The 57671-nt window shown below is 72.0% G+C and carries 44 protein-coding genes (1 of these 44 running past the window's edge); 28 read left to right on the top strand and 16 right to left on the bottom strand.

All coding sequences use genetic code 11. The features are described from left to right. The 5 genes from ACZ6CL_RS37000 to ACZ6CL_RS36980 form a co-directional block, all read left to right on the top strand. Positions 1-710 carry the 3' portion of a sialate:H+ symport family MFS transporter gene (locus ACZ6CL_RS37000; RefSeq protein WP_468944439.1) on the top strand. Its footprint begins 721 nt before the window's first position, so 710 of the gene's 1431 nt are visible here — the last part of the coding sequence; the start codon falls outside the window, past its left edge; its stop codon occupies positions 708-710. A 98-nt stretch (positions 711-808) separates the two neighbouring features. Continuing rightward, entirely contained in the window at positions 809-1981 is a 1173-nt protein-coding gene (locus ACZ6CL_RS36995; protein WP_468944419.1) for a CaiB/BaiF CoA transferase family protein, read from the top strand. A gap of 34 nt (positions 1982-2015) precedes the next feature. Then, complete coding sequence (locus ACZ6CL_RS36990) at positions 2016-3230, top strand: acetyl-CoA C-acetyltransferase (RefSeq protein ID WP_468944416.1); 1215 nt, start codon at positions 2016-2018, stop codon at positions 3228-3230. Between the two features lie 419 nt (positions 3231-3649). Beyond that, the gene (locus ACZ6CL_RS36985) at positions 3650-5836 is read left to right on the top strand and encodes a 3-hydroxyacyl-CoA dehydrogenase NAD-binding domain-containing protein (protein WP_468944414.1); all 2187 of its coding nucleotides are present in this window, start codon (positions 3650-3652) and stop codon (positions 5834-5836) included. 100 nt (positions 5837-5936) lie between these two features. Beyond that, entirely contained in the window at positions 5937-6782 is an 846-nt protein-coding gene (locus ACZ6CL_RS36980; RefSeq protein WP_468944412.1) for an alpha/beta fold hydrolase, read from the top strand. A gap of 19 nt (positions 6783-6801) precedes the next feature. Here ACZ6CL_RS36980 and ACZ6CL_RS36975 read toward each other — a convergent pair whose 3' ends face one another. Further along, positions 6802-7554, bottom strand: a complete 753-nt coding sequence (locus ACZ6CL_RS36975; RefSeq protein WP_468944410.1) for a MerR family transcriptional regulator — start codon at positions 7552-7554, stop codon at positions 6802-6804. Positions 7555-7752: 198 nt separating this feature from the next. Between ACZ6CL_RS36975 and ACZ6CL_RS36970 the strand changes: the two genes are divergently transcribed. Continuing rightward, positions 7753-11511 carry a glycoside hydrolase family 2 TIM barrel-domain containing protein gene (locus tag ACZ6CL_RS36970; RefSeq protein ID WP_468944407.1) on the top strand — a complete coding sequence of 1253 codons (3759 nt, stop codon included), beginning with the start codon at positions 7753-7755 and terminating at the stop codon, positions 11509-11511. Positions 11512-11559: 48 nt separating this feature from the next. Here the strand turns inward: ACZ6CL_RS36970 and ACZ6CL_RS36965 are convergent, their stop codons facing one another. Then, complete coding sequence (locus ACZ6CL_RS36965) at positions 11560-13044, bottom strand: M1 family metallopeptidase (RefSeq protein ID WP_468944406.1); 1485 nt, start codon at positions 13042-13044, stop codon at positions 11560-11562. Positions 13045-13222: 178 nt separating this feature from the next. Between ACZ6CL_RS36965 and ACZ6CL_RS36960 the strand changes: the two genes are divergently transcribed. The 5 genes from ACZ6CL_RS36960 to ACZ6CL_RS36940 all read left to right on the top strand — a co-directional run bounded on the left by ACZ6CL_RS36960 (position 13223) and on the right by ACZ6CL_RS36940 (position 21878). Continuing rightward, positions 13223-15202 (top strand): Xaa-Pro dipeptidyl-peptidase, encoded by a 1980-nt coding sequence (locus ACZ6CL_RS36960; RefSeq protein ID WP_468944403.1) that lies wholly within the window; start codon positions 13223-13225, stop codon positions 15200-15202. Between the two features lie 90 nt (positions 15203-15292). Continuing rightward, the gene (locus ACZ6CL_RS36955) at positions 15293-16621 is read left to right on the top strand and encodes a M14 family metallopeptidase (RefSeq protein WP_468944401.1); all 1329 of its coding nucleotides are present in this window, start codon (positions 15293-15295) and stop codon (positions 16619-16621) included. 99 nt (positions 16622-16720) lie between these two features. After that, positions 16721-18523 (top strand): BCCT family transporter, encoded by a 1803-nt coding sequence (locus ACZ6CL_RS36950; protein ID WP_468944399.1) that lies wholly within the window; start codon positions 16721-16723, stop codon positions 18521-18523. 220 nt (positions 18524-18743) lie between these two features. Next, positions 18744-19775: an oxidoreductase gene (locus ACZ6CL_RS36945; RefSeq protein WP_468944396.1), complete on the top strand. Its 1032-nt coding sequence runs from the start codon at positions 18744-18746 to the stop codon at positions 19773-19775. Between the two features lie 465 nt (positions 19776-20240). Continuing rightward, positions 20241-21878: an ABC-F family ATP-binding cassette domain-containing protein gene (locus ACZ6CL_RS36940; protein WP_468944394.1), complete on the top strand. Its 1638-nt coding sequence runs from the start codon at positions 20241-20243 to the stop codon at positions 21876-21878. Between the two features lie 72 nt (positions 21879-21950). Here ACZ6CL_RS36940 and ACZ6CL_RS36935 read toward each other — a convergent pair whose 3' ends face one another. The 4 genes from ACZ6CL_RS36935 to ACZ6CL_RS36920 form a co-directional block, all read right to left on the bottom strand. Further along, positions 21951-24335, bottom strand: a complete 2385-nt coding sequence (locus ACZ6CL_RS36935) for a Tex family protein (RefSeq protein WP_468944391.1) — start codon at positions 24333-24335, stop codon at positions 21951-21953. 108 nt (positions 24336-24443) lie between these two features. Then, positions 24444-24587, bottom strand: coding sequence for an LPFR motif small protein (locus tag ACZ6CL_RS36930; protein WP_167542478.1), 144 nt, complete (start codon positions 24585-24587; stop codon positions 24444-24446). Positions 24588-24775: 188 nt separating this feature from the next. Then, positions 24776-25639 (bottom strand): SCO6745 family protein, encoded by an 864-nt coding sequence (locus ACZ6CL_RS36925; protein ID WP_468944388.1) that lies wholly within the window; start codon positions 25637-25639, stop codon positions 24776-24778. 77 nt (positions 25640-25716) lie between these two features. Continuing rightward, positions 25717-26475 carry an enoyl-CoA hydratase/isomerase family protein gene (locus ACZ6CL_RS36920; protein WP_468944385.1) on the bottom strand — a complete coding sequence of 253 codons (759 nt, stop codon included), beginning with the start codon at positions 26473-26475 and terminating at the stop codon, positions 25717-25719. Between the two features lie 255 nt (positions 26476-26730). Between ACZ6CL_RS36920 and ACZ6CL_RS36915 the strand changes: the two genes are divergently transcribed. Next, positions 26731-27321, top strand: a complete 591-nt coding sequence (locus tag ACZ6CL_RS36915; protein ID WP_468944383.1) for an ATP-binding protein — start codon at positions 26731-26733, stop codon at positions 27319-27321. Here ACZ6CL_RS36915 and idi read toward each other — a convergent pair. From idi to galE, 3 genes are all read right to left on the bottom strand, one after another. Beyond that, positions 27254-27865, bottom strand: coding sequence for an isopentenyl-diphosphate Delta-isomerase (idi, locus tag ACZ6CL_RS36910; RefSeq protein ID WP_468944381.1), 612 nt, complete (start codon positions 27863-27865; stop codon positions 27254-27256). The two genes, ACZ6CL_RS36915 and idi, sit on opposite strands and share 68 nt — an antisense overlap. Positions 27866-27920: 55 nt before the next feature. Continuing rightward, the gene (locus tag ACZ6CL_RS36905; protein WP_468944379.1) at positions 27921-28832 is read right to left on the bottom strand and encodes a cation diffusion facilitator family transporter; all 912 of its coding nucleotides are present in this window, start codon (positions 28830-28832) and stop codon (positions 27921-27923) included. Between the two features lie 98 nt (positions 28833-28930). Further along, positions 28931-29917 (bottom strand): UDP-glucose 4-epimerase GalE, encoded by a 987-nt coding sequence (gene galE, locus ACZ6CL_RS36900; protein WP_468944376.1) that lies wholly within the window; start codon positions 29915-29917, stop codon positions 28931-28933. 269 nt (positions 29918-30186) lie between these two features. On the opposite strand from galE, the gene ACZ6CL_RS36895 reads away from it, so the two are divergent. The 7 genes from ACZ6CL_RS36895 to ACZ6CL_RS36865 all read left to right on the top strand — a co-directional run bounded on the left by ACZ6CL_RS36895 (position 30187) and on the right by ACZ6CL_RS36865 (position 37374). After that, positions 30187-32124 (top strand): DUF5941 domain-containing protein, encoded by a 1938-nt coding sequence (locus ACZ6CL_RS36895; protein WP_468944437.1) that lies wholly within the window; start codon positions 30187-30189, stop codon positions 32122-32124. Continuing rightward, positions 32121-32858 carry a phosphocholine cytidylyltransferase family protein gene (locus tag ACZ6CL_RS36890; protein WP_361479031.1) on the top strand — a complete coding sequence of 246 codons (738 nt, stop codon included), beginning with the start codon at positions 32121-32123 and terminating at the stop codon, positions 32856-32858. The genes ACZ6CL_RS36895 and ACZ6CL_RS36890 overlap by 4 nt, the downstream gene beginning before the upstream one ends. Beyond that, complete coding sequence (locus ACZ6CL_RS36885; RefSeq protein ID WP_361479034.1) at positions 32846-33919, top strand: iron-containing alcohol dehydrogenase family protein; 1074 nt, start codon at positions 32846-32848, stop codon at positions 33917-33919. Before ACZ6CL_RS36890 ends, ACZ6CL_RS36885 begins: the two co-directional genes overlap by 13 nt. Next, a complete protein-coding gene (locus ACZ6CL_RS36880) occupies positions 33885-34676 on the top strand; it encodes a CDP-alcohol phosphatidyltransferase family protein (RefSeq protein ID WP_385442591.1) in 792 nt (263 codons plus the stop codon). Before ACZ6CL_RS36885 ends, ACZ6CL_RS36880 begins: the two co-directional genes overlap by 35 nt. A gap of 11 nt (positions 34677-34687) precedes the next feature. Beyond that, positions 34688-35560 (top strand): glycosyltransferase family 2 protein, encoded by an 873-nt coding sequence (locus ACZ6CL_RS36875; RefSeq protein WP_468944436.1) that lies wholly within the window; start codon positions 34688-34690, stop codon positions 35558-35560. A 79-nt stretch (positions 35561-35639) separates the two neighbouring features. Continuing rightward, entirely contained in the window at positions 35640-36575 is a 936-nt protein-coding gene (locus ACZ6CL_RS36870) for an ABC transporter permease (RefSeq protein WP_468944372.1), read from the top strand. Further along, a complete protein-coding gene (locus ACZ6CL_RS36865) occupies positions 36568-37374 on the top strand; it encodes an ABC transporter ATP-binding protein (protein ID WP_468944369.1) in 807 nt (268 codons plus the stop codon). The genes ACZ6CL_RS36870 and ACZ6CL_RS36865 overlap by 8 nt, the downstream gene beginning before the upstream one ends. A gap of 21 nt (positions 37375-37395) precedes the next feature. Here the strand turns inward: ACZ6CL_RS36865 and ACZ6CL_RS36860 are convergent, their stop codons facing one another. From ACZ6CL_RS36860 to ACZ6CL_RS36850, 3 genes are all read right to left on the bottom strand, one after another. Then, complete coding sequence (locus ACZ6CL_RS36860; protein WP_468944366.1) at positions 37396-38313, bottom strand: aminoglycoside phosphotransferase family protein; 918 nt, start codon at positions 38311-38313, stop codon at positions 37396-37398. Positions 38314-38414: 101 nt separating this feature from the next. Further along, positions 38415-39401: an FkbM family methyltransferase gene (locus ACZ6CL_RS36855; RefSeq protein ID WP_468944365.1), complete on the bottom strand. Its 987-nt coding sequence runs from the start codon at positions 39399-39401 to the stop codon at positions 38415-38417. A 198-nt stretch (positions 39402-39599) separates the two neighbouring features. Beyond that, positions 39600-41135: a glycoside hydrolase family 43 protein gene (locus ACZ6CL_RS36850; RefSeq protein ID WP_468944434.1), complete on the bottom strand. Its 1536-nt coding sequence runs from the start codon at positions 41133-41135 to the stop codon at positions 39600-39602. A gap of 393 nt (positions 41136-41528) precedes the next feature. Between ACZ6CL_RS36850 and ACZ6CL_RS36845 the strand changes: the two genes are divergently transcribed. After that, positions 41529-43094, top strand: coding sequence for a GMC family oxidoreductase (locus ACZ6CL_RS36845; RefSeq protein WP_468944362.1), 1566 nt, complete (start codon positions 41529-41531; stop codon positions 43092-43094). Between the two features lie 24 nt (positions 43095-43118). Here ACZ6CL_RS36845 and ACZ6CL_RS36840 read toward each other — a convergent pair whose 3' ends face one another. The 3 genes from ACZ6CL_RS36840 to ACZ6CL_RS36830 all read right to left on the bottom strand — a co-directional run bounded on the left by ACZ6CL_RS36840 (position 43119) and on the right by ACZ6CL_RS36830 (position 47633). Beyond that, positions 43119-43832 (bottom strand): TIGR03943 family putative permease subunit, encoded by a 714-nt coding sequence (locus tag ACZ6CL_RS36840; RefSeq protein WP_468944360.1) that lies wholly within the window; start codon positions 43830-43832, stop codon positions 43119-43121. Further along, positions 43829-44842 (bottom strand): permease, encoded by a 1014-nt coding sequence (locus ACZ6CL_RS36835; protein ID WP_468944359.1) that lies wholly within the window; start codon positions 44840-44842, stop codon positions 43829-43831. The genes ACZ6CL_RS36840 and ACZ6CL_RS36835 overlap by 4 nt, the downstream gene beginning before the upstream one ends. Positions 44843-44951: 109 nt before the next feature. Continuing rightward, positions 44952-47633 (bottom strand): SpoIIE family protein phosphatase, encoded by a 2682-nt coding sequence (locus ACZ6CL_RS36830; RefSeq protein WP_468944357.1) that lies wholly within the window; start codon positions 47631-47633, stop codon positions 44952-44954. 253 nt (positions 47634-47886) lie between these two features. On the opposite strand from ACZ6CL_RS36830, the gene ACZ6CL_RS36825 reads away from it, so the two are divergent. From ACZ6CL_RS36825 to ACZ6CL_RS36805, 5 genes are all read left to right on the top strand, one after another. After that, positions 47887-48342, top strand: coding sequence for a hypothetical protein (locus ACZ6CL_RS36825; RefSeq protein ID WP_468944354.1), 456 nt, complete (start codon positions 47887-47889; stop codon positions 48340-48342). A 182-nt stretch (positions 48343-48524) separates the two neighbouring features. Continuing rightward, positions 48525-48995: a hypothetical protein gene (locus ACZ6CL_RS36820; protein WP_468944353.1), complete on the top strand. Its 471-nt coding sequence runs from the start codon at positions 48525-48527 to the stop codon at positions 48993-48995. A 130-nt stretch (positions 48996-49125) separates the two neighbouring features. Next, positions 49126-50295, top strand: coding sequence for a PLP-dependent cysteine synthase family protein (locus ACZ6CL_RS36815; RefSeq protein WP_468944351.1), 1170 nt, complete (start codon positions 49126-49128; stop codon positions 50293-50295). Further along, the gene (locus tag ACZ6CL_RS36810) at positions 50292-51596 is read left to right on the top strand and encodes an MFS transporter (protein ID WP_468944349.1); all 1305 of its coding nucleotides are present in this window, start codon (positions 50292-50294) and stop codon (positions 51594-51596) included. The genes ACZ6CL_RS36815 and ACZ6CL_RS36810 overlap by 4 nt, the downstream gene beginning before the upstream one ends. 179 nt (positions 51597-51775) lie before the next feature. Continuing rightward, positions 51776-52660: an SDR family oxidoreductase gene (locus ACZ6CL_RS36805; protein ID WP_468944346.1), complete on the top strand. Its 885-nt coding sequence runs from the start codon at positions 51776-51778 to the stop codon at positions 52658-52660. Positions 52661-52673: 13 nt separating this feature from the next. On the opposite strand, the gene ACZ6CL_RS36800 is transcribed toward ACZ6CL_RS36805, so the two are convergent. Then, on the bottom strand, positions 52674-53693 hold the full coding sequence (locus ACZ6CL_RS36800; protein ID WP_468944345.1) for a DUF5954 family protein: 1020 nt from the start codon (positions 53691-53693) through the stop codon (positions 52674-52676). Positions 53694-53945: 252 nt separating this feature from the next. Here ACZ6CL_RS36800 and ACZ6CL_RS36795 point away from each other — a divergent pair, with 252 nt between their 5' ends. From ACZ6CL_RS36795 to ACZ6CL_RS36785, 3 genes are all read left to right on the top strand, one after another. Continuing rightward, positions 53946-55454, top strand: a complete 1509-nt coding sequence (locus ACZ6CL_RS36795; protein WP_468944343.1) for a cryptochrome/photolyase family protein — start codon at positions 53946-53948, stop codon at positions 55452-55454. A 100-nt stretch (positions 55455-55554) separates the two neighbouring features. Next, positions 55555-56349 carry an SDR family NAD(P)-dependent oxidoreductase gene (locus tag ACZ6CL_RS36790; protein WP_468944341.1) on the top strand — a complete coding sequence of 265 codons (795 nt, stop codon included), beginning with the start codon at positions 55555-55557 and terminating at the stop codon, positions 56347-56349. A gap of 185 nt (positions 56350-56534) precedes the next feature. Next, on the top strand, positions 56535-57671 hold a 1137-nt coding region (locus tag ACZ6CL_RS36785), incomplete at its 3' end, for an NAD(P)/FAD-dependent oxidoreductase (RefSeq protein WP_468944340.1).

Below are 57671 nucleotides of genomic sequence, written 5' to 3'. Positions count from 1 at the left end.
TCGCCTTCGCCGCCCAGCTCGGGGGACGGCGGGGCTGGCTGCTGTACGTGGCGCTGATGGCCACCGTCTTCTGCGCCTTCCTCTACAGCTGGCCCATCCAGGCGCTGCTGCCCACCTATCTGAAGACGGAGCTGGGGTACGCGCCGTCCGAGGTCACCGACGCGATGTTCTACGCGGGCTTCGGCACCATGGCCGGATGCTGGCTGGCCGGTTTCGCCGGTGACTGGCTCGGCACCCGGCGGGCCTACGCCTACACCCTGCTCGCCTCGCTGTGCTTCGTCTTCCCCGTGTTCGCGGTGCGGGACACGCTGGTGGGGCTGGGGGTGCTGCTGTTCTGTCTGCTCGCCCTGAGCCAGGGGATCTCCGGCATCCTGCCGAAGTACATCGCCGGTCACTTCCCCACCGAGAGCCGCGCCGCGTCGCTCGGCTTCGTCTACAACACGGGTGCGCTCGGCGGCGCGGTGGCCCCGGTCCTGGGCACGCGGCTGGCGGAGGGCATGCCGCTCGGGCAGGCCCTGGCGGTGCTGACGTCCGGTCTGACGCTCGTGGTGATCGTGCTGGTGGGGGCGGATGTGCCACGGCGGCTGGGCCGTCTGGTGGACCCGGCGCTCTCCGGTGACCATCTGGTGCGGGAGCGCCCGGCCCCGGCGGGCGGGGCGGCGGACAGGGGGACGGACGGGGAGACGGACCGGGCGGACGCGCCCGGCTGAACGCCCCGCCCCGGGTGGGGGCTTGTGGAATGAGGGGTGCCTTCCTAGCATCGGCGGTGTTACAGCGGTGGTGTCATAGAGGCTGAGGACGGACCCGGATGGCGGCGGCAGCACAAGTGGGCGAAGCGACGAGGCACGGGCCGCTGGCCGGGGTGCGGGTGGTGGAGCTGGCCGGGATCGGTCCCGGGCCGTTCGCGGCCATGCTCCTGGGCGACCTGGGCGCCGATGTCGTACGGATCGACCGCCCCGACCGCCCCGGCGGCCTGAAGATCGACCCGGCGTACGACCTCGCCAACCGCAACAAGCGCTCCGTCCTGCTCGACCTGAAGTCCGAGCACGACCGGGACGTGGCGCTCGACCTCGTCGAGCGGGCCGACATCCTGATCGAGGGCTACCGCCCCGGCGTCGCCGAGCGGCTGGGCCTCGGCCCGGACACCTGCCTCGCCCGTAACCCGGCGCTCGTCTACGGCCGGATGACCGGCTGGGGGCAGGAGGGTCCGCTCTCCGGCACGGCCGGGCACGACATCGGCTACATCGCCATCACCGGCGCCCTGGGCCTGGCCGGGGCCGCCGACGGCCCGCCGGTCATGCCCGCGAACCTGCTCGGGGACTACGCGGGCGGCTCGCTCTACCTCGTCATCGGCGTCCTCGCCGCCCTCCAGCACGCCCGCTCCGGCGGCACCGGCCAGGTGGTGGACGCGGCGATCGTGGACGGCACGGCGCATCTGACCGCCGTCCTGCACGGCATGATGGCCGCCGGTGGCTGGCAGGACCGGCGCGGCAGCAACCTCCTCGACGGCGGCAGCCCCTTCTACGGCACGTACGAGACCGCCGACGGCGGCTATATGGCGGTCGGCGCGCTGGAGCCCGCGTTCTACGCCGAGTTCATCGACCTGCTCGGGGTCGCCGAGCAGGTGCCCAACCGCCGCGACGTCCACAGCTGGGACCGGCTGCGCGCCGTCATCGCCGCCCGCTTCAAGGAGCGCACCCGCGAGGAGTGGACAGCGGTGTTCACCGGGTCGGACGCGTGCGTCTCGCCCGTCCTGTCGCTGCGCGAGGCCCCCCGGCACCCGCAACTCGCCGCCCGCGCCACCTTCGTCGACGAGGCGGGCATCACCCAGCCCGCACCCGCCCCGCGCTTCTCCGCCACCCCCGGCCGGGTGCGCGGCGGCCCCGCCCGGCCCGGTGCGGACGCCGCCGAGGTGGCCCGCGACTGGGGCGTCCCCGACGTCCTGCCGACGCCGCCGACCGCCGGCGACTCCCCCGCGTGACGCGCCAACCGCCCACCCCCGAAAGGCAGCAGACGTGAGCACCGAAGCGTACGTGTACGACGCCATCCGCACCCCGCGCGGGCGCGGCAAGGCCGACGGCGCCCTGCACGGCACCAAGCCCGTCGACCTCGTCGTGGGCCTCATCCACGAGATCCGGCGGCGATTCCCGGACCTCGACCCGGCGGCGATCGACGATGTGGTGCTCGGCGTCGTCAGCCCGCTCGGCGACCAGGGCTCCGACATCGCCAAGGTCGCGGCCATCGCGGCCGGGCTCCCGGTCACCGTGGCGGGCGTCCAGGAGAACCGCTTCTGTGCCTCGGGACTGGAGGCCGTCAACCTGGCGGCGGCCAAGGTCCGTTCGGGCTGGGAGGACCTGGTGCTGGCGGGCGGCGTCGAGTCGATGTCGCGCGTGAAGATGGGCTCCGACGGCGGCGCGTGGTTCGCCGACCCGATGACCAACTACGAGACCGGCTTCGTCCCCCAGGGCATCGGCGCCGACCTCATCGCCACCCTCGGCGGCTTCACCCGCCACGACGTGGACACCTTCGCCGCGCTGTCCCAGGAGCGGGCGGCCCAGGCCTGGAAGGAGGGCCGCTTCGACCGCTCCGTCGTCCCGGTCCGCGACCGCGCCGGGCTGACCGTCCTCGACCACGACGAGCACATCCGCCCCGGCACCACCCCCGAGACCCTGGCCGGGCTCAAGCCGTCGTTCGCCACGATCGGCGAGGCGGGCGGCTTCGACGCGGTGGCGCTGCAGAAGTACCACTGGGTGGAGGCAATCGACCACGTCCACCACGCGGGCAACTCCTCCGGCATCGTGGACGGCGCGGCCCTCGTCGCCATCGGCAACCGCGAGACCGGGGAACGCTACGGGCTCACCCCCCGCGCCCGCATCGTCTCCGCCGCCGTCTCCGGCGCCGACCCGACCATCATGCTCACCGGCCCGGCCCCCGCCTCCCGCAAGGCCCTGGCCAAGGCCGGGCTGACCATCGACGACATCGACCTCGTCGAGATCAACGAGGCCTTCGCGGCGGTCGTACTCCGCTTCGCCGAGGACATGGGCCTGGGGCTGGACAAGATCAACGTCAACGGCGGCGCGATCGCCATGGGCCACCCCCTGGGCGCCACCGGAGCGATGATCCTGGGCACCCTGGTAGACGAACTGGAGCGCCGCGACGAACGCTACGGGCTGGCGACGCTGTGCGTGGGCGGCGGCATGGGCATCGCGACGGTGGTCGAACGGCTGTAGCCGGTGCCAGCGGGCCTTTCCCCCACCCCGCCCCTTCCCGAACCGGGGCTCCACCCCGGGCCCCCGGGCCCTTCCCCGGCCTGGGCCCCGGTTTTGGGTTCTGGGGCCTGTCCCGGGCTCCGGGCTCTGCCTTTCTGGGCTCTGGGCTCGGGGGCCCGTACCGAGCCCCGGGCTGTGGGTCCTGCGTCGGGCTCTGGGGCCCGGAGCCTCGGGCCGTGCCGGGCTCCGTTCCTGGGCCCAGGGCCCTGCCGGGCTTCGCTCCCGGGGCCCGGCCCTGCTCCGGGCTCCGGGTCCCGGGCCCTGATCCGGCTCGGTCCCCGGACCCTGCTCCGAACCCCGGGGGCAGCCCGCGTCCGGTCGTCGTCCGCAACCAACTTCCCACCCGCTTCCGTTCACCCTCGCCCCCTGGAGACCGTGAGATGAGCAACCCCGCCAGCGCCTCGACCATCCGCTGGGAGCAGGGCGACGACGGCATCGTCACCCTCGTTCTCGACGACCCCGGTCAGTCCGCCAACACCATGAACGCCGCCTTCATCGGCTCCCTCGACGCGGTCGCCGATCGGCTGGAGGCGGAACAGGAGTCGATCCGTGGGGTCATCGTCACCTCCGCCAAGAAGACCTTCTTCGCGGGCGGGGACCTCAAGGACATGATCACGCTGGGGGCCGACCAGGCGCAGCAGGTCTTCGAGACGAACCTGCGCATCAAGCGCGGGCTGCGCCGTATCGAGACCCTCGGCAAGCCCGTCGTCGCCGCGATCAACGGGGCGGCGCTCGGCGGGGGGTTCGAGATCGCGCTCGCCTGCCATCACCGGGTCGCGCTCGACACCCCCGCGTCGCGGATCGGGTTTCCCGAGGTGACCCTCGGGCTGCTGCCCGGCAGCGGCGGGGTCGTGCGGTCGGTGCGGCTGCTGGGCGTCGCGGACGCGCTGCTCAAGGTGCTGCTCCAGGGCACGCGGTACGCCCCGCGCCGGGCGCTGGAGGCGGGTCTGGTGCACGAGGTCGTGGACACGGCGGACGAGATGCTGGCGCGGGCGCGCGCCTTCATCGACGCGCACCCCGAGTCCCGGCAGCCGTGGGACGAGAAGGGCTACCGCATCCCCGGCGGCACCCCGGCGGACCCGAAGTTCGCCGTCAACCTCCCCGCCTTCCCCGCCAATCTGCGCAAGCAGCTGAACGGCGCCCCCTACCCGGCCCCGCGCAACATCCTCGCCGCCGCCGTCGAGGGCTCACAGGTCGACTTCGAGACGGCGCAGACCATCGAGGCCCGGTACTTCACCGAGCTGGTCACCGGCCAGACCGCCAAGAACATGATCCAGGCGTTCTTCTTCGATCTCCAGGCGGTCAACTCCGGTGCCAACCGCCCGCAGGGCATCGAGCCGCGCACCGTCCGCAAGGTCGCGGTGCTGGGCGCCGGGATGATGGGCGCGGGCATCGCCTACGCCTGTGCCAAGGCCGGTATCGAGGTCATGCTGAAGGACGTCTCCGCCGAGGCGGCCGCCAAGGGCAAGGAGTACGCGGAAGGGCTGCTGGCCAAGGCGGTCGCCAAGGGCCGTACGAGCGAGGCCCGGCGCGACGAGCTGCTGGCCCGCATCACCCCCACCGCCGACCCGCGCGACCTCGCGGGCTGTGACGCCGTCATCGAGGCGGTCTTCGAGGACCCGGCCCTCAAGCACAAGGTCTTCCAGGAGATCGAGCCCATCGTCGCACCGGACTCGTTGCTGTGCTCCAACACCTCCACCCTGCCGATCAGCATGCTGGCGGAGGGGGTGCGGCGCGCCGGTGACTTCATCGGGCTGCACTTCTTCTCACCCGTCGACAAGATGCCCCTGGTCGAGATCATCAAGGGCGAGCGCACCGGGGACGAGGCACTGGCCCGCGCCTTCGACCTGGTGCGGCAGATCAACAAGACCCCGATCGTCGTGCGCGACTCCCGCGGCTTCTTCACCTCCCGCGTCATCGGCCACTTCATCAACGAGGGCGTGGCGATGGTCGGCGAGGGCATCGACCCGGCCTCGGTCGAGCAGGCCGCCGCCCAGGCGGGCTACCCCGCCAAGGTGCTCTCCCTGATGGACGAACTCACCCTGACCCTCCCGCGCAGGATCCGCGAGGAGACCCGGCGCGCGACGCTGGAGGCGGGCGGCGAGTGGCGGCCGCACCCGGCCGACGCGGTCATCGACCGCATGGTGGAGGAGTTCGGGCGCCCGGGGCGCAGCGGGGGAGCGGGCTTCTACGAGTACGACGCGGCCACCGGCAAGCGCCTGGGGCTGTGGCCGGGGCTGCGCGAACACTTCGGCACCACGCGTGACAAGAGCATCCCCTTCGAGGACATGAAGGAGCGCATGCTCTTCCGCGAGGCCCTCGACACGGTGCGGCTGCTGGAGGAGGGCGTGCTGACGTCCGTCGCCGACGCCAACATCGGCTCGATCCTGGGCATCGGCTTCCCCGGCTGGACGGGCGGGGTGCTCCAGTACATCAACGGTTACGAGGGCGGCGTGGCGGGCTTCGTTGCCCGCGCCCGGGAACTCCAGGCGGCGTACGGGGAGCGGTTCGCCCCGTCGCCGCTGCTGGTGGAGAAGGCGGAGCGCGGCGAACGCTTCACGGACTAGGGGCGCCCGCCAACGACGCGCCGATATCCGTCGGATATCGGCGCATCGTTGGCGAGATATCGCCGTGGATATCGCCGTGTCGAACAGGTGAACTGTTCCCATGAGCAACAACCACCCCACCATGTTCGTATTGGTCCACGGGGCCTGGCACTCCTCCTGGCAGTGGGCCCCCACCCAGCGCGCCCTGGCCGGGCTCGGCGCCGTGAGCCTCGCCGTCGACCTGCCGGGGCACGGCTTCGACGCACCGGTGCCCTCGGGCTATCACGCCCTGGGCCAGCCGGGCTTCGCGACCGAGAAGTCCGCACTGGCCGGGCTGACCCTGGAGGAGTGCGCCGGGGCCGTCGTCTCGGCGCTGCGCGCGGTGCGCGGCCACCGCAGGGTGGTCCTCGTCTCGCACAGCGCCGGTGGCATCTCCGCCTCGCTGGCCGCGGAGCAGGCCCCCGAACTCGTCGACGAGCTGGTCTATCTGTCGTCCGTCGTGCCCGCGGCACGCCCCCGCTTCGCCGACTACATGGCGGCCCCGGAGCAGACCGCGACCACCCGCGGCCAGGGGCTGATGGTGGGCGACCCGGAGGCGATCGGCGCGTTCCGCGTCAATCCGCTGTCCGCCGACCCGGAGTACGTGGAGGGGCTGCGGCTGGCCTACTACCACGACGTCCCCGCCGAGTCCTTCGCCCGCTGGCGCCACGCCCTCAGCCCCGATATGCCGTTCGCGATACCGACGACCCCGGTCTCCCTCACCCGTGAGCGGTGGGGCCGCATCCCGCGGACCTTCCTCCGGTGTGCCGAGGACTGGGCCCTGACGCCCGCGGTGCAGGACCTGATGATCGCGGAGGCCGACGCGGCGATGCCGGACCAGCCGTTCACCGTACGGACGCTGCCGGGCAGCCATTCGCCGTTCGCCACCCGCCCGGCCGAGCTGGCCGCCGCCCTCGTACGGACCTGAGCGCACACCCGGCCAGCGGTCAGTCGGTCCCGTACCAGGCCCGCAACTCCTGCTTCATCGACCGCTGAAACGCGATCACCAGGGCCTGCACCACCAGCGGTTGCATGTCCGCCGACAGCGACTTCTTCGCCGCCACCCGCTCCGCCCCACCGCCGGACTCCGGCTCCCGCTCCGGGCCCCACACCTCGTCGCGGAAGAGCCGACCCAGCTCGCGGGCCACGGAGCGGCTGTGCTCCAGGACGACCGTATGGGCCGCGAGTATCGTCTCCAGGTCGATCGGGACGTCCAGCAGCCGCAGGCCCAGGTGCAGCACTCCGGGGTCGACGCGGAAGACGTCGGGCCGGTCGGTGCGCTCCAGCGCGTGGAGGGCGGCCAGCCGGTCGATGTCCTCGTCGGACAGTGCGCGCCCGGCGCGCCGGGCCAGCTGCTCGCGGGTCGCCTCCTCGGGTGCCTCGGGCGCCCAGGAGGCGACGAGGGCGCGGTGGATGGCGAGGTCGTCCGCGCTCAGACCCGCCGGGAGCTGCCGCAGATAGCGCTCGATGGCGGAGAGGGTCATACCGTGGTGCTGCAACTCCTCGATCAGCGCGAGCCGCGACAGGTGCCCGGGCCCGTAATGCCCCACCCGGCGCGGTCCGATGGCGGGGGGCGGGAGCAGGCCCCGGGTGCCGTAGAAGCGGATCGTGCGGACGGTCACCCCGGCCCGGGCCGCCAGCTCGTCGACGGTGAGGGGCGGTTCCTCGCTGGCCGGTACCTCGCTGTCGGGGGTGCTCATGGGCGCGCCTCGCTCTCCGGTGTGCTGCCCGCTCAGGCGTATCAGTATTGCTGTCTCATCATCGCTGTGAAACCTTCCGGCCTTATCTGATCGCACAGAGATCAGTCCGCACCGTTGACGCTCTCTTTACCCGGCCAATAGCGTGCATCGCTGTTCAGCTGTGTTGGTTTTCTTGCGAATATGTGAGGTGGGGTCGGATTGGGCACGGTACGCGGCAGGTACGGCACACGACTGATCGCGGTGGCGGCCGCCATGGCCACCGCGCTCGGAGCCGCCCTCACCACGGCGGACACCGCCGCCGGAAGAGCGCCGGACGCGGGCAAGTTCCCCGCCGATGTGCACAGTTACCTGGAGGATCCGGAGAAGACCGGGGAGGGCCAGGAGCCCCCGCACACCCGGCTGAAGCCCACCGGGCCGGACGCGGAGAAGTGGCAGCGCAGCCTCGACGGCAGCTGGCGCTTCGCCCTCGCCGACAAGCCCGAGGACGCGCCCCAGGGCTTCTGGAAGGAGGACTACGACGCGTCCCCTTCCCAGGGATTCCAGCGCGTCAAGGTCCCGCACACCTGGCAGACCGACGACCTCGACCACCCGATCTTCCGCAACATCGACGGCGAGATCGTGCCCGAGAAGCCCCCGAAGATCCCACGCGACGTCAACCCCACCGGGACGTACCTGAAGGACGTCCAGGTCCCGAGGGACTGGGACGGGCGGCGGCAGGTGCTCCGCTTCGACGGGATGACCTCCGGCGCGTTCGTCTGGGTCAACGGCCGCTACGTGGGCTACGACCAGGGCGGCTACGTCCCGGCCGAGTTCGACGTGACCGACTATCTGCGGCCCGGCCACAACCGCGTCGCCGTCCAGGTGCACCGCTGGAGCGCGGGTTCGTACCTGGAGGACTACGACCAGTGGCGCTTCGCGGGCATCTTCCGTTCCGTATCGCTGTACTCCACCCCCAAGACCCGGATGGAGGACGCGTACGTCACCACCGACCTCGACGCCGGCTACCGGGACGCCACGCTCCGCGCCGAGGTCGACATCGCGCGCGCGGAGGGCGGTGAGAAGGGCGAGCAGCGGGTCACGGGCGTGCTGTACGACCCGCGCGGTCGCGAGGTGCGGCGGCTGTCGGCCGAGGAGGCGGACGGCAAGGCCGAGCTGACGGCACAGGTGGAGAACCCCGCCAAGTGGTCCGACGAGACGCCGAATCTGTACCGCCTCGTGCTGAAGCTGCGCGACGGCGACGGCAAGGTCACCCAGACCGTCCGGCAGAGCGTCGGCTTCCGTGAGGTCGAGGTCAAGGACCAGCAGCTCAAGCTCAACGGCAAGCGCATCCTCGTACGCGGCGTCAACCGCGCCGAGACCGACCCCACCACCGGCCGGTACGCCACCCGGGAGCGCATGGAGCAGGACGTCCGGCTGATGAAGCGGCTGAACGTCAACGCGATCCGCACCTCCCACTACCCCTCCGACCCCTACCTCTACGAACTCGCCGACCGTGAGGGCATCCTCATCGACGACGAGATGGAGGTGGAGACCCACAGCTTCGAGAACTGCCCGGACGACTGCCTCGCCGAGAAGCCCGAGTGGCAGAAGGCGTTCCTGGAGCGCCACCAGGGCATGGTCGAGCGCGACAAGAACCACCCCAGCGTCATCATGTGGGACACCGGCAACGAGGCCGGGCTCGGCAAGGCGCACTACTCCATGGCCGAGTGGACGAAGAAGACCGACCCGACCCGGCCGCTGTACCACCAGCCCAACCGGCCGGACGGCGACGCCCCCTTCGCCGATATCGCGGGCCCGCGCTACCCCACGCCCGCGAAGCTCGAAGACAAGGCCAAGAGCTTCACCAAGCCGATCGTGATGGGCGAGTACGCCCACGCGATGGGCAACAGCCTCGGGAACTTCCGGGAGTTCTGGGAGGTCATGCGGAAATACCCCAGGGCCCAGGGCGGCTTCATCTGGGACTGGGCCGAGCAGAACATCAAGCGCCCCCTGATCACCACCCCCGACTCCTCCGGCAACCGCGTCGCCGCCAGCCTCTCCGGCAAGCCGAAGGTCGTCGACGGCAAGCGCGGCAAGGCGCTGTACCTGTCCGGTCTGGACGACTTCGTCGAGACCTACCGTGACCCGAAGCTCGACCTGACCGGCAAGGCGGTCACCCTCGACGCCCAGGTCAAGCCCGCCGAGCCGTTCACCGGCGACTTCACCATGGTCAGCAAGGGCGACCAGTACGTGCTGCGCATGAAGGACGCCGACACCCTGGAGTTCACGATCACCAGCGAGGGCAAGCCCCGGACGGTGACCGCGGACGTCCCCGAGGGCTGGACCGGCGCCTGGCACCGCGTCACCGGCACCTACGACGGTGAGCGCTTGCGCCTCTACGCCGACGGGAAGCAGCTCGCCGAGACCGCCTGGAGCGGCCGCATCGACTACACCGGCTACGACCTCGGCGTCGGCCGCAACGCCGACACCATGGAGGACGGCTACCCCGGACGCACCGCCAAGGGCACCATCGACCAGGTCCGCGTCTACGGCACCGCACTCGGCGCGGAACAGCTCGCCGCCGGTGACGACCCGAAGCGGGGCGCCCTGATCGCCCTGGACTTCGACGACTTCCAGCGCAAGGGCAGCTATCTGTCGTACGGCCTCTACGAATCCGGTGTCGACGGCCTCGTCACCGCCGACCGCAAGCCGGAGCCGGAGACCGCCCAGCTCGCCTGGGTGCAGGCGCCGATCCGCATCACCGACGCCGACGCCCGCACCGGCAAGGTCAAGGTCGCCAACGAGCGCGTCTTCACCGGCACCTCCGACCTGAAACTGCGCTGGAAGGTGACCGAGGGCGCGAAGACCGTCGCGAGCGGCACCCGCGCGCTGAACGTCGGGCCCGACGCCAGCGACGAGGTCCAGCTGCCCGCCCCGCCCGCGAACCCCGGCGGCTACGAGCGCTACCTCACCGTCCAGGCGGTGACCGCCCACGACACCAACTGGGCGAAGGCCGGACACGTCGTCTCCTTCGGCCAGTTCGCGGTCGGCGGGGACAAGGTCCCCGAGCCGGAGCAAGCTCGTACGAGCGACGCCAGGGCCAAGGCAACATCCAAGGACGACACGGTCGAGGTCACCGGACCGGACTTCCGCTACACCTTCGACAAGAAGAAGGGCACTCTCACCTCGATGCGCGCGGGCGGCCGCGAGCTGCTCACGTCCGGCCCCGAACTCGACGCCTGGCGCGCCCCCATCAGCAACGAGCGCTCCGACTGGGGCACGGCGGAGGGCAAGCAGTGGCGCTCCCTCGGCCTCGACCGGCTGCGCGCCACCGTCACGGGCATGGACGTGACCCCGGGCGACGACGGCACGGTCAGCGTCGCCTTCACGACCACGGTCGCCCCGCCCGAGGCGACCAACGCGTCCTTCGACCAGACCATGACCTACCGCGTCGACGGCTCGGGGAAGATGCGCGTCCAGCACCAGGTGGAGGCGCGCGGCGAGTTCCGCAAGCTGTCGTACCTGCCCCGGGTGGGCATGAAGCTGAAGGTGCCGGAGCGGTACGACACGTTCCGGTGGTACGGCCGCGGTCCGGTCGAGAACTACAACGACCGCAAGGACGGCGCGCCCATGGGGGTGTGGTCGTCCACGGTCGAGGACCAGTACGAGGAGTATCTGAAGCCGCAGGACCACGGCAACCACGACGATGTGCGCTGGGCGTCCCTCACCGACGGGCGCGGCGGCCCCGGGCTGCTGGTCTCCGGTGACCTCCAGGCGGGCGCCACCGCGTACGACGACCTCGACCGCGCCGCGTACCCGCATCTCCTGGGGCGCAACGCGGGCTGGAACACCCTGCACGCCGACCACGACGTCACCGGCGTCGGCGACACCCCGAACCCGGTGCGCGACCAGTACCGGGTCAAGGCCGACAAGGCGTACGACTACACGCTGACGCTCCGCCCGCTCGCGGCGGACTGACAGCGAACGCCCCCGGCCGGTGCCCGGGCACCGGCCGGGGGCGTCACCTCACTTCTCGGAGTGCGCCGCCTGGATCTTCTGCCAGGACTTCGGCCGCACCGGCGCCTTCGCCGGGCTCAGCTCCGCCGCCCGCGCCTGGGCCGCCCCCGGCTTCGACGGGGTGAACAGCCAGGTGTCGAAGAGCGCGGCCAGCGGCTTCCCGGACACCTTCTCGGCGTAGGACACGAAGTCCTTCACCGAGGCGTTGCCGTACCGGTGCTCGGTCGTCCACCCCTTCAGGATCGTGAAGAAGGCCTTGTCGCCGATACGGCTCCGCAGCGCCTGCAGCGCCAGCGCGCCCCGGTCGTACACCGCCTCGTGGAACTGGTTGTCCGCGCCCGGGTCGCCCGGCTCGACCTTCCAGAACGGGTCGTCGGCCGGGTAGGAGTCGTACGTGTAGTCCGCCAGCTCCCGCGCCGTGCCCTCGCCCTCCTTCTCCGACCACAGCCACTGCGCGTAGCTCGCGAAGCCCTCGTTGATCCAGATGTCGCGCCAGCCCTTCACCGAGACGCTGTCGCCGAACCACTGGTGCGCCAGCTCGTGCACGACCACCGACACGTTCGAGCCCTTGGCGAACTTCTTCGGGCCGTAGAAGGGCCGGGTCTGGGTCTCCAGGGCGAATCCGGCGGACACGTTCGGCACATAGCCGCCCAGCGCCTCGAAGGGGTACGGGCCGAAGACCGTGGACTCCCAGTCGGCGATCTCGGCCGTCCGCTCGACGCTGGCCCGCGCCGCGCCCGCGTTCTCGCCGAGGTCCTTGCTGTAGGCGTTGAGGACCGGCAACCCGTTCGCGGTGGTGTCCGTCGTGATGTCGAACTTGCCGACCGCGAGCGTGGCCAGATAGGTGGCCTGGGGCTTGCTGGAGCGCCAGTTGTAGCGGGTCCAGCCCAGCTGCGAGGTGCTCGACGTCAGACGGCCGTTGCTGATGGCCTGGGTACCGTCCGGCACCGCCACCGAGACGTCGTACGTGGCCTTGTCCAGCGGGTGGTCGTTGCTCGGGAACCACCACCACGCCGACTCCGGCTCATTGGCCGCGACCCCGCCGTCCGGCGTCCGCTGCCAGCCGGTGAACCCGCCAGCCTCCACCTTCGACGGCGTACCGCTGTAGCGCACCACGACGGTGAAGGAACGGCCGGAGTCGATCGCCGAGGAGGGGGTGACCTCCAGCTCGTGGTCGCCGGTCTTCGCGAACGCCGCCTTCTTCCCGCCCACCAGCACCTCGCGCACATCGAGCGCGAAGTCGAGGTTGAAGCGGGACAGATCCTGCTTGGCGGTGGCGACGATCGTCGCCGTGCCCTCCAGGCCGTCCGACGTCGGCTGGTACTTCAGCCGCAGGTCGTAGTGGGAGACGTCGTAGCCGCCGTTGCCGTACGAGGGGTAGTAGGAGTCCCCGATGCCGGGCGCGCCGGGCGTCGGTTCGGCCGCCGAGGCCGGGATCGCCAGCAGGAGGCAGGCCGCGGCCGCGCTCGGGACGATGAGTCTGTGGTGACGCACGAGTCCTCCAACTCGTAGGCGAGAACGATCATTCGCGACTCTATGTACTCCCCGTGCGCACTTCCCGTCCATCCGTTATCTGACATGCAATCGACATCCAGCCGCCACACGGGTCCCCTTCCGCGCCGCGCCGTTCGCCCTCTTCTGCACAGGAGTTCACTCGCGCTACCGTCCGGCCGTGCTGCTACGTAGGCGGAAACCCCGCATCCACTGGGCCAGGCACCTCGTTCCGGCGCTCACCGCACTGGTGGCCGCCACCCTCCTCCCGCTGTCTCCCCTCGGCACCTCACCGGCCCACGCGGCCCCGGTCCGGGAGAGCAGACCCGTCTACTCGTACGACGACGCCATACGCGAATCCGTCTGGGTGGACACGAAACTCGACGGCGACGCGGACGGCAGGACCGACCGGGTCGCCGTCGACATCGTCCGGCCGCGCGAAGCCGCCCGGCAGGGCCGCCGGATCCCCGTGATCATGGACGCCAGTCCGTACTACTCCTGCTGCGGACGCGGCAACGAGAGCCAGCTCAAGACCTATGACGCGAACGGCAAACCGGTCCAGTTCCCACTCTTCTACGACAACTACTTCGTCCCGCGCGGCTATGCCACCGTCCTCGTCGACCTCGCCGGAACCAACCGCTCCGACGGCTGCGTCGACGTCGGCGGCCGCTCCGACATCCAGTCCGCCAAGGCCGTCGTCGACTGGCTGAACGGCCGCGCCACCGGCTACAGCGCGGCGGCGGGCGGCACGCGGGTCAAGGCGTCCTGGAGCAACGGCCGCACCGGGATGATCGGCAAGAGCTACGACGGCACCATCGCCAACGGCGTCGCCGCCACCGGCGTCAAGGGCCTCAAGACCATCGTGCCCATCGGCGCCATCTCCTCCTGGTACGACTACTACTTCGCCAAGGGCGCCGCCCTCTTCGGCTCCGGCCCCGACGGGCTCGCCTACCGGGTCGAGAGCGACGCCGCTCACCAGCGCTGCGACGCCGTACAGAAACGTCTCCTCGACGGCGCCCCGCGCACCGGCGACTGGACCGGCCTGTGGAGCGCCCGCGACTACGTGCCCGACGCCAGCGAGGTGCGCGCCAGCGTCTTCGCCGTCCACGGCACGCAGGACCTCAACGTCCGCACCAAGCACCTCGGGCAGTGGTGGGACGCGCTCGCCGACGCGGGCGTGGAGCGCAAGATCTGGCTGTCGCAGGCCGGACACGTCGACCCGTTCGACTTCCGGCGCGGGGCGTGGGTCAAGACCCTGCACCGCTGGTTCGACCACTATCTCCTCGGCCTCGACAACGGCATCGAGCGCGAGCCCATGGCCGACGTCGAACGCGCCCCCGACCAGTGGTCCACCGACCGCGTCTGGCCCCCGTCCGGCACCCGGCAGACCACCCTGCGGCCCGGCACCGGCGTCACGCCCGGCGTGGGCGTCCTCGGCACCGAGCGCGCCAGGCCCGGCGCCACCGCGTCCTTCACCGACGACCCCCGGCTGAGCGAGACCGAGTGGGCCGCCGACATCGACCGGCCGACCGCGGCCAAGGCGGGCTTCAGCACACCGCCGCTGACGAAGGACCTGCGGCTGTCCGGCTCCGGCACCGTGACGGTCACCGCCACCCCCTCCACCGCCAGCGCGCATCTGTCCGCGGTCCTGGTCGACCTCGGCCCCGACACCATCCGCGACTACGGCGCGGCTGGCGAAGGCATCGTCACCCTCGACGACCGCACCTGCTGGGGGAGCGGCACGGCGGGCGACAGCGCCTGCTTCAAGGTGACCGCCGCCGATACGGAGACGGTCGACTACACCGTCTTCAGCCGTGGCTGGGCCGACCTCGGCCACTACGCCGACCCCGGCAAGGGCCGCCCGCTGACCCCCGGCAAGCCGTACACCGTCACCCTCGACCTGGCCGCCACAGACCATGTCGTCCCGGCGGGCCACCGGCTGGGCCTCATCATCGCCGGTACGGACGCCGGACTCCTCGAACCGCCCACCACCACGCCCCGGTTGACCCTCGACCTGAACCGCACCGCGGCCCGTCTGCCGCTGGTCGGCGGCGCCCCGAAGGCCGAGGCCGCCGCGCCCGGGGCCGCGCCGTCCCCGTCGCCGGAGCGGCTGCGCGGCGTCCGCACCCCGAGCGTCGAATCGCCCCTGCCCCTGCGCTGACCCGCACCCCGCAACCTCCGGTGAGGCGCCCGCACCCGGACGCCTCACCGGGCATCCCGCACCACACCGCGATCCCTGGAGGTCCGCACCGTGTTCTCACCCGCACCCCTCATCCGCACCGCCGTGACCTGCGGCGCGCTCGGCGCACTGCTCACCGGGTCGCTGCTGGCCGCGCCCGCCCGGGCCGAGCCCGCGGCGCCGCGCACCGGCTTCGAGGCCAGCCAGGGCGCGCGCTGGACGACCCAGACCGAGGAGGCGGACTTCCTCGCGGCCGTCGACCGGGCCAGCGCGCGCGTCGCCGTCGACACCATCGGCACCACCGCGCAGGGCCGCCCGCTCAACCTGGTGCGGATCGGCGCCCCCGGCGCGCCCGCCGACCCCGCCCGGGCCGCGCGCGGCAACTCCCTGCTGCTCATCTGCTCCCAGCACGGTGACGAACCGTCAGGCCGCGAGGCATGCCTGACCACCGTGCGCGACCTCGCCTACGCCAAGGACCGGAAGACCCGCCGCTTCCTGGAGCGTACGAACGTCCTCGTCGTGCCCACCGCCAACCCCGACGGCCGGGCCGCCGACACCCGGGGCAACTCCGACGGCACGGACATCAACCGCGACCACATCGCGCTCACCACCGCCGAGGCCCGCGCCATGACGCGCGTCATCCGCGACTGGCAGCCGGACACCGTGTACGACCTGCACGAGTACGGGGCCACCGTCCCGTACTACATGAAGGACCTGCTGGCCCTGTGGCCGCGCAACCTCAACACCGCCGCCCCCGTCCACCGCGAGGCGCGCGCCCTGGCGGACCGGTACGTACGCCCGCACGCCGAGGGCGCGGGCTACTCCACCGGCGTCTACGGCATCTGGACCGACCCCGAGACGGGCGAACCGGTCAAGCAGGTCGCGGGCGACGGCCAGGAGCGCATCCTGCGGAACACCGCCGGGGTCAAGAACACCATCGGGCAGCTCGTCGAGACCCGCGTCGACCCGCTCACCGACGCCGAGCAGGCCGACCCCGCCGTCAACAACAAGCGCCGGGTGGGCTCCCAACTCGCCGCCCTGGACGGAGCGTTCGACTTCATGCGGGACCGGCGCCCGCGCATAGAGGCCGCGACGACGGCGGCCCGGCTGTCCGGCTACGCCGACCGGGGCCCGGTGTACCTCGGTGGCGCCGACAACGACCCGGCCGAGGCGGGCGAGGTGCTCCAAGACCCGCCGTGCGGTTACCGGTTGAGCGCCGCGCAGTACGCCGACGTACGGGATGAGCTGGGCCTTCACGGGATACGGACGAAGACGCTCCGGGGTGCGGGACACGATGTCCTCGTACCGCTGCGGCAGCCGCTGCGGGCCCTCGTCCCGCTGCTGCTGGACGGCGGCGCAGCGTATCACCTCACCGCAGGTCAGCGCATGAACACGTGTTGACACAACGGGTGTCGTACTGACATACGTGTCCGACTACTGGGTAGCCGCATGTTCGTTCCATTAAACCCAGTGGAATCAAACACAGTGAAAGGTTTATGCGTGACGGAGACACAGAAGGACTCGGGGGACGTAAGAAACGACCCTCCGGTCACGGCAGACCTTCCCGGTAGTCCCGACCCGACTCCGGCTCCCCAGACCGACCGCATCGTGTTCGGCGTCTCCGCCGGACTCACCCTCGCGTTCGTCGTCTGGGGAGCCCTGTTCACGGACACTCTCGAAAGTGTCTCGGACAGCATGCTGTCCGGACTGATCCACAACGGTGGCTGGGCGTTCATCCTCGCCGCCACCGGCTTTGTGATCTTCGCGCTGTGGCTGGCGATGAGCCGCTACGGCAAGATCACGCTCGGGAAGGAAGGCGAGGACCCCGAGTTCAAGACCGTCTCATGGGTCGCGATGATGTTCAGCGCGGGCATGGGCATCGGCTTGATGTTCTACGGGGTGAGTGAGCCGCTGGCGCACTTCATCACCCCACCGCCGGGGACCGACCCCGGCACCGCGGCCGAGAAGATGCAGGTCGCCATGTCCACGACGCTCTTCCACTGGACGCTCCACCCGTGGGCGATCTACGCGGTCGTGGGCCTCGCCATCGCCTACAGCACCTTCCGCCGCGGCCGCCGCCAGACCATCAGCGCGGTCTTCACTCCGCTGATCGGCAGCAAGAACGCCAACGGCGCGGGCGGTCGCGTCATCGACATCCTCGCGATCTTCGCCACCCTCTTCGGGTCCGCCGCGTCCCTCGGGCTCGGCGCGCTGCAGATCGGCAGCGGTGTCGAGGTGCTGGGCTGGAAGAGCAACGTCGGAACCGGGCTGCTCGTCGCCGTGATCGCCGTGCTGACGGTCGCGTTCATCGCCTCCGCCGTCTCGGGCGTCGCGAAGGGCATCCAGTGGCTGTCCAACATCAACATGGTCCTGGCGCTGTTCCTGGCCGTGTTCGTGTTCGTGGCCGGTCCGACGATCATCATCCTCGACCTGCTCCCGACCTCCATCGGCTCCTACGTCGGTGACCTGCCGCAGCTGGTCGGCCGTACGGAGGCCACCGGTGGCGACACCGTCGCGACCTGGCTGAGCGACTGGACGGTCTTCTACTGGGCGTGGTGGATCTCCTGGACGCCGTTCGTCGGCATGTTCATCGCGCGGATCAGCCGCGGCCGCACCATCCGGCAGTTCGTCGGCGGTGTGATCCTGGTGCCCAGCTCGGTCAGCCTCATCTGGTTCGCGATCTTCGGCGGCTCGTCGATGAAGCTCCAGGCAGCGGGCAAGCTGGGCAAGGAGACCACGCCTGAGGGCCAGCTGTTCGGCGTGCTCGAGCAGTACCCGATCGCCAGCGTCATGAGCGTCATCGTGATGATCCTCGTCGGCATCTTCTTCGTCTCCGGCGCGGACGCGGCCTCGATCGTGATGGGCACCCTCTCGCAGAAGGGCTCCTTCGAGCCGAGCCGCTTCGTCGTCATCTTCTGGGGCGTGGTCACGGGTGGCGTCGCGGCCGTCATGCTGCTCGTCGGCGGCGGCGGTGACGACGCGCTCACCGGGTTGCAGAACCTGACGATCCTGGTGGCGGCGCCCTTCACCCTGGTGATGGTCGGGCTGTGTTGGGCCCTGCTCAAGGACCTGCGCCGCGACCCGCTGATCGTACGGGGCGAGAAGGGCGAGGAAGCGGTCGAGATGGCCGTCATCGCCGGACACGAGAAGTACGACGGTGACTTCGAGATCCGGATCGGCCCGGCCGCTCCCGCCGAGAACATCGACGGTGCCGCCGGGACGGGCGAAGCCGAATCCGCCGACTCCGCCGGCTCTAAGGCCGACGACAGCAAGGTCGCAGCGAGCGAGAGCACGTCCCGCTAGCCCGTTCGCACCGCCACACGGGGCCCGTCGACACCGCACCCGGTGCGACGAAGCCTTCTCGCCGGACCCCTGCCGATGCCCCGCGCATCCCGGCCCGGGGTTCCGGCGAGAGGCGGACCCTGTGCCTTATCCGCTGCGCTCCACCCGCCTCTCTCCATTCGCTTCCTCCCGCTATAGGCGAGTCGCGGTGATGCTGCCCCGATGCGGGAATACTTGGGGCATGACCTCCGAGTACGTGACATTCGGGCTGGCCCCGGCGATGCGCGCCGGTGGCGTCCTGTCCGACGGCGCGTACCAAACCCACCGCGATTTCCTGGACTTCGTGATGGACGGCAGACCCCTCCTGCCGCGCCTAGCCGACCTCGACGCCGTCTCCCCGCTCGCCTCCGACCTCGGCCCCACCGTCTTCGCCGAACAGGTCCGCAGACTTCTCCTGGAGGCCGAGCCGCCGCTCGATGGCGGACGGTACGTCATCTACGGCTGCCCCGAATGCGAAGGGCTCGCCTGCGGCGCGGTCACCGCCGTCATCGAACGGGACGGGCCCGACATCATCTGGCGGGACTTCCGCTGGCAGACCGACCAGGCCCCCGACCCCGAACGCGACGGCTACCACGGCATCGGCCCCTACCGCTTCCACGGCGACCAGTACCGCGCGGAACTCGGCCGACTGCTCCTCACCGCCGACGCCCACGACCTCTCCGCCCACCGCCGCGTCCTCCTCGTCGGCCGCCGCGCCGCCCTCCTCGCCAAACTGGCCGCCGCCCTGCGGCGCACCGGCATCGGCGCCGAGATCACCCTCGACGCGGTGGGAGCCCACGCCGCCGAACTCCGCCGCTACGGCGTGGTGTTCTTCGGCCGGACGATCCATCAGGCCGAGCGTGACGCCGTCCGGGACGCCTTCGCGAAGGCCCGTTCCGACGCCGTCTTCATCACCGGCCTCGCCCCCATCGTCCCCCTGCTCGTCGCCCAGGTGGAACAGGCCCTGGACCCCATCCCCCAGGACCGCCGCCGCCTGGTCCGCCTCACGGCGCGGAACGGCGAGGCGCTCGTCGAGGTCGCGTCCGAGTGCCGCGTCCGTCTGGCGGCCCACCGCCTGGACCGCCTCTCCCGCCCCCACACCCACCCCGTGTTCGACGCCCCCCTCCCGCCCGGCCTCCACCCCCTCCCTCTCCCCCCGAGAACCGCCCGAGGCGACACCTACCTGGAGGCCCGCACTGCGAACACGGTCCTGACAGCCCCGATAACGCGGTAGGGCTGCGCCGCGGTGAGGCTGCGGCGCCGTGGGGGTGCGGTTGCGGTAGGTGGTGGGTGCGGGCGCCGGGGCCTCCGGGGCAGGGCCCTGGACCGCATATTTACGGCGCCGCCGCCCGGGAACGAGGGGTCGGCCGGGAGTCCACGGCGCCACAAATACACGTCAGCGTCCAGGACCCCACCCCTCCGACCCCGACCCCCTCCCGCCGTCCCCGACCGCGCCCAGGCGGCCACCACGCTCCAAGGGGGCGCGAACCCCCGGCCGCCCGCCCCAGGACCGCCTCGGCGCCGGATCCCCCGGTGGCGTGTGCCTGCTGGCCGGGGCACCGGTCCGCCACCGGTGCTCGCCGAGCCGTGGCCCCTCGGCCGACTGGCGCCCACGGCGGGGCCCATGGTTCCGGGGAGGGGCGGGGTGGGGGAAAAGCCGAGCCCGGCGGCGCGGGCGGCAGTTAGGATCTACTGCCTGATGACTGCCACTCTCGTCGCCAAGGACCTGGCCGCCGGACACGGTGACCGCCCCCTCTTCTCCGGGCTCGATCTCGTCGTCGCCCCAGGCGAGGTCATCGGCCTCGTCGGGGTCAATGGAGCCGGGAAGTCGACCCTGCTGCGGCTGCTCGCCGGGCTCACCGACCCCGAGCACGGCGCCATCCGGCTCAGCCCGCCGCACGCCACCGTGGGCCACCTCCCGCAGGAGCCCGAGCGGCGGGCGGGGGAGACCGTACGGGCGTTTCTGGCCCGCCGCACCGGCGTGGCCGCCGCGCAGGCCGACCTCGACGCCAGCACCCAGGCGCTCGCGGACGGCGCACCCGGTGCGGACGACGCGTACGCCGTCGCCCTGGAGCGCTGGCTCTCGCTCGGCGCCGCCGACCTCGACGAACGCGCCGACGAGGTCGCCGCCTCCCTCGGGCTCGACATCTCGCTCGACCGCCCGATGACCGCCCTGTCCGGCGGCCAGGCGGCCCGCGCCGGTCTCGCCTCGCTGCTGCTCAGCCGGTACGACGTCTTCCTCCTCGACGAGCCGACGAACGACCTCGACCTCGACGGGCTCCAGCGCCTCGAAACGTTCGTCGGGGGGCTCCGCGCCGGTACGGTGCTCGTCAGCCACGACCGCGAATTCCTCGCCCGTACCGTCGACAAGGTCCTCGAACTCGACCTGGCCCAGCAGCAGGTGAACCTGTTCGGCGGTGGCTACACCGCCTATCTGGAGGAGCGGGAGACCGCCCGCCGGCACGCCCGCGAACGCTACGAGGAGTACGCGGACACCCGCGCCACCCTGGAGGCCCGAGCCCGCACTCAGCGCGCCTGGATGGAAAAGGGCGTCAAGAACGCCCGCCGCAAGGCCACCGACGGCGACAAGATCGCCCGGAACCACCGCGTCGAGTCCACCGAGAAGCAGGCCGCCAAGGCGCGCCAGACGGACCGGCTGATCGAGCGGATGGACGTGGTCGAGGAGCCGCGCAAGGAGTGGGAACTGCGGATGGAGATCGCCGCCGCGCCGCGCTCCGGCGCGGTCGTGGCGACCCTGCGCGGGGCCGAGGTGCGCCGCGGCGACTTCCACTTCGGCCCGGTCGACCTGCAGATCGACTGGGCGGACCGGATCGCGGTGACCGGCGCGAACGGCTCCGGCAAATCCACGCTGCTGGCCGCCCTCCTGGGCCGCCTTCCCCTGGACGAGGGCCATGCGTCACTCGGGCCGGGGGTGGTGGTCGGCGAGGTCGACCAGGCTCGCGCGCTCTTCTTCGGCGACGAGGCCCTGTTGGACGCGTTCGGCGCGGCGGCGCCGGAGATGGCGCCCGCGGACGTACGGACCCTGCTGGCCAAGTTCGGCCTGAAGGCCGCCCACGTACTGCGCCCGGCGTCCACGCTCTCCCCGGGGGAGCGCACCCGCGCGGCACTGGCCCTGCTCCAGGCCCGCGGCGTCAACCTGCTGGTCCTGGACGAGCCCACCAACCACCTGGACCTGCCCGCGATCGAGCAGCTGGAGTCCGCCCTCGCCTCCTACCAGGGCACGCTGCTCCTGGTCACCCACGACCGCCGCATGCTGGAAGCGGTCCACACCACCCGCCGCCTCCACGTAGCGGAGGGCCACGTGACGGAGTCCTGACCCCGGTCCGGGGCCCACTCATGCTGCGGGAGGGGGCGGGGTGGGGGAAAACCCACCCCGCCACCGCGACGGCTACCGCCGCTTGGGGTCCAGCAGCCCGGCGCGCCGCAGTGCGTCCGCCATCGCCCCGTTGGCGGGCGCGGCATCACGCCCGCCGCCGCCCCGCGAGCCGCCGCGGCCGCCGCCGCCCTGGCGCTGCTTGGGGGCGGAACGGCGCCCGCCGCCACCCTGCTCGGAGCGGTCGGAGCGGTCGGAGCGGTCGGCGCGGCCGCCGCCCCCACCGGTACCCGCCTCGTCATCCAGCCGCAGCGTCAGCGAGATCCGCTTGCGCGGAATGTCCACATCGAGGACCTTCACCCGCACGATGTCACCCGGCTTCACCACATCCCGCGGATCCTTGACGAACGTCTTGGACATCGCGGAGACGTGCACCAGCCCATCCTGGTGCACCCCGACATCCACGAACGCCCCGAACGCGGCCACGTTCGTGACGACCCCCTCCAGGATCATCCCGGACGCCAGATCGCCGATCTTCTCGACGCCCTCCTTGAAGGTGGCCGTCTTGAAGGCGGGGCGCGGGTCACGGCCCGGCTTCTCCAGCTCCTTCAGGATGTCGGTGACGGTCGGCAGACCGAAGGCGTCGTCCACGAAGTCATCCGGCCGCAACGACCGCAGCGTGGCCGTGTTGCCGATGAGCGCGGTCACGTCGCCACCCGTGGAGGCGATCATGCGGCGCACCACCGGGTAGGCCTCGGGGTGCACGCTGGAGCCGTCCAGCGGGTCGTCGCCGCCGAGGATGCGGAGGAAGCCCGCGCACTGCTCGTACGCCTTGGGGCCGAGCCGGGCCACGTCCTTGAGGGCCTTGCGGCTGCGGAAGGGCCCGTTGGTGTCGCGGTGGGCGACGATGTTCTCCGCGAGCCCGGCGCCGATGCCCGAGACCCGGCTGAGGAGCGGCGCGGACGCGGTGTTGACGTCCACCCCGACCCCGTTCACACAGTCCTCGACGACCGCGTCGAGCGAACGCGACAGCTTCACCTCGGATAGATCGTGCTGGTACTGACCGACCCCGATGGACTTCGGGTCGATCTTGACCAGCTCGGCCAGCGGGTCCTGGAGCCGCCGCGCGATCGAGACCGCGCCGCGCAGCGAGACGTCGAGGTCCGGCAGCTCCTGGGAGGCGAAAGCGGAGGCGGAGTACACGGAGGCGCCCGCTTCGGAGACCATCACCTTGGTCAGCTTCAGCTCCGGGTGCTTGGCGCACAGGTCGCCCGCGAGCTTGTCGGTCTCCCGGGAGGCCGTGCCGTTGCCGATGGCGATCAGATCGACGTCGTGCTCGCGGGCCAGCTTGGCGAGCCGGTCAAGCGACTGCTCCCACTGGTTCCGCGGGACGTGCGGATAGATCGTGTCGGTCGCGGCCACCTTGCCGGTCGCGTCGACGATGGCCACCTTCACGCCCGTACGGAAGCCGGGGTCAAGACCCATCGTGGCGCGCGTGCCCGCCGGGGCGGCGAGCAGCAGATCGCGGAGGTTGGCGGCGAAGACCCGCACGGCCTCGTCCTCGGCGGCCTGCCGCAGCCGCAGGTCGATGCCGAGGTGGACGAGGACGCGGGTGCGCCAGGCCCACCGCACGGTGTCGGCCAGCCACTTGTCGGCCGGGCGGCCGCGGTCGGCGATGCCGAAGCGGTGCGCGATGGACCGCTCGTACGAGGTGGGCCCGGGGTCCTCGGACGGCTCCTCCGGCTCCAGGGCGAGGTCCAGGACCTCTTCCTTCTCACCGCGGAACATCGCTAGCACCCGGTGCGAGGGCAGCTCGGTGAAGGGCTCGGCGAAGTCGAAGTAGTCGGCGAACTTGGCGCCCGCCTCCTCCTTGCCCTCCCGCACCTTGGTGGCGACCCGCCCCCGCGACCACATGCGCTCGCGCAGCTCACCGATGAGGTCCGCGTCCTCCCCGAACCGCTCGGTGAGGATCGCCCGCGCGCCCTCCAGCGCGGCGGCCGGGTCCGCGACGCCCTTCTCGGCGTCCACGAACGCGGCGGCGGCCGCCGTAGGCTCCACGCCGGGGTCGCCGAGCAGCCCGTCGGCGAGCGGTTCGAGACCGGCCTCGCGGGCGATCTGCGCCTTCGTGCGGCGCTTCGGCTTGTAGGGGAGGTAGATGTCCTCCAGCCGGGCCTTGGAGTCGGCGGCGAGGATCTGCGCCTCCAGCGCCTCGTCCAGCTTCCCCTGCGACCTGACCGATTCGAGGATCGCGGTGCGCCGCTCCTCCAGCTCACGCAGATAGCGCAGCCGCTCCTCCAGGGAGCGCAGCTGCGCGTCGTCGAGCATTTCCGTCGCTTCCTTGCGGTAGCGCGCGATGAACGGCACGGTAGAGCCGCCGTCGAGCAGCTCGACGGCGGCTTTGACCTGCCGTTCCCGTACGCCGAGTTCCTCGGCGATCCTGCCTTCGATGGACGTCGTCACGATCACGCTCCGCTTTCGGTCTGCACTGCCTCTGCATTGTGGCAGGTGACACTGACGAAGCGGTCACGGACGACGTGTTCGGCGGGTGTCGGAGGGCGCGTACCGGGCTCAGATGTGCCGGCGGCGGCGTGCGCCGCCCGCCGTGTCGGCGGCCCCGCCGAACAGCCGGGCAATGGCACGGAACGGAAGCGTCACCACCGTGGCGATCGCGGATCCGATGGCACGGAGCACATCGGCGATAGCTCGCAACACTTCAGACCTCCCATCGGGTCGGGAGCGGGTCGGCAGCCGCCGCTGGGCGCCGCACGTACGCGGAGCACGGGCACTCGCCGGCGTGCGCGGCGCGCGGTTGGGCGCCCGGTGAAAGGGCGGCCGATCACTCATCAGCCGGGTATCCCGCCTCGCTCCGCGCAAACCCGCCCCGACCTCAGGGCGGCGTGTCAGCCCTTGCCGCGGAGGTCCGCCGGGAAGGCGCCCGCCTCCATGGCCCGCGCCGTGAACGCCCCGGCCAGCTCCGTCAGCCGGGCCACCCCGGCCGCGCCCAGGTGCTCGTACGGGGCGGCGTCCAGGCGGTCCGTCTCGGCCTCCAAGGCCTCGCGCTGGTCGATCCCCGCCTGGGTCAGCTCGCCCGCCTCGTCCAGCAGCCCGCGCTCGCGCAGCCGGTCCCGCCCGGCGGCCAGCTCCTCGGCCGACCAGCCGCGGGTGGCGAGGAGCCACTTCGGGGACATGCCCTTGCCGGTCGCCGCGTGGCTGACCATGGCCTCCACCCCGTCCAGCCCGGCGGCGACGAGGGTCAGCAGATGGGTGTCGCCGCGGTGCTCGCGCAGCAGGGTGGCGGCGTGCCACAGGGCCAGGTGCGGGGCCTCGGGCACCGGGAGGTCGGCGTGGGCGGCGTACAGGGGACGTGCGGAGCGGGAACACGCCTCGGTCGCGCGCAGCGCCAGCTCGGCGGCCTCGGCCATCTCCTTCGAGGCCACCGCGTCGTCCCCGAGCAGCCGCCGCAGTACGGAGTCGGCCGCCCGCAGCCGGGCCTCCAGGGCGGCCTCGGGGGAGACCACGTCCCAGGCGCGCGGGATGTGGCGGGCGACCAGGTCGTGCTTGAAGTTGTAGAAGGTCGCGGTAACGGTCCCGGCGCCCACCCGGCCGAACGCCGCCGCACGGCCCACGAAGTAGACGGCGCCCCGCTCCTCCAGGCCCAGCTCGGTCAGCTCGTTGGCGTAGTCCGGGGCGAAGTAGACGCAGGAGTGCAGCGGATTGACGACGGAGTGGCAGCGCCGTACGGCGCGCTCGGGAAGAGTGGTCATGGGCCGCACGCTACCGGCTGGTAAGAAAAGCTGTCAGCCGGGTCCGGAAGCCTGGTCCGGGGGAGGCGCCGGTGCCGTCAGGCGACCGGCGGGGTCCAGCCGAAGCGTGGCGCCCGGCGCTCCAGGAAGGCGGCGATCCCCTCCCCGGCCTCCCCGCTGGCCCCCACCTGTGCCTGCCAGTACGCGATGCGCTCCGCGTCGGCGGGCCCGGCGGCGAACTCCTTGGCCGCCGCCTGGGTGAGCTGCGACCGGGACACCAGCACCCGTGTGAACTCCGCGATCCGCTTGTCCAGCTCACCGGTCGGCAGCACCTCGTCGACCAGCCCGGTGCGCAGCGCCCGCGCGGTGTCGATCAGCTCGCCTGAGAACAGCAGGTACTTGGCGGCTGCCGGTCCGGTCAGCTCCACCAGCCGCCGGGTGGAGCCGGGGGCGTAGACGATGCCGAGCTTGGCCGGGGTGATCCCGAAGAGCGCGCCCTCCTCCGCGAACCGCAGATCGCAGGCGGCCGCCAACTGGCAGCCGCCGCCCACGCAGTAGCCGCGCACCGCGGCCAGCGTCGGTTTGGGGAAGGCCGCGAGGGCCTCCTCGGCGGGCAGGGCGAGGCCCGTCGTCTCCTCGTACGTCGCGCTCAGTGAGCCGATGTCGGCGCCCGCGCAGAAGGTGTCCCCGTGGCCGGTGAGCACGAGGGCCCGTACGGCGGGGTCGGCCGCGAACTGGTCGAGCAGCGGGGGCAGCGCGCGCCACATGGCGGGGGTCAGCGCGTTGCGCTTGGCGGGATTGCGGATGACGACGGTCGCTATGCCGTCCGTGACGTCGTGCCGCAGGCAGGGCTCCATGCGGCGGATCGTATCCGGGCCGCCCGCCGCACGTCCCGAGGGCGCCGGGCCGGGGCACTGCGCGAGGGTCAAGCCATAGGCACCAGAGGGCGTCATCCAGACGGGCAGGAACAGTCGAGCGTGTGACCCTGGCATACGCCAACGAACAAAAGTAGTCGATAGGCGTGAAGTTACGTCAACTCCACCGGTCCGTACCTGACCGTTCCCAACACTCGACCCGAGAGGTCGAGCCGTGGCGATGGGTGGGTGTCGGGCATGGAGATCGTCGGGAGAGCCGAACAGGGGCACGCCCCGCCGCGCGGACCGGCGGTCGGTGAGGGGGTCGGGGAGGGGGTGTGGCGGTTCACCGCTCCGGCCCTCGAAACCTCCGTACCGCAGGCCCGGCACGCGGTGCGCGATCTGCTGACCCATCAGGGGGTGGCCGGGCACGGCGATCTGGTGCCGAATCTGCTGCTGATCGTCTCCGAGCTGGTCACCAACGCGGTGCGGCACGCGGCCCTGCTCTCCCCGCAGATCGCCGTCGAGGTGTCGATCCGCCGGGGCTGGGTGCGGGTCGCCGTCGAGGACAACCATCCGTACCGGCCCAGGCCCCTGGAGCTGGAGACGGACCAGGACCGGACCGGCGGCCGCGGACTGCTGCTGGTGCGGGCGATCGCGGAGGAGTCCGGCGGGCGGTACGACGTCGATCACACGGCGAGCGGCGGCAAGGCGGTCTGGGCGACCCTGCCGCTGACCTCCGCCGCTCCCGGCCCCGCCCCCGGCGGCCCCGGCGGGCAGCTCACCAGCCTGCGGCCGCCCCGGCCAGCTCCCGGATCGCCGGCCGGGCCGCGTCCAGCACGGTCATGAACCAGGCCGAGAACGGACCCTCCGCATGCAGCTTCGCCAGCTCGTCCGGCGTGACGAAGGCCGTCTCGCCGATCTCCTGCGGATCCGGTCGCGGCGTCTCCTTCAGCAGCCCGACGAACAGGTGGTTGTACTCCTGCTCGACCAAGCCCGAGGCCGGGTCCGGGTGGTTGTAGCGGACCGTGCCCGCCTCGCCGAGCAGCGCGGGCGCGACGCCCAGCTCCTCGCCCGTCCGGCGGGCCGCGGCCACGAACGGCGGCTCGCCGGGGTACGGATGGCCGCAGCAGGTGTTCGACCACACGCCGGGGGAGTGGTACTTGCCCAGGGCGCGGCGCTGGAGCAGCAGCCGCCCCTGCGCGTCGAAGAGGAAGACGGAGAACGCCCGGTGCAGCTGCCCGGGCGCCCGGTGCGCGGACAGCTTCTCCGCGGTGCCGATCGTGGTGCCGTCCTCATCGACCAGTTCAAGCATGATCGATTCCGGCGAGCCGTTCGTCCCGGGGGACGTGGCGGTCTCGGCGGAAGGGCCGCTGGCAGGTGTGATCGGCATGACCGTCCTCATAGTTCCGACTTTGGCCCCCAAGTCTGCCGCACCCACGCACGTGTCACTGGCACAGCCGGGCTTCGTGATCAGCATGTCCACCCGGTTCGAGCTGAAACGTGCAGTGTGCGACGTCGAAATGCTTCCCTAGACATCCCTGGAGATCGTGCAGCAGCCGCTCATGACCCACCGCGTCGAGCACCGGTCGCCCGACCACCACATGGGCGGAGAGCACCGGCATTCCGGAGGTGATCGTCCATACGTGGAGATCGTGCAGCCCCTCCACCCCGGGCAGGGCGAGGATGTGGGCGCGCACCGACGCCATGTCCACATTCCGCGGCGCCGCCTCCAGGAGGACGTTCAGCGTCTCCCGGAGCAGGGCGTACGTACGCGGCACGATCATGAGCGCGATCCCGAGCGAGGCGATCGGATCGGCCGCCTGCCACCCCGTGGCCAGGATGATCCCGGCCGACACCAGCACCGCGACCGATCCGAGGGCGTCCGCCAGCACCTCCAGGAACGCGCCCCGCACATTCAGGCTCTCCCGCTGCCCGCCCCGCAGCAGGGCCAGCGACACCAGGTTCGCGACCAGGCCGACCGCCCCGAAGACGATCACCAGGCGGCCCTGGGTGGCGGCGGGGTCGAGGAGGCGCAGCACCGCCTCGCAGAGGATGTAGCCGCCGACGCCGAACAGCAGCAGACAGTTCCCCAGCGCCGCCAGGATCTCGGCGCGCGCGTATCCATACGTACGCCGCGGGCTCGGCGGGCGCCCCGCGAAGTGGATCGCCAGCAGCGCCATGGCCAGGCCGAGCGCGTCCGTCGCCATGTGCCCGGCGTCCGCCAGCAGTGCGAGCGAATCGGCGAGCAGCCCGCCGACGATCTCCACGACCATCACGGTGACGGTGATGACGAGCGCGAGCCGCAGCCGCCACCGGTGCCCGGCGCCCGCGGTGCGGTGGTCATGACCTGCGCCCATGTCGCTACGGCCCTCCTGCCCGGGACGGCCCCCGCACCCAGTGAACTACGCGGGCATCGCGCTCCGGGCGGGCCGTACCGCCGACCGGCCGTAGCTTTTCAGCTCTGGCGCGCCTCGGGATGGTGGAGGCACCAGCCCTCCCAGGCCGACTCGACCATCGCGCGCACCCCGTGCCGGGCGCTCCAGCCCAGCTCCTTGGTGATCAGTTCGGTCGACCCGATGACCCGGGCCGGGTCGCCCGGGCGGCGGGGCTCGACCACGGGGGCGGGCTCGTGGCGGCCGGTGACCTCGGCGATCAGGTCGGCCATCTCGCGCACCGAGACCCCCTGGCCGGTGCCGATGTTCACCGTCAGATCGCCCGCGCCCGGGGACGCGGCCAGTCGGCGGGCCACGGCGAGGTGGGCGGAGGCCAGGTCCTCCACATGGATGTAGTCGCGGATGCAGGTGCCGTCCGGGGTCGGATAGTCGTCACCGAAGATCCTCGGGGCCTCCCCATGTGTGATCCGCTCGAACATCATCGGGATGATGTTGAACACGCCGGTGTCGGCCAGCTCGGGCCGCGTGGCACCCGCCACATTGAAGTAGCGCAGACACGCCGTCGAGATCGAATGCGCCGCTCCCACGGCCCTGACCAGCCATTCTCCGGCGAGCTTGGTCTCTCCGTACGGGTTCATCGGCACGCGCGGGGTGTCCTCGGTGACCAGTTCCACATCCGGCATGCCGTAGACGGCGGCGGAGGAGGAGAAGAGGAAGCTGCCGATCCCGGCGTCGGCCACGGCCTCCAGCAGCACGGTGAGTCCGTGCACGTTCTCCCGGTAGTACCGCAGCGGCTGCTCGACCGACTCCCCGACCTGCTTCTTCGCCGCCAGGTGCACCACACCGGTGATGTCCAGCTCGGCGAACGTACGGTCCAGCAGCTCACGGTCGAGCGTGGAGCCGCGTACGAGCGGAACGTCCTCGGGCAGCCGCCCGGGGATTCCGCTGGAGAGGTCGTCGAGCACGGCCACCCGCTCACCGGCCTGGGCCATCGCCCGCACGACATGCGCCCCGATATATCCGGCACCACCTGTGATCAGCCACGTCATGACGGCACCCTATCCACAGGTCAGGGCAGCGCCCGTTTGTCGAGGGGACACGCCATCCACCATGATGATCGGCGGCGCGCGGAAGCGGTCGTTCCCCCGATCGTGTGGTGAATGCGCGGTGAACGGCTGCTTCCATCGATCCGATAGCCTCTGCCGACATGCCGCCCGCCCCACCCGGGACCGGGATGCGCGATGCCCCCTGTTCCGAGGGCTTAAGGCCTGTGCCAGAGCGGCGCGGCCCCATGTCAGCTGCCAAGGAGTGAGTTCGTCTGTCGACCGCGATTCTCACCGGTGATCCGGTCGCCGGCTCGTCCCTCCAGGACGACCTGCGGTCGCTGGGTTTCGACGTGCGCACGGCCACCGGCGCGGCCGGGGTGGCGACGGAGCTGGCCGCCGTCCCGCCGCGTGAGCGGGTGGCCCTCGTCGATCCCCGTTTCGTCGGTCACGGCCATGCCCTGCGGCTGGCGCTGACCGACCCCCGCTTCCCCGCGGCCGCCGTGTCCGGCGCGCTGACGGCGCAGCCGGAGGCACGGGCCGCGCTCACCCGCGCGGTGACGTCCGCCACGGCCGCCCCGGGCGCCGCCGGGCACGCCGAGCGCGCGCCGTCTCCCTCGGGCGCCGCCGGGCTGGGCGCGGACGCGGGCGCCGCCGGATCGGTGGCGACGGTCGGCAGCGCCGAGGAAGCGGCCGAAGCCCGTACGCCCTCCCTCGTGGACGACATCGCCGCCGCCCTCGACGCCGAAGGCGTCGCCCCGCACCGGCCCGAGCTGGGCGTGCTCGTCGCCACCGTGCCCACGGACGCGGAGCGGCGGGCGGCGGCGCTGGCGGAGACCGCGGCCGTGGACGAGGAGAAGGTGCGGCTGCGCGCCGCCGTGAAGGGGCGCGACGGCTTCTTCACGACGTTCTGCGTCAGCCCTTACTCCCGCTACATCGCCCGCTGGTGCGCCCGCCGCGGGCTGACGCCCAATCAGGTCACCACCGCCTCCCTCCTCACCGCCCTCATCGCGGCGGGCTGCGCCGCCACCGGCACCCGGTCCGGGTTCGTCGCGGCCGGGCTGCTGCTGATCGCCTCGTTCGTCCTCGACTGCACCGACGGCCAGCTGGCCCGCTACTCGCTGCAGTACTCCACCCTCGGCGCCTGGCTGGACGCGACGTTCGACCGGGCCAAGGAGTACGCGTACTACGCGGGCCTCGCCCTCGGGGCCGCCAACGCCGACGGCGGCGGGGACGACGTGTGGGCGCTCGCGCTGGGCGCGATGGTGCTCCAGAGCTGCCGCCACGTCGTGGACTTCTCCTTCAACGAGGCCAACCACGACGCCACCGGCAACAGCAGCCCCACCGCCGCCCTCTCCGACCGCCTCAACAGCGTCGGCTGGACGGTCTGGGTGCGGCGCATGATCGTGCTGCCGATCGGCGAGCGCTGGGCGATGATCGCCGTGCTGACCGCGCTCACCACGCCCCGCATCACCCTCTACGTCCTGATCATCGGCTGTGCGCTGGCCGCCTGCTACACAACCGCGGGCCGGGTGCTGCGCTCGCTCACCCGCAAGGCGCGGCGCACCGACCGCGCCGCCCAGGCCCTCGCCGACCTCGCGGACTCGGGCCCGCTCGCCGAGCTGATCGCCAAGGCCACGGCTCACCGGCCGTCGGCGTACCTGGCCCCCGTCACGGCCGCCTTCGGCGCCGCGGCGCTCGTCGCCGGCGCCGCCGCGCTGCCCGCCGGGTCCTGGCTCGCCGTCGCGGCCGCCGCGCTGTACGCCGTCCTCGCGGGCTGCGCCGTCGCCGCACCGCTGAAGGGCCCGCTCGACTGGCTGGTGCCGCCGCTCTTCCGGGCCGCCGAGTACGGGACCGTCCTCATCCTCGCGGCACGGTCGCAGGTAAACGGAGCGTTGCCCGCTGCTTTCGGGCTGGTGGCGGCCGTCGCCTACCATCACTACGACACGGTGTACCGCATCCGCGGCGGCACCGGGGCGCCCCCGCACTGGCTGGTGCGGGCGATAGGCGGGCACGAGGGGCGGATCCTGGTGGTCACGGCCATCGCCGCGCTGCTGCTCGGCCGGAGCCAGGGCGGCCCGAACCAAGGTTTCACCATCGCGCTGACCGCGCTCGCCGTGGTCATCGCGCTGACGGTGCTCATCGAGAGCATCCGCTTCTGGGTGTCCTCCGGAGCACCCGCTGTCCACGACGAAACAGGAGAACCCGCATGATCGGCCTCGTGCTGGCGGCCGGCGCCGGACGGCGTCTGCGCCCCTACACCGACACCCTCCCCAAGGCCCTGGTGCCGGTCGACGGTGAGACCACCGTCCTCGACCTGACCCTCGGCAACTTCGCGGAGGTCGGCCTGACCGAGGTCGCGATCGTGGTCGGCTACCGCAAGGAAGCGGTGTACGAGCGCAAGGAGGCCCTGGAGCAGAAGTACGGCCTCAAGCTCACCCTGATCGACAACGACAAGGCCGAGGAGTGGAACAACGCCTACTCCCTGTGGTGCGCGCGTGACGCGATCAAGCACACCGTGATCCTCGCCAACGGCGACACCGTGCACCCGGTCTCCGTCGAGAAGACCCTGCTCGCCGCGCAGGGCAACGGCCAGAAGATCATCCTCGCGCTCGACACGGTGAAGCAGCTCGCCGACGAGGAGATGAAGGTCGTCGCGGACCCCGCCAAGGGCGTCCAGAAGATCACCAAGCTGATGGACCCGGCCGAGGCGACCGGCGAGTACATCGGCGTCACCCTCATCGAGGGCGACGCCGCGGCCGACCTCGCCGACGCGCTGAAGACCACCTTCGAGCGCGACCCCGACCTCTACTACGAGGACGGCTACCAGGAGCTGGTCAACCGCGGCTTCAAGGTCGACGTGGCCCCGATCGGCGACGTCAAGTGGGTCGAGATCGACAACCATGACGACCTGGCGAAGGGCCGTGAGATCGCGTGCCAGTACTGACGAGGCTCATCCCCTCGCCGCTCGTCGTCGACATCCGCGCGGGCGCCCTGGACGACCTGGCGGACGTCCTGGCCGACCAGCGGATCTCGTCCTCCGGCAAGCTCGCCGTCGCGATCAGCGGCGGCTCCGGGGCCCTGCTGCGCGAGCGGCTGGCCCCGGCGCTGCCGGGCGCGAGCTGGTACGAGGTGGGCGGCGGCACCCTCGATGACGCGATCAAGCTCGCCGACCGGATGAAGTCCGGGCACTACGACGCGGTCGTGGGGCTCGGCGGTGGCAAGATCATCGACTGTGCGAAGTTCGCCGCGGCGCGCATCGGCCTTCCGCTGGTCGCCGTCGCCACGAACCTCTCGCACGACGGTCTGTGCTCACCGGTCGCGACGCTCGACAACGACGCGGGCCGCGGCTCGTACGGGGTGCCGAACCCGATCGCCGTGGTCATCGACCTCGATGTGATCCGCGAGGCCCCGGTCCGCTTCGTCCGCTCCGGCATCGGCGACGCGCTCTCCAACATCTCGGCGGTCGCGGACTGGGAGCTGTCCCACCGCGAGACGGGCGAGCAGATCGACGGACTCGCGGCCGCCATGGCACGCCAGGCGGGCGAGGCCGTGCTGCGCCACCCCGGCGGCGTCGGCGACGACAGCTTCCTCCAGGTGCTGGCCGAGGGCCTGGTCCTCACCGGCATCTCGATGTCGGTCGCGGGCGACTCCCGTCCGGCGTCCGGCGCCTGCCACGAGATCAACCACGCCTTCGACCTCATGTTCCCCAAGCGCGCGGCGAGCCACGGCGAGCAGTGCGGGCTTGGCGGGGCGTTCGCGATGTACCTGCGCGGGGAGCACGAGCAGTCGGCGTTCATGGCCGAAGTGCTGCACCGGCACGGTCTTCCGGTGCTGCCCGAGGAGATCGGCTTCACCGTGGACGAGTTCGTCCAGGTCGTGGAGTACGCGCCGAAGACCCGCCCCGGGCGCTACACGATCCTCGAGCACCTCGACCTCTCTTCCGACGCGATCAGGGACGCTTACGCCGACTATGCCAAAGCAGTCAGTCAAGCCATCAGTGGCTGAACTCCGCCCGGTCGTTCACCCCGTGGGGGTGAAGGACCGGCGGAGCGGTGAGCACTGGGCCGGGCGCCTGTACATGCGGGAGATCTCGCTGCGCTGCGACCGGCACCTGGTGAACACGCGGGTCACGCCCAACCAGCTGACGTATCTGATGACCGTCTTCGGCGTCCTCGCGGCCCCGGCACTGCTGGTGCCGGGGATCGCGGGCGCCGTGCTCGGGGTGCTGATGGTCCAGCTCTACCTGCTGCTGGACTGCGTCGACGGCGAGATAGCCCGCTGGAAGAAGCAGTTCTCGCTGAGCGGTGTGTACCTGGACCGGGTCGGCGCCTACCTGTGCGACGCCGCGGTGCTCGTCGGCTTCGGTCTGCGCGCCGCCGACCTGTGGGGCTCCGGGCGGATCGACTGGCTGTGGGCGTTCCTCGGCACCCTCGCCGCGCTCGGTGCCGTCCTGATCAAGGCCGAGACCGACCTCGTCGGTGTCGCCCGGCACCAGGGCGGTCTTCCCCCGGTCAAGGAGGCGGCGTCCGAGCCGCGCTCGTCCGGTATGGCGCTGGCCCGCAAGGCGGCCGCGGCGCTGCAGTTCCACCGGCTGATCCTCGGGATCGAGGCGTCGCTGCTGGTCCTCGCGCTGGCGGTCGTGGACCAGGTGCGCGGCGACCTCTTCTTCACCCGGCTGGGTGTGGCCGTGCTCGCCGGTATCGCTTTGGTGCAAACCCTGCTTCACCTGGTGTCCATCCTCGCGTCGAGCAGGCTCAAGTGACGGGCGGCACGATGAAGGTCGGAGCGGTCGTCCTGACGATGGGCAACCGCCCCGAAGAGCTGCGCGCGCTGCTCGACTCGGTCGCCAAGCAGGACGGCGACCGGGTCGAGGTGGTCGTCGTGGGCAACGGCTCACCGCTTCCGGCGCTCCCCGAGGACGTACGGACCGTCGAGCTGCCCGAGAACGTGGGCATCCCGGCGGGGCGCAACGTCGGCATCGAGGCGTTCGGGCCGGGCGGCCGCGACGTCGACGTGCTGCTGTTCCTGGACGACGACGGGCTGCTGCCGGGCACCGACACGGCCGAGCTGTGCCGTGCGGCGTTCGCCGACGACCCGGAGCTGGGCATCATCTCCTTCCGTATCGCCGACCCCGACACGGGCGTCACCCAGCGCCGCCATGTGCCCCGGCTGCGCGCCGCCGACCCGATGCGGTCCTCGCGGGTCACCACCTTCCTCGGTGGTGCCAACGCGGTCCGCACTGCGGTCTTCGAGCAGGTCGGAGGGTTGCCGGACGACTTCTTCTACGCCCATGAGGAGACCGATCTGGCCTGGCGGGCGCTGGACGCGGGATGGATGATCGACTACCGGTCGGACATGGTGCTGCACCACCCGACCACCGCGCCCAGCAGGCACGCGGTCTACCACCGCATGGTGGCGCGCAACCGGGTCTGGCTGGCCCGGCGAAACCTTCCGGCCCTGCTCGTGCCCGTGTACCTGGGCGTCTGGCTGCTGCTCACGCTGGCCAGGCGTCCCTCCAAGACCGCGCTGCGTGCCTGGCTGGGCGGGTTCCGCGAAGGCTGGAAGACCCCTTGCGGTCCGCGGCGGCCCATGAAGTGGCGTACGGTATGGCGCCTGACCCGACTGGGCCGGCCTCCTGTCATCTGACAAGCTCGTATCAGATACGCATCGAGCGCGACCGGGGCGCGGCCCCGCTCAGCGCACCCTGAAGACGAAAGTGTCAACTGTGAGCGAGACTACGCACGACAGTGCGGTCGCCGTGAGTGCCCCGCCCTCACCCGACGACGGCCTGTCCCCGGCCGAGCTGGCGAAGAAGTACGGCCTGTCGGTGAGCGGCGCCCGGGTGGGCCTCGGGGCGTACATCCGCCAGATGTGGGGCCGCCGCCACTTCATCCTGGCGTTCTCCCAGGCCAAGCTGACGGCGCAGTACAGCCAGGCCAAGCTGGGTCAGCTGTGGCAGGTGGCGACGCCGCTCCTGAACGCGCTGGTGTACTACCTCATCTTCGGGCTGCTGCTGAGCACCAGCCGCGGGATGTCGCACGAGGTCTTCATTCCGTTCCTGGTGACAGGTGTCTTCGTCTTCACCTTCACCCAGAACTCGGTCCTCGCCGGTGTGAGGTCGATCTCGGGCAATCTCGGTCTGGTCAGGGCGCTGCACTTCCCGCGGGCCTCGCTGCCGATCTCGTTCTCGCTCCAGCAGCTCCAGCAGCTGCTGTTCTCGATGATCGTGCTGGTCGTCATCATGGTGTCCTTCGGCAGCTACCCCGGTCTGTCGTGGCTGCTGGTGATCCCGGCGCTGACGCTGCAGTTCGTGTTCAACACCGGTCTCTCGCTCATCGTCGCCCGGATGGGCGCCAAGACGCCGGACCTCGCGCAGCTGATGCCGTTCCTGCTGCGGACGTGGATGTACGCGTCCGGAGTCATGTTCAGCATCCCGAACATGCTGGCGGAGAAGAACGTGCCCGGCTGGGTCACCGACGTTCTGCAGTGGAACCCGGCGGCTGTTTACATGGACCTCATCCGGTACGCGCTGATCGACGGGTACGGCGCGTCGAACCTGCCGGACCACGTCTGGGCCTTCGCGCTCGGCTGGGCGGTCGTGATCGGCGCGGCGGGCTTCGTGTACTTCTGGAAGGCGGAGGAGCAGTACGGCCGTGGCTGAACAGACACTGGAAACCGTCGAGCGGCCCGCGCCCGCCGGGGCGCGTGTGCCCACCGTCATCGCCGACGACGTTCACATCGTCTACCGCGTCAACGGCGGGCCCAAGGGCCGTGGCAGCGCCACGGCCGCGCTGAGCCGCATCATGCGCCGCAAGGGCTCGCCCGGTATGCGTGAGGTGCACGCCGTGCGCGGGGTCACCTTCGTGGCCTACCGCGGTGAGTCGATCGGCCTGATCGGCTCCAATGGCTCGGGCAAGTCGACGCTGCTCAAGGCCGTGGCGGGGCTGTTGCCCGCCGAGCGCGGCAGCGTGTACACCGATGGCCAGCCGTCGCTGCTGGGCGTCAACGCGGCGCTGATGAACGACCTCACCGGTGAGCGGAACGTCATACTGGGCGGTCTGGCGATGGGGATGTCGCGGGAGCAGGTCCGCGAGCGGTACGAGGACATCGTGGACTTCTCGGGCATCAATGAGAAGGGTGATTTCATCACCCTCCCGATGCGGACGTACTCCTCCGGTATGGCGGCCCGGCTGCGCTTCTCCATCGCGGCGGCCAAGGACCACGATGTGCTGATGATCGACGAGGCCCTGGCCACCGGTGACCGGAAGTTCCAGAAGCGCTCCGAGGCCCGCATCCGGGAGCTGCGCAAGGACGCCGGAACGGTCTTCCTGGTCAGCCACAACAACAAGTCGATCCGGGACACCTGTGACCGGGTGCTGTGGCTGGAGAAGGGCGAGCTGCTGATGGACGGCCCGACGGACGAGGTCATCAAGGCCTACGAGAAGGAAACCGGCAGGTAGCCCCCTGGTGCCACTGACCCGTCAACGGGCCGTCGCGATGAGGCGCCGCAGCGCGGCGTGGGCCGGTGGACCCCAGGTGGGCTTGCCGCCGGGGCGGCCGTGGACACCGGCTTCGCCGATGAGGACGCCGCTGAGCGCTCCCAGCGCCGCCCAGCCGCGCGCGCGGCGCAGGGTCGCGGGGTCCGGGGTCGGCTGGTACGTGCCGTGGAAGCGGCCGATGGCGCCGTCCGGCAGCAGGATCCACGGCGCGGCGAGATCGCAGGCCGGATCGCCCGCGCACAGATCACCGAAGTCGATCACACCGCAGAAGGTGCCGTCCGAGGTGAGGACGTTGGCCGGATGCAGATCGCCGTGCAGCCACAGTCGCGGGCCCGGCCAGCCGGGCGCGGCGACGGCGTCCGCCCAGACCGCGCGGAGGGCGTCCGGGTCGGGGACCAGCCCCAGCTCGGTGGCCGAGGTGAGCTGCTGGGTGAACTGCTCGGCGCGGTCGGCCAGCGGCCCGCCGCGGCCATAGCCGCCGGTGGGCGCCGTGTCGGGGGCGGGTTGGTGAAGTGCCGTCAGGAAGCGGGCCAGGGCGTCGGCCGCCTCCGTGGCCCTCGTGGCGGGGGCCCGGTCGGCGGGCGTGCCCGGCAGCCAGGTGGTGACGATCCAGGGCCTCGGAAACAGCTCGGAGGGCTCGCCCAGGCGCTGCGGCACGGGCACCCGCAGAGGAAGCCGCGGGGCGAGGGCGGGCAGCCAGGCGTGCTCCTTGCGCAGCAGCGCGTCCGCGGACCGCGTCGCCCAGGGCAGCCGGACGGCGAGGTCGTCGCCGAGTCGCCACAGCTGGTTGTCCCAGCCGCGCGCGCCGAGCCGCACCGGGCGATCGGCCAGGTCGGGGTGCTGGTCGCGCAGCAGATCCCGGACCAGCTCCGCGGTGATCTCGATGTCGGTGTGCGTCATGCGGAGCAACGGTAGCGGCGGTGGCCACACACCGGCTCAGATCACCGCGGAGGTCGCCCCACGGGGCCGGGCGGACGGACCGGCCCCGTGGGGGCGCCGCTTCACGCGGGTGCGGCGTCCGCGCGCATCATCACGCAGTCGAACTCCACTACGCGTCCCGTCGTGTCCTCGCGGGTCACCGGGTACATGCCCGTGATCCCGAAGCCGCTGTCCTCGTACGCGGCGATGGCCTCACTCATCGGCGGGCTTCCCTCGTAGAGCCGCAGTACCGCGACCTCCGACTGCAATCCCACGAACTCCTTGATCCGGTCCCCGGCGCCCGCGAACACCTCCAGGTCGTATCCCTGGGTGTCCATCTTCAGATAGGGGCGGGGGTCGGTGAGACCGGCCAGCGCCTTGTCCAGCACGCTGTCCAGCCTGCGGATCTCGATCTCCTCCGTACGGTCCCGCGCGAACCGGCGGTAGCGGTCCTTGCCGTAATCGCTGGCGGGGAGCAGGGAGTTCATGGTGGCCCAGCCCACGTGCATGGACTGGCTGGACTCCTCGCGCCCGAGGGCGAAGGGGAACACCCACCAGTCAGGATCGTTCTCGGCGGCCTTCTCCAGCTTGGCGAACGCCTCGTCCGTGGGCTCGAAGGAAACGATTCTGCCGGTATAGCCCATGCTGCGCAGCCGCCTGCCGTACTGACCGGCGTTGGCGCCCACGTCAAAGACGCAGTTCACCTGATACTTCTCCAGCAACCCGGCCACATGGTGGCCGCACAGGTAGGCGGCGGCCGCCAGCTGGAGCGAGCGTTCGTCGGAGGCCTTCGCATCGAAGAGCAGATGGGCACCGGTGTCACCGAGCCGGACGTTCGTCCACGTGTCCGGCGGGTCGCCGCGGCCGCGGGCCACCACCCAGGTATCCGGTCGCACCCGCGTCACCGCGAAGCGGCCACCGCCGCGTGTCACCAGATCGGCGTCCCGGCCCACGGCGACGCGCTTCCGCTTGCCGCGCCGCGAGAGCACCGCGGCGCCCGAGCCGAGGTCGAGCACCTGCACACCGAGCCGGGGAAGCACATTCAGCAGTCTTCTGTAAAGGGTTTGCATCCAGACAGCCTCGCAGGTCTCAGCCCTCTCGGCTTCCCCTTACGGCCAATTGAATCACTTCTCTGCCTCCTCCCGGGGCTGGCCTCCCCTTTCTCAAGAAAAAGTGTGCCAAGCGGCTCGACCGCCAAGGGTGGCCGAGCCGTGCTCGGGTTAACGGGAGGTGGCCGAAAATGGCCGGGAATGAGGGGAGAGCTGGGGTCAGGCGGCCGGGCCCACCCGGAACCAGTCGAATTCCGCCGCCCCGCGCCGAGTGCCCCCGCCCGCCGGTCCGGTGGCGAAGAGCCCCACGGTCGCCCCGATCCAGGTGCCCGCGGTCGCCGTGAACGGCGGGCCGAGCGGAGCGAATTCCCGGCCGTCCGTGGCGGCCGCGAAACGGCACACCGCTCCGGGGCCCACGGTCACCCGCAGCCGCACCGTGGCGCGACCTCTGCCCAGCGGCACCGGTGGCACGGCGTCCACCTCGGCGGCGTCCTCCTCCGCGGTGCGGCACACCAGGACGATCCGTGTCCCGTCGTGGCGCAGCCCCGCCCAGCAGTACGTGGCGCCCAGCATGACCAGCCCGGCGCGGGCGTCCGCGCTCGTGGTGGACAGCGTCATCGAGGTGGTCGCGGTGAAGGATTCGGCGGGCAGCCGCTGGCCCAGCACGTTGGGCAGCAGCCGCAGATCATGGCTGACCGGGCTGGGACGGCAGGCCAGCGCGAGCCTGCGGGGGAAGTGGCGGAAGGACCACCAGGCCGGGTCGGCGTTCGCCTGCCAGCTCCACTGCTTCCCCAGCTCTGGCCCGGTGAACTCGTCACCGGTGGCGGGCGCCGTCACCCTCGTACGGCCAGGGACCCGTGGCTTGGTGTGCACCAGCACCGGGGTGCCCCGCCCGCTGCCGTCGTCATGGCCCATCACCGGCCAGCCGTCGGAGCGCCACCGCATCGGCTGAAGGTGCACCACGCGCCCGTAGGCGCCGCGGTCCTGGAAGTGCAGGAACCAGTCCTCACCGCCCGGTGTGCTCACCCACGCCCCCTGATGCGGCCCGTTGACGGGGCTGTCGCCCTGGGCGAGCACCACGCGGTCCTCGTACGGACCCTGGATGGAGCGGGAGCGGAACGCCGACTGCCAGCCCTGGGTGACGCCTCCGGCCGGGGCGAAGATCCAGTACCAGCCGTCCCGCTTGTAGAGTTTCGGCCCCTCCAGCGTGGTGTAGCCGGGCAGTTCGTCGCCGTTGACGACGATGTGGCCCTCGTCGAGCAGGGCGGTCCCGTCCGGGCTCATCCGGTGCAGGGTCAGCCGGTTGTTGATGCCGCTGCGGCTCTTGGCCCAGGCGTGGATCAGATAGGCCTGCCCGTCGTCGTCCCACAGCGGACACGGATCGATGAAGCCCTTGCCCGGCTTGAGCGGACGCGGTGTGCTCCACGGGCCGCGCGGATCGGTGGCGGTGACCACGAAGATCCCGAAGTCGGGGTCGGGGTAGAAGATCCAGAACTTTCCGTCGTGGTGGCGCAGGGCAGGGGCCCACACCCCTTGGCCGTGCCGTGGCTCGCTGAAGTGGTCCTTGGGCGACAACTCGGTCAGGGCGTGCCCGATGACGGTCCAGTTGACCAGGTCGGTGGAGCGCAGGACGGGAAGTCCGGGCACGCGGTTGAAGGTGGAGGCGACCAGGTAGAAGTGGTCGCCCACCCGGATCGCGTCGGGGTCGGACCAGTCGGCGTTGAGCACCGGGTTCTGATAGCGGCCGTCTCCCAGGTCGGCCACCCAGGGGAGTCGCCCCCGCGCCCGGGCGGTCTGCGCGGCCGCTCCCTCCAGGGCGGCCCCGGCAGCCGCCTCGGCGGGAGTGGCGCCACCGCCCGCGCCCAGCACCCCCGACGCGGCCGCCGCGCCGAGACCGGTCCGTAGTACGTGCCTGCGACTGTGTCGGCTCACTGTCTTCTCCGCATCTCGAAATCCTGAAACGGGATGAGTATGTGTACGTGTCTCAGTAAGCGCTTACCGCGCAGGAGTGTGGCAGCGGGGGACGTTATGGGCAAGAAGCCCGGACATCCTGATCTGACGTCAGATCCACCTGCCTGAACCGCACATGATGAGCACCAGCACAATGGGGCGCGCACGGTCCGCGCAGTCTCGGTCAAAGGAAATCGGATGAACACTCACGACTACGTCATCGTCGGCGCCGGATCCGCGGGATGCGTGCTGGCGGCCAGGTTGTCGGAGGACCCCGAAGTCCGGGTGGCGTTGATCGAGGCGGGAGGCCCGGACACAGCGCAGGAGATCCACACTCCCGCCGCCTTCCCGCAGTTGTTCAAGAGCGAGCTGGACTGGGACCTCCACTCGGGCCCGGAACCGGGGCTCGGCGGCCGACGAACCTATCTGCCCCGTGGCAAGGTGCTGGGCGGCTCCAGTTCGATCAACGCGATGATCTATATGCGCGGCAACCGTGCCGACTACGACGGCTGGGCCGCCGCCGGGGCCACCGGCTGGTCGTACGCCGATGTGCTGCCGTACTTCCGGCGCGCGGAGGACAACGAGCGCGGGGAGGACGCGTTCCACTCGGTGGGCGGGCCGCTCGCCGTCAGCGACAGCAGGTCCAACCACCCGCTCGCCACCGCGTACATCGAGGCCGCGGTGCAGGCCGGATATCCCCGCAACGAGGACTTCAACGGCGCGACGCAGTTCGGTGTCGGGCGGCATCAGCTGACCCAGCGGGGTGGCCTGCGCTGCAGCGCGGCCGTCGCCTATCTGCATCCCGTCCTGAAGCGGCCGAACCTCACCGTGCTCCCGTCGGCGCGGGTCCACCGCGTGCGGATCGAGGGCGGCCGGGCCACCGGCGTGGAGGTGGAACGCGGCGGCACGGTCGAGGTGATCCGCGCCGAGCGCGAGGTGATCCTGTCCGCGGGCGCCTACGAGTCCCCGAAGCTGCTGATGCTGTCCGGCATCGGGCCCGCCGCCACGCTGTCGGCCTTCGGCCTCGACGTGGTGCGCGACCTTCCGGTGGGGGAGGGCCTGCAGGACCACTACATGGCGCTGCTGAACTTCCGTACCGATGTCGAATCGCTGATGACCGCGGCGAGCCCGGAGAACGCCGCACTGCTGGCGAACGAGGGGCGCGGCCCGCTGACGTGCAACATCGGCGAGGCCGGTGGCTTCTTCCGCAGCCGGGACGGACTGGACGTACCGGATGTCCAGTTCCACATGGCGCCGGTGCTGTTCCACCAGGAGGGTCTTGGCCCCGCCACCGAGCACGGCTTCGCGCTGGGTCCGTGTGTGCTCGCCCCGACCAGCCGTGGCCGGGTGACGCTGGGCTCCGCGCGGCCGGACGCCGAACCCCGGATCACCCACAACTACTTGATGACGGCCGAGGACCAGTACTGCATGGTCCAGGGGGTCCGCATCGCGCTGCGGATCGCGGCCCAGGACGCGTTGGCCGCCGTCACCACCGGGCCGTTCGACGTGCCGCACTCGGACTCCGACGCGGACCTGCTCGCCTTCTCGCAGCGGGTCGGGCAGACGCTCTACCACCCGACGTCGACCTGTGCCATCGGCTCGGTCGTCGACCCCGAGCTGCGGGTGTTCGACGTGGCGGGGCTCCGGGTCGTCGACGCGTCGGTGTTCCCGACGGTGACGCGGGGGAACACCAACGCGCCCGTCATCATGGCCGCGGAGAAGGCCGCCGACCTCATCCGGGGTTTCCCCGCGGCCATACGCTGACGCCCCCACCGCGCCCGCCCGTGCTCAGCCGTTCCAGCTCTCGTCGTACGGGTCGCGCGGTGCCGGGACCGGGGTGGCGCGGCTGACGTCGAGATACGGGATGACGCCCCCGCCCACCGGATCCCTGGTCCGCTTGCCGGTGTAGGTGCCGGTGACCTCGAGCCAGGTGTCCGGCCGCAGGACCGGGGGAGTCCGTCCGGACAGACCGACCTTGACGGGCTGTGCGTCGGCGGCGCAGCAGTTGAGGGCCATGCGCACGAGGTAGGGCGCGCCGTGGCGGTCGAGGGCGACGAAGCCTGTGATCTTGATGTTCCGGTGGCGGAGGGACCGGCCGTGGTCGTAGACCGCGCGGCCCGCGTAGTCGGCCACGTTGAGGGGGAGCGGGTCGCGCGCGGAGAGGTGGGGGAAGCCCCAGGGCGGCCGTTGCAGCGCCGTGCCCGCGTGCATGGCGCTGTACGAGCCCAGGGCGGGCGGGGCGACCAGGATGAGGGCGAACAGGGGCAGCACCAGCAGCCAGGACACGCGTGGTTCACGGTGACCGTGTCCGTGGCCGCCCTGGTGATGCCGCAGTTCGTACCAGACGGTGGCGAGGGCGGTGGCGATCAGGACGACACCGGCCGCGAGCAGCAACGGGCGCAGCCCGGCCTTGACGTAGCGCAGATAGAGGTCGGTGAACCCGGCGTGCAGCACCGCCACGCCGAGGAGGAACAGCACGGCTGCCTGGGCCTGTCGGTTCACAGCAGCACCGCCCCGGTCAGCGCCGACACCAGGACGGCCACCGCGAAGGTGGCGGGCGCGAACCGCAGCGCGAACCCGCGGCCGAACGTACCGGCCTGCATCGCGAACAGCTTCAGGTCGATCATCGGCCCGACGACGAGGAACGCCAGCCGGGCGGTGAGCGAGAACTGCGACAGGGACGCGGCCACGAACGCGTCGGCCTCGGAGCAGATCGACAACACCACCGCGAGGAGCCCCAGGGCGAGGATCGCCACCACGGGGTTGCCCGCCGCCGTGTGCAGCCAGCTCGCGGGCACCACGGCCTTGAGGGTGGCCGCGGCCATCGCGCCCACGACCAGGAAGCCACCGGCGTGCATCACATCGTGGCGGATGGATCCCCAGAACGCCGCGCCCTTGCCCGCGCCGTCGAGCGACGGGTGGGCCGGTGGCCGCATCCAGTCCGTGCGGCCCAGTCGCTGCCACAGCCAGCCCATCGCACACGCCACGAGGAGGCTCGCCACGAACCGGGCGAGCACCATGCGCGGTTCGCCGGGAAACGCGACGGCCGTGGCGGTCAGCACCACGGGGTTGATCGCGGGGGCGGAGAGCAGGAACGCCAGCGCCGCCGCCGGGGTGACACCCCGTCGTACGAGCGCCCCGGCCACCGGTACGGAGGCGCACTCGCAGCCGGGCAGCACCGCCCCGGCCATCCCGGCCACCGGCACCGCGAGGGCGGGCCGCCCGGGCAGCGCGCGGGCGAAGAACGACGGTGGCACGAACACCGCGATGACGGCCGACAGCAGCACGCCGAGGACGAGGAACGGCAGGGCCTGGACGACGACCGCCACGAACACGGTCATCCAGTTCTGCGTCACCGGCGCGGACAGCGCCCCGCGGACCGGTCCCTGCAGCGCCACCACCAGGACCAGCAACAGGGTCAGCGCGAGGGAGGAGTTGAACCGCCGGTCCCGGGGGCCGTCCGCGTCGTCCCGGCGGCCGTCCCGGGCCGGGGGCGCTTTGGTGAGGGTCACGGGTGAGGTACCTCCGGCGTGGACGAGCGTCGAGGGTGGGTTTCCCTCGCCGTTCAGTACGCCGGTTCAGGCGCGGTTTCTCACTCTGATCTTCGTGATCTTCGGGCGATCAGCCGCCGAGGCCCGGCGGTGCCTGCTCGGCCCAGATGACCTTGCCCTGCGCGGTGTACCGCGTGCCCCAGTGCCGGGCGAGCTGGGAGACCAGGAACAGGCCCCGGCCGCCCTCGTCGGTCACACCGGCCCGCCTCAGATGGGGCGAGGTGCTGCTGCCGTCGGACACCTCGCAGATCAGGCTGCGCCCGTGCAGCAGCCGTATCCGCACGGGAGGGGCGCCGTACCGCAGCGCGTTGGTGACCAGTTCGCTGATGACCAGCTCGGCGGAGAAGGCGACATCGTCCAGCCCCCAGTCCCGTATCCGCTCGGCGCAGGCGGCGCGCAGCGGGGCCACCGCCGCCGGGTCGGTGGGGACCTCCCACTGGGCCACGTCCTTGGGGTCGAGCAGCCGGGTGCGGGCCACCAGCAGGGCCGCGTCATCGGTCGGACGCGCGGGGAGGACGGTCGCGAACAGCTCACGGCAGGTCTGGGCGGGGTTGAGTTCCGGGGCCGCGGCGAGGGTGCGGCACAGGAGGTCCAGGCCGGTGTCGTGGTCCCGGTCGTGGCTGGCGACGAGTCCGTCGGTGTAGAGGATCAGGCGGCTGCCCTCGGGTACCTCCAGGTCGGCCGCCTCGAACGGTTCCCCGCCCAGACCCAGCGGCGGGGAGGCCGGAACCTCGGGGATGTCTACGGTGCCGTCCGCGCGGGCCAGGACGAGGCCAGGGTGACCGGCCCGGGCCACGCTGCACCGGCCGGAGACCGGGTCGTAGATCGCGTACAGGCAGGTGGCGCCGGTGATGCGCGCGCTGTCGGCGTCCGTCTCGCGCTCCAGGTCGAGCCGGGCGACCAGCTCGTCCAGGAGGGCGAGGACCTCGTCGGGCGGCAGGTCCAGGGCGGAGAAGTTCTGCACCGCGGTACGCAGCCGGCCCATCGTGGCGGCCGCGTGCAGTCCCTGTCCGGCCACGTCCCCGACGACCAGGGCGACCCGGGCCCCGGGGAGCGGGAGGACGTCGAACCAGTCCCCGCCCACCCCGGCGCGCGCGGGCAGATAGTGGGAGGCCACCTCGACGGCGTCCTGGTCGGGCAGCGCGCTGGGCAGCAGGTTGCGCTGCAGGGTGGTGACCATGGTGTGTTCGCGGGTGTAGCGGCGCGCGTTGTCGACGCACACCGCGGTGCGTGTGGCCAGCTCCCCGGCGATCACCAGATCCTCGTCGTCAAATGGCCGGCTCGGCCGGGTCCGGCAGAAGGTGGCCACGCCCAGGGGGACGCCGCGGAACCGCAGCGGGACCGTGATCAGCGAGTGGATCCCCTGGCCGAGCAGGCGGCGGGCCTCGGACTCGTACCCCTCGGGCCACCCGGCGGGGTCGCTCAGATCGGCGTGCAGGGCGGCCTGCCCGCTCTCCAGCGCCCGGCGCTGCGGCGAGGTCGGTGGAGGGACGGCCTTCTCGCCCGGCCGGAAGAGCGGGTGCCCCGGGGGTACGCCGCCGACCGCCGTGCGGTGCAGTACGCCGTGCGGCGCCGACGGTTCGTCGCCCCGCAGCACCGGCTCCAGCAGTTCGACGGTGGCGATGTCGGCGTACCGGGGGACGGTCACCCCGACCAGCTCCTCGGCGGTGCCGCTCAGCTCCAGGGTGGAGCCGATGCGTACGCCCGCGTCGTACAGCAGCCGCAGCCGCTCGCTCGCCGCCTCGGCCCGGCCGGACAGCGCGCGCAGTTCGGTGGTGTCCCGGAGGGTGGCCACGCTTCCGGCGGGGCCGCCCGCCCGGTCGGTGGGCCGGATGTTGACGGCCAGCAGCCGGTTCCCGGCGGCGTGCACCTCGTCGGTGACGGGCTGCCCCGCGGCCAGCAGCCGGGTCAGCGGCGGTTCGAGCCCGAGTTCGGCGACGTGCCGCCCCTCGGGTTCGGAGGCCAGCTGGAGCAGCCGCCGGGCCTCGTCGTTGACCAGCAGCAGCCGCCCGTCGGCGTCCGAGATCAGCACGCCTTCCCGGACCGAGTGCAGCACCGCGTCGTGGTGGGCGTACATGCGTGTCATCTCGGCGGGCCCGAGCCCATGGGTCTGCCTCCGCAGCCGCCTGCTGGCCAGTGCCGTCCCGGCCGTCGCCAGGGCGAGGGCGGCGCCACCGGCGCCGAGCAGCAGCGGCAGCTGGCGGTGGACCTCGTTGTTGACACTCGCGATCTTGACCCCGACCGACACCCCGCCGAGCAGGGTGCCGTCGGCCCCGGTGACGGGGACCGCCGAGATCACGGAGGGGCCCTGGCTCGCCCGGAAGGTCCGGGCGATCGTCTTCCCGGCCAGTTCCTGACGCACCACCTCGTCGGGGCCGATGATCCGCTTGCCGATCAGTGCCGTCTCGGGGTGGGTGAGGCGCATGCCGCGCCGGTCGAAGACCACGACGCTGTCGACACCGGTGCGCTTGCGCACCTCCTCGGCGCGGGGCTGGAGCAGCGACGTCGCGCGGTCGCCGGTCATGGCTTCGGCGACCCCGGGGCCGCCCGCGAACGCTCTGGCGACGCTCAGGGACCGCTGGCGGGCTTCTCCCGAGGCGTGGCTGCGGGCCCCCAGCGCGAGCGCGGCCACCGCCATGGAGACGAGGACGAGCGTCAGCAGGACCTGGAGGATGAAGACCTGTCCGGCGAGGCTCGGCGCCCGTGACAGCGCCCGTATTCGGTCCTGGACCATACGAGCAAAATTGCTCATGTCGGCATTTATAACATCTGGCTTCGGGTAGCCAACCCCCGCGCCCGCCGCCGACTGCGGAGGATCATGTTCCGGCCGATCCGGGGGCGAGGCGATCTGCCTGGTCATCCGGTGGGTCGCCGCCGGGGATTCCGCCCGCCGCCCGGAGAGCCGCCGCGCTCCGAGTGCCGCGCGCGGACCGCGTCTGGCTTGTTAACGACGCGTCCCCGGGCGGTGTCGCAGTGTAGCCGTATCCAGCGTTTAGGATCACCGCATGGTCACGGCCCGGTCGCTTTTCGGCATCCGGTGGGCTCGCGTGGTGGCGAGCCCACCGCGTCTGCTGTGCCTGGTCGCGCTCCTGCTCGGCTTCGTCTCGCTGCACGCGGTGAGCGCCGAAGCCGTATCCGGCCACCTGGCCGGCTGCGCGTCCGCTCCGGTGGCGTCCGCCGCGTACGGCGAGACCCCGCAGAGCCGGGCACCGGCGAGCGCGGAGACCGGGGAGCTTGGCGCCGCGGACCGTCATCACGACGACGAGTCGGCCCATTCCACGCACGAATGCGTCCTCGCCCAGCCGGAGCACGGGCCCGACGTGGCGGCCCCGTGTCCGGCTCTCCCGGCCGGAGCCGTATCCGATGCCGCGTGGCACACACCGTCCTGGCGCCCGGCCACGGCCACGGCCGCCGGTTTCTTGCCGCCCGATCCCCAGAGGACCGCGGTTCTGCGCATCTAGCACGGACCGGCGCGACGAGTCCCGCGCCGTGATGGCGTCGTAGGGGGCCTTCCGTGCCCGGGGTCTTCCGGCCCCGCGCCACGCCCACCGGCGCCCGTCTTCCGTTTCCTTGCCGATTCCCGTCCGCCACCTCCCGCCCGCGTGGCGGGAGGGCGGCCGCCGTGCGGAGAAACCGAGAAACCGTGCCGATCCCTGCCTCATGCCCGCCTCCCCGGGCCGCCGCATGCCCTCTTCCCCGGGCCGCTCGCGCTCCGTGGTGGCCTCGCCGGATCCTGGCGTTCCTCCTGAGCGCCCTGCTGCTGACCGGACCCACCTGCCTCGGCCACCTGACCGGTGCGGAACACTCCCAGGGCCCGCGGGCCACGCGCGACGCGTGGCAGTCCGCGGTCATCGGGGATGCCGCGCGACCGTCCGCGGCCAACGGGGAGGCCGCGCGGCAGTCCGCCGACGGCCCGGCGGGCGACGAGCACTGCGCGCCCTCTCCCCGCGAGACGTCCGGCCGGGCCGCCCAGCCGTACCTGCCCGCCTCCGCCGTGACCGAGGCCTCCCGGGCCGTGGTCCTCGCGGCGGATCCGGACCGCCCGCGCACCCCCGCCCCGCGGGCGCCGACCGTCAGATTCACCCTCTGCTCGACCAGTCGGTGGCGCATATAGACCCGCCCGTTGTGGCCCGCGCCCCGGCCGCCGCCCACCGGCGCCGGACGCGGATCGGTGCACGCCCCAGCGCGCCGCACCGTGCCCGAGATGAGCATCCGACGAGCCATCAACCACCGAAAGCGGACAGATGCGATCTCTGACCCTCAACGACGCCACCCCCACCACCCCCGGCCTGTCCGGGCTGGTCGGCAACACGCCCGTCCTGCGGGTGTCCGAGCCCCTGACCCCGGCCGGCCGTGGCTTCTGGGCCAAGCTGGAGGGCTTCAACCCCGGCGGCATCAAGGACCGGCCCGGTCTGCACATGGTCGAACGGGCGCGCGCCCGGGGCGACCTGCGCCCCGGCGGCGCGATCGTCGAGTCGACCAGCGGCACGCTGGGGCTCGGCCTCGCCCTGGCCGGTCTGGTGTACGGCCATCCCGTCACCCTCGTCACCGACCCCGGCCTGGAGCCGTCCATGACCCGGCTGCTGACCGCCTACGGAGCCTGGGTCGACATGGTCACCGAACCGCATCCGGAGGGCGGGTGGCAGCAGGCCCGCCGCGAGCGGGTGACGGAACTCCTCGCACGTGACGCCGGTTCCTGGTGCCCCGACCAGTACAACAACCCCGACAACACCGCCGCCTACACCCCGCTCGCCCTCGAACTGGCCTCCCGGTTCGGCCATATCGACATCCTGGTGTGCAGCGTGGGCACCGGCGGACACTCCGCCGGGATCTCCCGCGTGCTGCGCCAGCTCTACCCCGAGATCACGGTGGTCGGCGTGGACACCATCGGCTCGACCATCTTCGGACAGCCCGCCCGCACCCGGCTGATGCGCGGCCTGGGGTCGAGCATCTACCCACGCAACGTGGCCTACGACAACTTCAGCGAAGTCCACTGGGTCGCCCCGCACGAGGCGGTGTGGACCTGCCGCCAACTGGCCTCCTCGCACTACGCCACCGGCGGCTGGAGCGTGGGCGCGGTCGCGCTGGTCGCCGGGTGGCTGGCCCGTACCCACCCCGCGGACGCGCGGATCGTCACGGTCTTCCCGGACGGTCCGCAGCGGTATCTGGACACCGTGTACAACGACGACTACTGCGCCGCCAACGGCCTGCTGGACCAGCCGCCCGCGTCCGAACCGGACGTGGTGGGGCACCCGGGTGAGCGGGAAGTGTCCCGCTGGACCCGCTGTACCGCCGTGGCCGACCCGCTCGCCGCCCCGGCCGCCGCCGCAGCCTCGGCCGCCGCCGCCCCGGCCGCCGCCGCAGCCTCGGCCGCCGCCCCGGCCGCCAACGCCGCTCCGGAGGCCGCCCGATGAAGGCGACACTCACCCAAGTGCGCTCCTACGAGCGCAGCGTCCAGCTGTTGATGGTGAACCAGTTCACCATCAACCTCGGCTTCTACATGCTCATGCCCTACCTCGCCGCCCATCTGTCCGGGACGCTCGGGCTCGCCGGATGGCTGGTCGGACTCGTCCTGGGCGTACGGAACTTCAGCCAGCAGGGCATGTTCCTGGTCGGCGGCGCCCTCGCCGACCGGTTCGGGTACAAGCCGCTGATCGTGGCGGGCTGTGTGCTGCGCACCGCCGGTTTCGCGACGCTCGGGCTCGTGGAGTCGCTGCCCGCGCTGCTGGCCGCCTCCGCTGCCACCGGACTCGCCGGAGCCCTGTTCAACCCGGCGGTCCGGGCCTACCTGGCGGCGGACGCGGGGGAGCGCCGGGTGGAGGCATTCGCCCTGTTCAACATCTTCTACCAGGCGGGCATCCTGCTCGGCCCGCTGGTGGGCATGGTGCTGACCGGCGTCGACTTCCAGGTCACCTGTCTGGTATCGGCCGGGATCTTCGCCCTGCTGAGCGTCGTACAGATCCGGGCGCTGCCCGCCCGCCGCGCCGATGACGGCCCCGCCGCCGCGGGGCAGGGCGACCGGGAGCGCGTGCTGACCCAGTGGCGCGGGATCCTGGCCAACCGGCCGTTCCTGCTGTTCTCCGGCGCCATGATCGGCTCGTATGTGCTGTCCTTCCAGGTCTACCTGGCGCTGCCGCTGGAGGTGCGACGGCTGGGCGGTGAAGGGGAGTTCGGCACCGCGGCGGTGGCGCTGCTCTTCGCCGTATCGGGGCTCAGCACCATCGTCGGCCAGACCCGGGTGACCGCGTGGTGCAAGGCCCGCATGGCGCCCGGCCGGGCACTGGGCTGGGGGCTGGCCCTCATGGGCGTGGCCTTTCTGCCGCTGCTGGTGGCGACCGCGCTGCCGGTCCCGGACGGCGGGCCCGGCCGGTGGGTGCTCGCGGCGGTGCCGCCCGCGCTCGCCGCGTTCCTGCTGGCGCTGGGCACGATGATCGCGTACCCGTTCGAGATGGACACCATCGTCCGGCTCTCGGGGGAGCGGCTCGTCGCCACCCACTACGGGCTGTACAACACCATCTGCGGCGTCGGCATCACCCTCGGGAACCTGCTCACCGGCGCTTCGCTGGACGCGGCCCGCGAGGCGGGCATGCCCGCCGTCCCGTGGCTCGTGCTGCTCGCGCTCGGCCTGTCCTGCGCGGCGGCGCTCTTCGGACTGCACCGTACGGGCCGACTGGCACCGGCGGCGGTGCCCGAACGCCGCCCCGCGGCGGCCTGACGCGGCGAAGAGTGGCGACGACGCCCCCGCCGGTGGCCATGCCCGGCCACCGGCGGGGGCGTCCCCGGCCACCGCCGAACAGGTGCCGCCGCCGGGCGGCCGCGGCGGTGGTGCCGACGGGGCCCGGGTCAGGCCCGTACGGTCGCCTATGCCCGACCAGACGACCCCGGGAGCGCCCCGTGCGGAACACCAGCCCCCTGACCGGACGCCTCGCCGTCGTGACCGGTGCCGCCCGTGGACTGGGCGCGGCCATCGTCCGGGAACTGGCGGGGCGCGGCGCGCGGGTCGTCCTCCTGGGCCGGGAAGAGGACACCCTCGCGCAGGTGGCGGACTCGCTCTCCGCCTCCACGGAAACCCACTGCTACGCGGTGGACGTGGCCGATGACGCGGCGATGGCCCGGGTGGCCGACCGGATCCACGACCGCGTCGGCAGGCCGTCCGTCGTCGTCGCCAACGCGGGCGTGGCCGAGGGCGGGCCCTTCGGGGAGTCGCCCCCGGCCACCTGGCGGCGCGTCATCGAGGTGAACCTCATCGGCAGCGCGAACACCGCGCGGGCCTTCCTGCCCGGACTGCTCGCCACCCGCGGCTACTTCCTCCAGATCGCCTCGACGGCCGCCTTCGGTTCCGCGCCCATGATGAGCGCGTACTGCGCCTCGAAGGCGGGCGCCGAATCCTTCGCCCAGTCCCTGCGCGCCGAACTCGCCCACCAGGGGGTCGGTGTCGGCATCGGCTATCTGAGCTGGACCGCCACCGACATGATCCGCGACGCGGACCGGTACGGGGTGCTGAGGGAACTGCGTGCCCACATGCCGCCACCGGCCCGGCGCGTCCACCCCGTCGCCGTGGTGGCCGCGCGCATGGTGACCGCCGTCGAACGCCGCGCCGCCACCGTCTACGCACCTCCCTGGCTGCGCCTCGCCCAGCCGGTCCGCCCGCTGCTGCCGCCGTTGGTCACCTGGCTGTCCACGCGCGAGCTGCCCCGGCTGGCCGAGCGGACCCGCTTCGAGGCCACCGGACTCCTCGGGGCCGGTGGCCGCGCGGACCAGGCGGCCGCCGAGGGGTGAAACGCCGGCGGGGTCAGCCGTTGTCGAGGATGGTGCCGTGCTCGTCCATGGTCGGGTGCATCTTCATGGGGCCGTAGGTGTCGAGGTCCGAGGGGCGGGGAGATTCCGGTCCCTCGGGGCCGCTGCGCACCATCCGCTCAATCCGGCAGATGCGGAACAGACGGCCCTCCACGCGGGCTTCGTCGGCCCGGCGGGCGCGCCGGAATTCCTCGGCGGCCCGCGCGTACACCGCGCGCTTGTGGTCGTCGTACTCGTAGAGCAGCGGCCACATCTCCGCCATCCCCTGGTAGAGCAGCCGCCGCGCGTCGTGCGGCGTGGGCATCAGGGCGCCCTGCGGCCGCCACCGCTGCCCGGCGCGCTCGGCCACGCCGAAACCGACCGGCAGCAGGACGATGTCGGGGTGGGTGGTGACGGCCCGCTCGGAGTGCTTGCGGACGACGGCGGGGAAGCGCGGCCCGGAGTAGGCGAAGGTGCTCAGCGCCAGCTTCATGGCGCCCGCCATCAGCCCGGCCTCGTCCTGCTCGGGGTCCAGGACGAACCCGGTGTCGGGCGACCGCGCCTCGTGCCGCCCGTCCCAGGAGATGAGGGACGGTTCGGGGTCGGTGGGCCGCGGCGGTTCCAGGTTGTGCTCGCCGGTACGGGCGAACTCGTCCCCGCGCACCACCCGGTAGCGCACGCCGAGCACGGTCACCTCGTTCAGCGGCTTCTTCTCCAGCCGGGCGACCGCCGCCAGCAGCGCGCGGCGGGTGGCCGGGTCGTCGGTGTCGTCCTTGGCCTTGAACCACAGGAACGAGTTCAGCTCGTCGCGGACCTCCTGCGGCATGCCGCTGGTCACCGGCTTCACCAGCCGCCAGTGCGCTCCGGCGGCGGGATCCTGTATGGCGAGGCCGAAGACGGGTCCGCGGAGTGCGAGATGCGGATAGCGGGAGGACGCGTCCACGGCGTCGGCTTCGGTCACCCAGGCGGCGGGGTCGTCGCGCCGCACCAGATCCGCGTGGAGCCGGTCCAGCTTTCGCTTCCAGTGTTCGGCCATGCGCACATTGTCGAGCTCCGGGGCAGCACACGGGCGGGAACGCCGCAAGTGATCAAAAGCCTTAAATCCGATGTCACTACTGTGTGTCCGCCGAGCTGGGCCGGTCGCGGGACGGTCGGCGGAGCGGTCGCGGGGTGATCGGTGGCGCGGCCGGCGGAGCGGTAGGCGGGCGGTGCGTGGCGCGTCGCGGAGGGGCGGATGAGAGCGGCGCATAGCCTGACATATCCGTGTCTGCCGGGAGGCGTTCGAACGATGACGGCACGTCAGCACTGGCTCTTCGGCGATCAGCTCGGTCCGCACTTCGCCGACCACCGCCACCACGGCCCCGACGCCCAGGCCCCGCTGATCATGATCGAGGCGCGCTCGGTGCTGAGCCGCCGCCGCTTCCACCGGGCCAAGGCGCATCTGCTGCTGTCGGCGATGCGCCACCGGGCGGCCGAACTCGGTGACCGGGTGCGTTACGTCCAGGCCCGTACGTACCGCGAGGGGCTGGCCGAGGCCGCCGGACGCGACCGGGTGACGGTCTGCCACCCGACCTCCCGCCGGGCGCTGGAGCTGGTCGGATCGCTCGACCAGGTCGACGTACTGCCCGCGAAGGGCTTCCTGGTGACCAGGGAGGACTTCGCCGCATGGGCCGGTGAGCACACCAGCGGCCACCTCCGGATGGAGGACTTCTACCGCTGGGTGCGCCGCGGACACGAGCTGCTGATGGAGGGCGACGAGCCCGCGGGCGGCCGGTGGAACTTCGACCAGCAGAACCGCGAACCACCGCCGCGCGGCGCGCGCACCCTCGACGCCCCCGGCCCCTGGCGCCCCGACGAGGACGAGATCGACGAGCGGGTGCGGCACGACCTGGACCGCTGGGAACGCGAGGGCACGGTCTCCTTCGTCGGCCGGGACGGCCCGCGGCGGTTCCCCTCGACCCGGCGCGAGGCGCGGGCCGCGCTGCGCCACTTCGTGACCCACCGGCTGCCCTGCTTCGGGCCGTACGAGGACGCGATGCTCGCGGCGGACCCGGTCATGTGCCACAGCCTGCTCTCGGTGCCGCTCAACCTCGGGCTGCTGCATCCGGCCGAGTGCGTGGACCGGGCGGAGCGCGCGTGGCGCGAGGGTGCCGCGCCGCTGGCCGGGGTCGAGGGGTTCGTACGGCAGATCGCCGGGTGGCGGGAGTACGTGTGGCAGCTGTACTGGCACTTCGGCGAGGACTACCGGGGCCGCAACGCGCTGCGCCACACCGCCCCGCTGCCCGGCTGGTTCCTGGACCTGGACGCCGACGCGGTGACCGCGCGCTGCCTCGCCACGGTGCTGGCCCAGGTCCGGGACACCGGGTGGACCCATCACATCCCCCGGCTGATGGTGCTCGGCAGCCGCGCGCTGCAGGACGGCTGGGATCCGGCGGCGGTCACCGACTGGTTCCACCGCTGCTTCGTCGACGGGTACGACTGGGTGATGCTGCCGAACGTCGTCGGCATGTCGCAGTACGCCGACGGCGGGCTCATGACGACCAAGCCGTACACCTCCGGCGGGGCGTACATCAACAGGATGAGCGACCTGTGCGGACCGTGCGCCTACCGCCCGGCGGACCGGGCCGGGGAGCGGGCCTGCCCGTACACCACCGGGTACTGGTCCTTTCTGCACCGGCACCAAAAGCGCCTCGCCGGGAACCACCGCATGGTGCGGGCGGTGCGGGGGCTGGACCGGCTGAGCGATCTGCCGGAGGTGCTGGAGCGGGCCTCGGAGCGTGGCGACGCGCCGCCGTGAGGAAGGGGGAGCGGCACCGAACATGCGCGCCTTTTGCAATAAAGCGCGTATGCAACTATTTTGGTCGCCGCACATCCGCACCGAGCCCAAAGGAATCACCGTGCGCATCGACCTTTCCGGAAAGACGGCCCTGGTCACCGGGTCCACCCAGGGCATCGGCCACGCCATCGCCGCCGGGCTGGCCCGGGCGGGCGCCCGCGTCGCCGTCAACGGACGCCGCCCGGAGTCCGTGGCGGACGCCATCGCGAAGCTGGAGCGGGAGACGGACGGCGGTGTCTTCCTCCCCGCCCCCGGCGACCTCGCCACCGAGGAGGGTGCCCGGCAGGTCGCGGAGGCCGTCCCGGACGCCGATGTCCTCGTGAACAACCTCGGCGTCTTCGGCGCCAGCCCGGCGCTGGAGATCAGCGACGCCGAGTGGCGCCGCTACTTCGAGGTGAACGTGCTGGCCGCGGTGCGGATGATCCGCACCTATCTGCCCGCCATGAAGGACCGTTCCTGGGGCCGGATCCTGAACATCGCCAGTGACTCCGCCGTCGTCATCCCGGCCGAGATGATCCACTACGGCATGTCGAAGACCGCCCTGCTGTCCGTCACCCGCGGCTTCGCCAAGGAGGCGGCAGGCTCCGGGGTGACGGTCAACTCGGTGATCGCCGGGCCGACGCACACCGGCGGTGTCGAGGACTTCGTGTACGAGCTGGTGGACGCGGACCTCCCGTGGGACGAGGCCCAGCGGGAGTTCATGGTCAAGCACCGGCCGCAGTCGCTGCTGCAGCGGCTGATCGAGCCGGAGGAGATCGCCAACATGGTGGTCTACCTCAGCTCGCCGCTCGCCTCGGCCACCACGGGCGGGGCCCTGCGCGTCGACGGCGGTTATGTCGACTCCATTCTTCCCTAAGGCCGGGGACCGATGGCCGGGGACCGGGGCCGCGGGGGCTGGGCGTAAACGCGTGGACGAGGGAGGTGAACGAACGCTTTACGGCGCGTGAAGTATCGCTGCGTCTCACGCCTCTTGTCCGCTGTGGGCGCCGGGTTTACAACTGACGCAACACCCGGATCCACACGGCATTCAGGAGGTTCCCATTGAGCCGGGAAACACTGAACGGCGGCCGCGTCATCATTGTCGGCGGTGGCGTGATCGGTACCTCCGTCGCATTCCACCTGGGTGAACGCGGATACCGCGATATCACCGTGGTGGAACGCGGGGTGCCGGGAGAAGGTGCGACGGCGTACGGGACGGGAGGCATCCGTCAGCAGTTCTCGACGCGCGTGAATATCGAACTGGTGCGGCGCTCGCTCCCGTTCTGGCGCGACTTCGAGGAAATGACCGGGGCGCCGATGCATTTCCGGCAGCATGGTTACCTTTTCCTCATCTCGGATTCCGCCACCCTCCGGGTCTTCGAGAAAAACGCGGAACTGCAGCGGTCCCTCGGCGTCGACGTCACGATGCTCGACCCCCGGCAGGCGGCCGACCTCTTTCCCGGGATCCGGACCGACGACCTGCTGGGCGCGACCTACTCCGCCGACGACGGGTCCGGCTCCCCGGCCGACGCCGTCGCCGGATATCTGCGCGGAGCGCGGGCCCGCGGGGTGGAGGTCCGGCAGCACACCGAGTTCCGCGGGCTCATCACGGACGCCGATGGCGCGGTTCGCGGCGTCCGGACCGCGGACGGGACGCTCGACGCCGAACTGGTCGTGCTCGCCGCGGGGCCGCAGGTCCGCGGGGTGGGAGCGCTGTGCGGCGTGGACATCCCCGTTTGGCCGCACCCCCGGCAGGCGTTCGCCACCGGCCCGCTGCCGGCGCTGCACGGCGGCCTGCCGCTCGCCGTCGACATGGCCAGTGGCGCGTATGTGCACCCCGAGGCGGCCGGAACGGCGATCGTCGGCGGCAACGACCGCGACGCGCCCAGCAGCGAACAGGCGGCGGTGGACTGGTCGCGGGTCGAGTCCCTGGCCGGTGCGCTGTCCCACCGCTTCCCCTCGCTGGAGGGGCTGGAGGTCATCCGGGGCTGGGCCGGGCTGCGGGAGATGACCGCCGACGACCACGCGATCGTCGGGCCGGTCGACGAGGTGCCCGGGCTGTGGGTCGCGGCGGGCTTCTCCGGCCACGGCTTCATGCAGTCCCCGGCCGTCGGCGCGGCGCTCGCCGAGTGGTGGCTGACGGGCGCCCCGCCCCTGGACCTCTCCACGCTGCGGCTGTCCCGGTTCACCGACCGGGCG

The sequence above is a fragment of the Streptomyces sp. NPDC041200 genome (assembly GCF_055591805.1).
The sequence above is the reverse complement of the archived record's forward strand: the minus strand, read 5'-3'. Positions and strand labels throughout refer to the sequence as shown.

What these genes read in the sequence shown, in the direction of transcription:
- ACZ6CL_RS36860 (WP_468944366.1), bottom strand. Translation starts at nt 38,313, where the DNA reads ATGACGCACACCGACATCGAGATCACCGCGGAGCTGGTCCGGGATCTG.
- ACZ6CL_RS36940 (WP_468944394.1), top strand. Translation starts at nt 20,241, where the DNA reads ATGACTGCCACTCTCGTCGCCAAGGACCTGGCCGCCGGACACGGTGAC.
- ACZ6CL_RS36810 (WP_468944349.1), top strand. Translation starts at nt 50,292, where the DNA reads ATGAAGGCGACACTCACCCAAGTGCGCTCCTACGAGCGCAGCGTCCAG.
- ACZ6CL_RS36920 (WP_468944385.1), bottom strand. Translation starts at nt 26,475, where the DNA reads ATGGAGCCCTGCCTGCGGCACGACGTCACGGACGGCATAGCGACCGTC.
- galE (WP_468944376.1), bottom strand. Translation starts at nt 29,917, where the DNA reads ATGACGTGGCTGATCACAGGTGGTGCCGGATATATCGGGGCGCATGTC.
- ACZ6CL_RS36830 (WP_468944357.1), bottom strand. Translation starts at nt 47,633, where the DNA reads ATGAGCAATTTTGCTCGTATGGTCCAGGACCGAATACGGGCGCTGTCA.
- ACZ6CL_RS36975 (WP_468944410.1), bottom strand. Translation starts at nt 7,554, where the DNA reads ATGAGCACCCCCGACAGCGAGGTACCGGCCAGCGAGGAACCGCCCCTC.
- ACZ6CL_RS36915 (WP_468944383.1), top strand. Translation starts at nt 26,731, where the DNA reads ATGGAGATCGTCGGGAGAGCCGAACAGGGGCACGCCCCGCCGCGCGGA.
- ACZ6CL_RS36795 (WP_468944343.1), top strand. Translation starts at nt 53,946, where the DNA reads ATGACGGCACGTCAGCACTGGCTCTTCGGCGATCAGCTCGGTCCGCAC.
- ACZ6CL_RS36800 (WP_468944345.1), bottom strand. Translation starts at nt 53,693, where the DNA reads ATGGCCGAACACTGGAAGCGAAAGCTGGACCGGCTCCACGCGGATCTG.
- idi (WP_468944381.1), bottom strand. Translation starts at nt 27,865, where the DNA reads ATGCCGATCACACCTGCCAGCGGCCCTTCCGCCGAGACCGCCACGTCC.
- ACZ6CL_RS36845 (WP_468944362.1), top strand. Translation starts at nt 41,529, where the DNA reads ATGAACACTCACGACTACGTCATCGTCGGCGCCGGATCCGCGGGATGC.
- ACZ6CL_RS36905 (WP_468944379.1), bottom strand. Translation starts at nt 28,832, where the DNA reads ATGGGCGCAGGTCATGACCACCGCACCGCGGGCGCCGGGCACCGGTGG.
- ACZ6CL_RS36890 (WP_361479031.1), top strand. Translation starts at nt 32,121, where the DNA reads ATGATCGGCCTCGTGCTGGCGGCCGGCGCCGGACGGCGTCTGCGCCCC.
- ACZ6CL_RS36945 (WP_468944396.1), top strand. Translation starts at nt 18,744, where the DNA reads ATGACCTCCGAGTACGTGACATTCGGGCTGGCCCCGGCGATGCGCGCC.
- ACZ6CL_RS36925 (WP_468944388.1), bottom strand. Translation starts at nt 25,639, where the DNA reads ATGACCACTCTTCCCGAGCGCGCCGTACGGCGCTGCCACTCCGTCGTC.
- ACZ6CL_RS36880 (WP_385442591.1), top strand. Translation starts at nt 33,885, where the DNA reads ATGCCAAAGCAGTCAGTCAAGCCATCAGTGGCTGAACTCCGCCCGGTC.
- ACZ6CL_RS36995 (WP_468944419.1), top strand. Translation starts at nt 809, where the DNA reads ATGGCGGCGGCAGCACAAGTGGGCGAAGCGACGAGGCACGGGCCGCTG.
- ACZ6CL_RS36875 (WP_468944436.1), top strand. Translation starts at nt 34,688, where the DNA reads ATGAAGGTCGGAGCGGTCGTCCTGACGATGGGCAACCGCCCCGAAGAG.
- ACZ6CL_RS36855 (WP_468944365.1), bottom strand. Translation starts at nt 39,401, where the DNA reads ATGCAAACCCTTTACAGAAGACTGCTGAATGTGCTTCCCCGGCTCGGT.
- ACZ6CL_RS36815 (WP_468944351.1), top strand. Translation starts at nt 49,126, where the DNA reads ATGCGATCTCTGACCCTCAACGACGCCACCCCCACCACCCCCGGCCTG.
- ACZ6CL_RS36985 (WP_468944414.1), top strand. Translation starts at nt 3,650, where the DNA reads ATGAGCAACCCCGCCAGCGCCTCGACCATCCGCTGGGAGCAGGGCGAC.
- ACZ6CL_RS36980 (WP_468944412.1), top strand. Translation starts at nt 5,937, where the DNA reads ATGAGCAACAACCACCCCACCATGTTCGTATTGGTCCACGGGGCCTGG.
- ACZ6CL_RS36825 (WP_468944354.1), top strand. Translation starts at nt 47,887, where the DNA reads ATGGTCACGGCCCGGTCGCTTTTCGGCATCCGGTGGGCTCGCGTGGTG.